Source organism: Phyllobacterium sp. 22552, assembly GCF_052044585.1.
Taxonomy (GTDB): Bacteria; Pseudomonadota; Alphaproteobacteria; order Rhizobiales; family Rhizobiaceae; genus Phyllobacterium; species Phyllobacterium ifriqiyense.
The window spans coordinates 55,022-106,708 of sequence record NZ_JBQENG010000010.1 but is presented as its reverse complement, the minus strand read 5'-3'; the positions used below and the strand labels follow the sequence as shown (position 1 = coordinate 106,708).

Below are 51,687 nucleotides of genomic sequence, written 5' to 3'. Positions count from 1 at the left end.
CTGCACCAAAGGACTGAAACCAGAATGGGTGAGAAAGCCGACGTAAAAGTTCATCCCGGCCGTAATGGTGAATGATCGCTTCGCACATGAGTGCTCCGAGCTTAGTCATCCGATCGCCCAGCCAGCGGGGAACCCGTCCTCCGTGCAGCGGTAAATCCGCACTGCCAGCTCGTCTTGCCATCGGTTGTTTTTACCCTTCGTTCAAATGTTCGGCCTACTAAATATTCCAAGACGGAATGTGGTGACACTGGTCCCAAAACACAACTGCGTAGCGGTTGCCTGGATATGAAGCGCCAAAGTCAGCTTGGATTAGTGCCGAAGGCTGGCTGATGGGTTCTGTCCGGGAGGGACATCTTGTCACTCGGCGGATGGTGCCTGCACCCAACTGACAACGTGACCTGACGAAAGAAGGAGTAAACTTATGATCCACAAGCTTAGTAGTTCGCTATAGCATTAATCGAGCTAATGCCTCTCCAAGGAGATTGATCTGTCAGTCCTTACTGCATCGAATATTCCGCTAGGGCGTTACCCTATAGAGGCTAGGCAATTGTGCCAAGGTTTCTAGTTTGCCCTCTTCCAAATTAACGGGGCATAACGTGGAGAATTAAAGCATGCAGATTCCAAAAGGGGCAACTGTTGCAGTTGCGGATGGCGAAAAATTCAACCTTTTTCAGAACATAAGTGATAACACCGAACCGACTCTGAAAGCACTTCCTGACACCGATGTTGATACCGAGAGCAACAACGCAAGCGGAGGACGCAAAAGCAGTTCGGCGAATCCTGACCAAGGTCAGGCTGACGAGGATAATTTCGTGGGAGGAATTGCCGACGTCTTAAACCGACGGGTGCTCAACGGTAAGATTACCGGCTTGGTGGTGATCGCGGCTCCCAAGGCGCTGGGAGAGTTGCGAAAGCACTATCATAAGGAATTGGAAGCAATCTTAGTTGGCGAGATTGCAAAAGATCTGACCGGACATTCGATCCAAGATATCGAGAAATCTATCGCGGCAGCTTAACCGATTTCTGAAACCACTGGAGCTCCTGCTCCAGTGGTTTCGTCCAATATTGAGAGCAGCGCCGGCTTTCGCTAAACCGAGGGATTAATGATGCGAATTATCGTCTTTGGACTGGGAGCAATCGGTGGAGTTGTGGCCGCAAAGCTTGGCCTGGCTGGACATTCGGTTGTTGCAATCGCCAGAGGGACACAACTTCAAGCTGTAAGACGATCCGGCCTTACACTGCTGTCACCGCAGGGGACCGAAACAACGACCTTCCCCGTCTATGCAGATCCAAAGGAAATTATATTTAATAATGACGACATGATATTGCTGGCAATGAAAGGACAGGATACCGCACAAGCGCTGTTTCAGCTCAAGGCTGCCGGTGTGGTCGAGCAGCCGATATTCTGTTTTCAGAACGGCGTAGCCAATGAACGAACTGCGTTGCGGTTTTTCAGGAATGTCTATGGCGTTACTGTCATGCTTCCGGCTGATTTCGAGAGGCCAGGTGAAGTAGCAGCCTATTGCATTCCCAAAATCGGAATCTTCGATATCGGCCGCTACCCGGCGGGCGTCGATGCAGCAGTAGAGCATTTATGTGAGGTTCTGAATTCATGCGGGTTCGTGGCAAATGCAAGAAGTGATGTGATGAACAGCAAGTATCGCAAACTGCTCGCCAACCTGGAAAATATCATCGAAACTGCTTTCAGCGATAAACAGCAACAAGCCGACTTGTATCGAAAAGTCCGCGCCGAAGCAGAAGGCGTTCTGACTGCCGCGGGTATTGACTGGGACAAGTCGGAAGCGGAGGCTCGCAACCAAATGATCATGACGGCCATTCCGGGAAGAGATCGGATAGGGTCGTCCACCCTGCAAAGTGTAGTAAGAGGTACGGGTTCTCTGGAAACAAGCTATCTCAACGGCGAAATCGTACTTCTCGGGCGTCTTCATAACATAGAAACTCCATATAACTCTGCTCTCTGCCACCTCTCTGAAAAGCTTGCTGATGGTCGACTAGCGCCAAAATCGTCAGAAATTACAAGTCTGCTCCAAAATCGTACAGCTAGGCAAGGCTGATGCTCATCGAGCCAAAACGTGTTTTTTGTTCCGCTAAGATCTGACACGAGGCTTGGCATCAGATCTGTGCTGCGGGTCGCCCCTCGCCGTAGTTGCGGTCAGAATGGAAGATTGATGGCACAAGGCCATAGTGATCAGGACGTCGGATGAACGACGCTACCAAAGCGCCGTCCTGGAAGATCTCCACAATCTCACAGGGAAAGCCACTTCAGCCTCCCCGTTGATGTCTGGTCGTGCGTGCAGCGCGTTAATAGTTTAGTTGCCCGATGAGCGGCGTCAAACCCGTGCGATGCCAGTGCCATAGCCATGCCTGTCTGCATTGTCGAAAAGACTGTCCATGAAGGCTCTGAAGGATGGTGCCAGCCAGCCGCAGAACCACCGCTTAATGGAGGAATGGGACACCAACGATCGGGCGACCTATATGGTTGCGAATTTAATGAAGAGAAGTTTTTTATACCCTCCAACGAGGCCGATGCCCGATTGGAAATCGTTGCAGCCAAACCTCAACATGAAAGACCGCTTGTTATCAAGGGGACCTCCGTTAAACGCCGCCTGCCGCCCCCTGTAGCAAAGTCATGATTTCCATCACACTGCTCCAATGACCGCTTGCGATGGAATGACTCCTTCGGAGAGAGTGATCGAATGTCGAACATCAGCGGCCTACGAAATAGTAGCCACCGGCTCCCGCTGGTCGAAACGGATAACATCCCTGGCGCTGAGGCGGAACGGATAATCGGAATGCTCCGACTGGCGTCCAGCCACTAGCTAGCGTCCCAAGTCGAGAAATCCTCCATGCAAATCCGCGCGGCAATACGCTGGACAAGTTCTCACCGATTTGCTGTCAGTAGATTGTTCCGAGAGCATTTAAGGCGCAATTGTTGTGCCACGAGCAGCGTTGCACTCCATGCCTGGACGTTTCAGTGTCTATTCTAGTCAATTGGATGGCAAATATGCCTTGCACCGTGACAGAGATAGACGCGATGCTGTAGTGTCCGGGTGAAACTAACACGCACCGTGCGGGAGCGGCAATGAAGCGCCGTCTTGCAGCCATATTAATCGCAGACGTCGTTGGCTACAGCCGGTTGAGCCAGATTGACGAAGAAGGCACGCGCGCACGTTTCCAACTCGACATGACAGATATATTCGATCCATCCATCGCTCACCATCGGGGCAGATTGGTGAAGACCTTAGGTGACGGCCTCTTGATTGAGTTTCAAAGCGTGGTTGATGCTTTGCGTTGCGCAGTGGATATCCAGAAGAAGAAGGCCGAACGCAACTCCGGTGCGTTGCCGGAGCAACAGTTGGTGTTCCGCATTGGCATCAATCTTGGGGACATCATTGTTGAAGGCGAGGATATACAGGGCGATGGTGTAAACCTTGCGGACAGGATTCAGGGTTTGGCAGAGCCCGGCGGCATTGCGATCTCCGGTTCTGCTTATGACCAGGTGAAATCAAAACTCGCATTGGGTTACATTTCCTTAGGCGAGCGGATGGTGAAGAACATCGCCGATCCCATTCGAGTCTATCGTGTTGTCGCCGATCCGGCAGCCAGAATCAATGCCAAACCAGTTCCGCCACCGCGCCGTTGGCCGCCCCGCAAAGCCCTTGGCTTGATCGTGTTCGTTTTATTAGCCGCTGCAGGAGTTTGGTGGCAGATAGGCGCAACTTTCCTGCCGGCATCGCCTGGGCGCTTTGCCTATCCTCTGCCAGAAAAGCCGTCGGTAGCAGTGCTACCCTTTATTAATGTGAGTGGTGCGACGGAACATGACCATCTTGCAGCCGGTCTAACCGATGATCTCATTACCGAACTTTCCAAAGTATCCGGCCTTTTTGTAATTGCCCGCCATTCCGTTTTTGCAGTACGAAACAAGGATTCATCGATTCAGGACGTTGCAGCAGAACTGGGCGTGCATTTTGTGCTCGAAGGAACGTTGCAACGAGCCGATACGCGCCTGCGGATCAACGTGAAATTGATAGACGCGCTAACGGGATTATCCCTCTGGGCGGAGCGGTATGACCGGCAATATATGGATTTGTTTGCGGTCCAAGATGACGTAATTGGCAAGATTATCTCAGCGCTTGAGGTCAAGCTCAGCAAGAATGAACGCGAGCAGCTGGCACGTATCCCCACGGATAATCTGGAGGCTTATGATTATTTCTTGAGAGCTGAGCAGGAGGGTTTTTTCTACGGCGACGTTCAGTCCTTTCGTCGAACCTTGGCATACTACCAAAAGGCAATTGATCTTGATCCAGACTTCGCCAGTGCTCATGCGGGTATTGCCCGCGTCGCCGTTGATGTATGGCGTAACGACTATAATTACTTATGGTCAGGAGCTGTTGCGCGCAAAGTAGCCTATGACGCGGCAGGACAAGCCTTGAAGATTGATCCCAACAATGCGCGTGCTCAAACGGTCCTCGCCCTGCTGCAACTGGTAGACGGCCGCGCCGTGGAAGCGAAGGATTCCGCTTACAGAGCAGTCGCGGCCCAACCGAACGACGCGGAGATCGTTGCAAATCTTGCTTTGATCCTGGCGTACTTTGGCGATTCAAAGCAGGCGATCATTGAGATGGACAAGGCATTGCGGCTAGATCCAACACCGCCACCAAACTTGCAGCTGCTGGCTGGCATAGTCTTCTACACCACACGGGAAAATGCACGCGCGATACCACTGATAGAAGCAGCACGATCCGCCCTTCCAAAGGTCGAGCCCGCTCGGGAATATCTGGCAGCGGCCTTTGCCTATGCAAACGAAAAACAGCAAGCTGAGCAAGAAGCAAAGCAATTGCTGGCAATCTTTCCCGATAGCAATTTGACCTACTACACCTATCTATATGATTATTGGCGTGACAGCGATCTACGCTACCACCTGTCAGGCCTCAGAGCAGCTGGCATTCCGCAATGGCCTTTCGATTTTCAAGGGAATCCTGCCGATCAAATCCGTGGAGCAGAACTACGCGAGCTGACGAACAACAAAACCTGGACCGGAAAGCACAGGAACGGGACTGAATTTATCCAATATTTTGACAAGAGTGGAGGCACTGCCTATCGCAGCGCCAATACGAGCATTACGGGCACCGTGGAAATCCGGGATGATCGCCTCTGCGAACAATTTACGGGCTATTTTCTAGATCGCATGGTTTGCGGCTATGTCTACCGCAACACCTCAAAAGAGTGGGAACAAGACAAGCCATTTATTCATGTCACCCCGCGAGCGGTAATGTCGTTCTCGGTTACACCCTGACTGACGGGCGGTCGGTCGTGATTAGTTTGGCGGTGTCTCACGCCAGTTCTTCCCGGTTTTTTCCGAAGCCAGCATGTGTTCAACCTCGGACCAGTGCTTTTTCGAGTCAGCAAGTTTGGCTGGTATTTTTTCAAACCCGTCAGCCGCTCCCGGATCGTAACTGAGATAAAGTTTGCCTTCGATGATGCGCCAAGCTTTGGGGTCAATGTTTGTGGTAACGGTTCCAAATGAGACACCATCAGCGCAATACCCCCCATATTGAGGGGCATATTTGGTTGGCTCGGCGATAAAAAGATCGCGATTTTCCGCACTGGTGAATTGCCAGTTGGCTCCAAGCCATCGATAGGAATATTCCGGCGTTCCCTGCATTGCCTTGTTTTGAGTGAAGTATGCGACGGGATCGTATCCCTTGATCGCCACATCTCCGAAATAGCCAGTATTGATAGGCTCATCTGCGTCAACCGCCGAGGACAATGAAACCAGTGCGCACGCCGCTCCTAGGATCACCGCGGCCCAGACGCCACCTTTGTGTTTGTTACCAATCATAATGAATCCTCCTTTACCGGGCGGCACCTGTCGTGAAAGATCATTTTCGCTTCAGGCACTCGTTATAAAGCGGTTCTCCGACGATGTCGGCCGCCTGGCATACCGCTCCAGCTTTAAGCAGCAAGTCTGCCGCTTCCCAATGCGACCGCCAACCGGCTTGGGTAACCGGCGTATAGCCGTTGCGTTCCTTCGCCTCGATATCGGCCTTGTTGGCCAGCAGGAACGCTACAACCTCCGCGTGTCCTTCTTCAGCCGCGGCGTGCAATGGTGACATATGGTAGAAATTCTTATCGTCATTCACCGGAGCTTTTTTCGACACAAGCAATTTTACGACGTCAAGGTTTCCTGCATATGCCGCAGCATGCAATGCCGTCAGCCCTCCCTTGTTGCGACTTTCAACACTGACACCCTTATCAAGAAGAAACGCAACAATATCTGCGTGTCCTGCGAGCGATGCGATCAGCAGCGCCGGTTCACCCGAGCTATCAAAATCGGTTGGGTTCGTTCCTTGCTCCAGAAGCTGCCTTGCAAGCTTCAAATCCCCGTTCTTGGCCGCGTCGTGCAATGGGCCAGCGACGGTGGACGAAGTACCCATGAGAACCAGCATTATGGGCAAGAAAACATTCACCGCACAATCTCACTTTCGCTGCGGTTCTTCGTTCAAGAGCAAAATACATTATCACAGCGGCATTTCCCCCACAATCAGAGCAATCTAAGATATCTGATTAATGATCCAACTACTTTTGTTTACCTGGACACCATGCCCATCGCCGCCCCCCCGAAACAGAGGTGGTCGCTGTCGCCGGTCGAACCCGTAGGCGGCGGGTCCGACCGGCAAAGACGTGGCTCACATGGGAGGAAGCACGCCATTTTTGCCGACGACCACCTGATGGGCGACCGGGCCGGTCGCAGCCATTTCGGCCGCAATGAAGACGACGGCACCGGGAACAAGATCGTCTTGGTTGCCTCAGCAATGGTCACGGCAGCCGTCCGGAATGGCGATCTTCTTTTCCTGGCCATGATAGGTCACGGTAACGGTCCGACCATCGACGCCTTTGACGGGGAAATTGCTAACAATGTACTCGGCGCGGAACTCTTCCTTTGCCCCGGCGATTGGCACCTGTTCGCTGACAATGCGCTCGCGGGCTATGAGGGCGAGGCAGCGGCGCTGTCCGGCGCTCGCTTTCTCGAATTCCTGGGTCGCGTCTGAACATGACGATATCATCGGCATTCGGACGGTGCCCTAAGCCTGTTTTGCTCTACTTCAGGTCGCTCCAGAGCCGAGGCTTGTCGAAGCATGAAGACACCCGCCCATCGATCTCTTGAAAGCGGCCTCGAGCTCTCTTTACCGAAAGCCGATCGATCGTCCCGCGCAGCGATCTGCAAGGCTTCGTCCACAGTATGTGCTTGGTCGCGATATGGTCGAATCCTTTCGGCGATCTCCTCGAAATTTTTCCTATCCTGAGACTGCCTGGCAGGGCGCTCATACCAGCGCGCGATAATCTCATCAAATTCGTCAAACGACAATTCGCGGCGCCGTTTCTTGATGGCGTACGGCGACTTCGTAGCTCCCGACCATCCCCCTGCTTGCGTCCAGGTCAGGGCGAGGACACGGAATAGTCATTGATGGAATTCTGATAAAATCAGTCAACATATGGAAAAGATTGATGAATTTTGATCCAACAATATATTAGAATTCTTCTAATATATTGTTATTGCTTCGTTTTTCGCGGCGGTCTATGACTCCGACGGCTTTGCTTGTCATCTGGATGAGACAGGCATGAGGCGCTGAGGTTATTTAATGCTCGTTCCATTTCTGATAATGCTACGCGAAGGTATCGAGGCGGCTTTGATCGTCGGGATTGTTGCAAGTTATCTAAAACAGACCGGACGTGGCGCCTGGATGCCTGCGGTATGGGTTGGTATATTTCTCGCGGTTGCACTCTCGCTTTTTGTCGGCGCGGGTCTTCAGCTGGTAAGCGCCGAGTTCCCCCAAAAGGCACAAGAGTTCTTTGAGGCGATTGTCGGCGTTATTGCAGCTGTCGTATTGCTGTCCATGGTATTTTGGATGCGCAAGGCCGCGCGGTCGATCAAGTCCGAGCTTCACGCGTCCATCGACAATGCGCTCGCGCATTCATCAGGCCAGACCACCGCCTTGATTGCCATGGTATTCTTTGCTGTGGCCCGTGAAGGCCTGGAATCGGTATTTTTCCTGCTCGCAATATTCCAGCAGAGCACAAGTAATGATGCTTCGCTTGGCGCATTGTTAGGCATTCTCGTCTCGATTGTCATCGGTTACGGAATATATGCTGGCGGTATCCGCCTCAATCTTCGCCGGTTCTTCTACTGGACCGGAATTTTCATCATTATCGTCGCTGCGGGCATCCTATCAGGGTCACTGCGTCATTTCCATGAGGCCGGGGTCTGGAACAGTTTTCAGACGGTTCTTTTCGATTTCAGCGGTGTTTTGCCGGTTGCCAGTCCGCTTGGCACTTTGCTGTCAGGCATATTCGGTTATCAGGATGCTCCGACATTTGGCGAAGCGATTGTCTATATAGGTTTTCTGTTAATCAGCCTTTTCTTCTTCCTGCGCCCTGCAAGTGCTCCCGCGCCTTCAGCATCGCCAAAATTTTCCCGTTGATTGAAAGAACCAGCGAATGACGCGCAATACCGGCCCTTCCGCTCCCTCCTCGAAACTGATGAAACTGGCCGTTGCCGGTGCTGCAATTCTGGCGGTCGCGGGAGCTGGCGCTTTCTATTTTGCGTCAAAGAACATGAAGTCAGGGGCGTCTGACAATGCAGTCGTCGTCACGATTAAAGATGGTGCTTGTGACCCTAACGCCATCACCGTTCCTGCTGGCCGTTCCACGTTCAAGATAATCAATAATTCCGACCGTGCGCTTGAGTGGGAGATCCTTGATGGCGTTATGGTTCTGGAAGAGCGCGAGAATATCCTTCCAGGCTTTACGCAAACGATGCAGGCAAAGCTGAAGGCCGGGGATTATGAAATCACCTGCGGGCTTCTCAGCAGTCCGCGCGGGACATTGCACGTCACGCCATCAGCAGAATCCGAGGCAGAAGCAGCGCGCCCTCCCCTCGTCTCTTTTGTTGGTGCACTTGCCGAGTTTCAGGTGTTTTTGATGTCCCAGACAAACAATCTGGTAAAGGCGACAACCGCATTGGACGCTGCAATTCAATCGGGTGATCTCGATCAGGCGCGCGTGCTTTATCAAAAAGCGCGGATTCCTTACAAGCAGATAGAGCCCATGGCCGATCTGTTTGCCGATTTGCATAACGCCATTGACCCCATTGCCGATTATCTGGAAAAGCGCGAAAAGGATCCGGCATTTACCGGCTTTCACCGGATCGAATATGCTCTTTACGCTTCCAATAGCCTTGATGGGCTGGCACCGGTTTCAGCCAAATTACTGGCTGATGTCACGGCGCTAAAAGACCGGGTGCGTGGTTTGCGCATTCCACCGGAGCAAATAGCCAAGGGTGCCGCCCGTCTTATGGGCTCAATCGCCGATACGAAAATAGCCAATGGCGAGGACCATTACTCCCAAACCGATCTGGTCGATTTTGAAGGCAATCTGGCGGGAACTTCGCGCATGATGGCGCTTTTGAAGCCGGTTGCAATTCAGGCAGCGCCGGCAGTCGTGACTGATATTGAAACCCGGCTCGCCGAGGCCAACACGACATTGGCCGCCTTGCGCGGCGCTGATGGCTACCCGTCCTATGACAAAGTTACAAAAGAAAGTCGGGACTTGCTGGCGCAGAAGATCAGGGCTCTGGCCGATGCTATCGGCAAACTGAATATTGCAGTTGGTTTGGAGTAATTTGAGATGGGCAAGGATATTGATAAATTTACGACAACGCGCCGCAGCGTGCTATTTGGCGCGGGTACCGCCGTGGTTGCAGGATTAACAGCTGCCAGCGCCGCACAAAAGCAGGGTGAACAGGTTACCGACGCTCCTGTCAGCGACAAGACGCAGGAACGTCAATCGTTTTACGGCGTCCATCAAGCCGGTATTGTCACCCCGCGGCCCGCAGCAGGAATGATTGCATCTTTTCACGTTCTCGCCAAAACGCCTGAAGAACTTGAACGGCTGTTCAGAACACTATCACAGCGCATCGACTTTCTGATGAAAGGCGGCAGGCCGCCAGAGTTTGACGACAAACTGCCGCCGTCGGATTCAGGTATTCTGGGCCCGGTTATCCCGCCGGATAATTTGACGATCACCGTGTCCTTGGGCTCTTCGTTCTTTGATCAGCGTGATTGGCTCATAAACCATAAGCCAAAGCAGCTCTCGCGCATGAAAGCGTCGCGCAACGATGCTCTCGACGCTGATTTATGTCACGGCGATCTGAGCTTGCAGATATGCGCAAATACACCGGACACAAACATTCACGCCCTGCGGGATATTTTGAAGAATTTGCCGGATCTGATGGTCCTGCGGTGGAAGCAGGAGGGCTCGGTTCCGGTTCTTCCGCCAAAAGCCGATGGCACTCACGAAACGGCGCGAAATTTTCTGGGATTCCGCGATGGAACCGCAAATCCCGATGGCAATGATGCTGCGCTCATGGACCAACTCGTATGGGTGCGCCAAAGCGACGAGCCTTCATGGGCCCAGGCGGGTACTTATCAGGTGGTGCGGATCATACGCAATTTCGTTGAGCGCTGGGACAGGACGCCGCTGGCCGAGCAGGAAGCAATTATCGGACGAAAAAAAGCCAGTGGAGCGCCCTTCGGTGGCATCGCGGAATTTGACTTTCCGGACTACTCAAATGATCCGGAAGGCAAAGTCACCGCGCTGGATGCCCATATCAGATTGGCCAATAAACGCACAAAAACATCTGACGAGAATCGCATTTTGCGCCGCCCGTTCAACTATTCAAACGGCGTGAGCAAATCAGGCCAGCTTGAACAGGGCCTGCTTTTCATCTGCTACCAGGCCGACCTTGAGAAGGGCTTCATCACCGTTCAGCGACAGCTCGATGGTGAGCCACTCGAAGAATATATCAAACCGATTGGTGGCGGTTTCTTTTTTACACTGCCCGGCCCAGCGAACGAGGACGACTTCGTAGGCCGGACACTTCTTGAAGCATCGGGCCATCAGATGACCCGCATCAAATCCTAAGGAACTCACGATGAAGTTGAAGATAACTCTCTCTGCAAGCCTCTTTGCGATCACAGCTGCATTCCTGCCGCGCGTAGCGTCAGCCGAAGTTGCTCCACTCGATCTGGTTGGCCCAATTGCCGACTACAAGATCTATGTATCAGAAAATTTGGAAAAGCTGGTCGCGGATACCAAGGCATTTACCGATGCGGTAAAGGCTGGAGATGTTGACAAGGCCAAGTCGCTCTTTGCTCCGACGCGTATGAGCTATGAAGCAATCGAACCGATCGCAGAACTTTTCAGCGATCTTGACGGATCAATCGATTCTCGCGCAGACGACCATGAGAAAGCGGAAAAGGATCCCGAATTCACGGGCTTCCACCGTATCGAATACGGTCTGTTTTCCGAAAACACCACAAAGGATCTGGCTCCTTTTGCCGAGAAGCTGATGGCAGATGTGACAGAGCTCAACAAGCGCATTACTGAGCTGACGCTGCCACCCGAAAAGGTCGTGGGCGGCGCTGCAGCCCTTATGGAAGAAGTTGCAGCCACCAAGATTTCCGGCGAAGAAGATCGTTACAGCCACACTGACCTTTGGGATTTCAAGGCGAATTTCGATGGTTCGCGCAAGATCTTCGATCTCGTGCGGCCTTTGATCGAGAAAAGCGATGGTGAGTTCATCACCAAGGTTTCAGGCAATTTCGACAAGGTTGATGTCACGCTTGCAAAGTACAAAAAAGGTGATGGTTATGAGCTTTATGACAAGCTGACTGACGATGACCGTGCCGTGCTGGCAGCGGCAGTTAACACGCTTGCAGAAGACCTTTCCACATTGCGTGGCAAGCTTGGTCTAAACTAAGTCATCACATCGTCAATTTGAAGCCCGGCCAGATCAAGTGATCTGGCCGGGCTTTTTTTGTTTTAACGGGTAGAGGAGCACAATCGTCGCACCTTGACGAGTGGCGTTGAAGAAGGAGTTTTCATGTAGTATCGTTATTTCAGTAATTACTGAAATAACTGATGAGACGAAAACATGATGAACCTGCCGCCCCTTGTCCAATCTTTTGTGCTTCATTTTGGGGAAATGGGCAGTCGGTGGGGTATCAACCGGACCGTGGGTCAAATCTACGCCCTGCTTTACGTCTCGCCCGAGCCGCTGAATGCCGAGCAAATCGTTGAATCCCTTGGTATTTCCCGCTCCAATGTTTCTATGAGCCTGCGTGAACTGCAAGCCTGGAATTTGGTGTTGCTCAAGCATCTTCCAGATGACAGGCGCGATTTTTTCACGACGCCCGATGATGTCTGGCAGATTTTGAGGACGCTTGCCGAAGAGCGAAAGAAGCGTGAAGTTGACCCGACCTTGTCGGTTTTGCGTGAAATCCTCATGCAGAAACCCGCAAGCGATGCTGAGCGCCACGCACAAGTGCGCATGGGAGAAATGCATAGCCTGATCGAGCAGCTGACAACCTGGTATGAAGACGTCAAGCAACTTGAAACGGATCGTCTCGCAACACTGCTGACGCTTGGCGCAAAGGTCACAAAGCTTCTGGAAGCCAAGGACAAGATCGTTTCTCTTGGCCGGTCAAAACGTACCAACGACAAGGGCTGAGAGTATGAGCTCTTTGCACCCATCCACCATAGCGCTTACCAGAGAAGGGTTGGCAGACACCGATGCGTCAGTGCGCCCCAACCCCGTTGATGGCGAGGCTCGGATCTGTGTAAAGAAGAATTCTCAGAATGAACGCGGTGCTGCCATTATGCAGGTACTGGCATCGCTGCTTTGGCTACCGCAGGCCGCCCTGCTGGCTAAAGGTGCAACGATCATCATCGCCGGCAGCATGGCGGAAATTCACTGGATCGTCACAGCTATAATCATTGTAGGCGTATTACGAGCACTGCTGGATGCTTTCGGCGCAAGAGTGACCTTCCGCAAGGCACGGGAAACATTGTCGGAAAAAAGAAGGCAAGCAATCCTGGCATTGTCCCAGCGCTCTCCCCTCGACATCGAGAAGCCAGCATCTGGCCTCGCAGCCAGCGTCATCGCCGAACAGGCGGACGCCATTTTGCCCTATCTTGCCCGTTTCCGCCCTGCAAGGATGAAGGCCACAATCATGCCCTTGGTTATCCTGATCTGCATCTTTCCACTGTCCTGGGTTGCAGGGCTGGTTTTGTTGATGGCGGCGCCATTGATCCCGATTTTCATGGCTCTGATCGGATGGCGTGCAAAGGCGGCAAGCGAGCGGCATCTGGCCGAAATGGGCGATCTTAACGCATTCCTGTTAGACCGATTGCGTGGTCTTGCGACGATACGCTCGCTCGGTGCAGTTGATTTCACAGCTCAAAGACTGCGTGCCAATGCGGATGAGCTTAGAACGCGAACGATGGCAGTTCTGCGCATCGCATTCCTGTCCTCGGCCGTTCTTGAGCTTTTTGCGGCATTGGGTGTTGCCATGGTCGCCGTCTATGTTGGTTTTCATTTTCTTGGACAGCTTGAATTCGGCGCCTGGGGCCACCGCCTTGGTCTTGGCGAAGGCCTTTTTATACTCTTGCTGGCACCAGCCTTTTTCGAACCGCTGCGTGAGTTGTCAGCAGTCTGGCACGACCGAGCCGCTGGAGAGGCCGCAATCGATGCACTGGACAGCCTCTCAGTGACGGGTTTGCCCATTACGGATAATTCTACGCAGTTGCAGGCGGTGAGATGGTCGGGAGCGCCTGTGGCGCTAACGGTAGAAAACCTGTCATTTAGCCATGCAGGATCACATTCTCCGCTATTTGATGGCCTCAATCTTGAAGTGCACCCTGGCGAGCATATCGCACTACTGGGTCCAAGTGGCGCGGGCAAATCTACCCTGCTGGCATTGATTGCAGGATTAGCACCTGTCACGGCAGGAACAATCAGGATCGGTGATACGGTGCTTGATGCAAACACCAGCGGGATCTTGCGCGCGCGCATAGGCTGGATGGGGCAAACGCCGCATATTTTCGCAAGTACAATCTCCGACAATCTATGCTTGCACCGCCGCGGCTTGACCAAAGATGATATTGACGATGCATTGCATGTCTCTTCCTTGCACAAAGTCGCCAATGCGCAACGCCACAATTATCTTGGCGAGGGTGGCTCAGGCTTGTCCGGGGGCGAGATCCGGCGGCTTGCTCTGGCCCGCATGGCCATTGACCGCGACGCTGGCCTAATCCTTGCGGATGAGCCGACTGCACATCTCGACAAAGCAACAGCAGATGAAATCGCAAATGGTTTACTAGCGGCAGCTGCCGGAAAAACCTTGATCGTCGCGACACATGACCCGGTGCTGGCCGCGCGCATGGGCAGGACAATCATCATTGGAAATAAGACCTGCCGGGAGGAACATCCATGACCCTCTGGCGTGTGTTTAAACCTGTTATCGGTCTCTTTTTTGCCGAACGACGCGTAATGCTCCTGGCTGGCGCTCTGCTTGCGGCGGGTACTGTCTTTGCAGGCATTGCTTTGCTGGGCGTGTCTGGCTGGTTCATTACAGCGACGGCAATTGCCGGTACCTCGGTAGCAACGGCCCTCGTTTTTGACGTGTTCGCTCCTGCGGCGGCCATAAGGTTTCTGTCGCTTGCCAGAACTGCTGCCCGCTACGGCGAGCGGTTAACAACGCACGAGGCAACGTTGGGTGTGCTTGCAGCGTTGCGTGAACGGCTCTTCAGGAACACCGCCCAACCTGGCGCAGCAAACAGATTGGCACTTCAACCTTCCCGACTATTGTTTCGGCTGACAGCCGATATTGATGCGCTGGATTCCCTGTATCTGCGGATATTGGTTCCAATGGCAGTAGCGCTCTGCACGGCTTTGGCCGTTGCCATCGTATTTGGCGGGATGCATCCATTGCTGGGTCCCGCGGTGGCGGCTTGGCTCCTTGCAACAGGATTGGGAATTCCTGTTCTTGCAGCGCGCGGGAGTATCGTGCCAGCGCGTCGCCGCGCTTACAGGCTTGAAGCGCTTCGTTCGCGCACGATTGATGTGGTGGCGGGCCAAACCGAACTGGTTATGGCAGGGCAATTATCAGCTTTTAAAAACTCGGCTCTTACTGCAGACACGCAGCTAGCTCTGTCTGATGGCACTCTGAACCTTATCGAAACCAAGGTAGCCGCAGGTTTCGGCATTGCCTCAGCCGTTTTGCTCGGCGCTGTCCTGTACGGCGTTGCTTATCTGGCGAGCCTGGGAACTATCAGTGGCCCTGTGGCGGTGATGGGGATTCTGGTTGCTCTTGCAGCGCTGGAGCCCTTTGCCGCTTTAAGACGTGGCGCTATCGAGCTCGGCAGAACGGTCCTTGCCGCACGAAGACTTGGACCGGACCTGGTTGCTCCAGCTACCCCTCTCCCCTTGCAGGTTCCTGCGGAAAATTTGGCGGTCGAACTGCGTGAGGCCTGTGTAACCTACCCCGGGTCTGCCCTGCCCTCTTTGCAGAATGTGTCACTGACACTTGAGCGCGGTGACCGTGTGGCCATCATTGGTGCAAGCGGTTCGGGTAAAACGACATTGCTCGCATTGCTGGCGGGCGAAATCGAAGCTGCGACCGGTATTGCAAGGGGCATTGCCTCAGCATCGCTCATCCAAAGGACGGAGCTTTTTCAAGATAGCCTGCGCGATAATCTGCTTTTGGCGGCTCCCGGCGCAACCGACCAGCATCTGCTGGACGTTTTATCGGTTGCCGGATTAGCCGAGTTGATTGCAAAGCTGCCCGAGGGACTGGACACGAAGCTCGGCGAAGGCGGAATTGGCCTTTCTGGAGGACAAGGCCGACGCTTTGCATTGGCCCGGCTTTTGTTAAGCAACGCACCTGTCTGGCTGCTGGACGAGCCTTCGGAAGGGATCGACGGCGAAACTGCCCGCGATGTTCTGCAACGCCTGGCCGGTCAAATAAAGAAAAAGACAGTTGTCATCGCAACACATATCAGGCGGGAGGCCATGCTGGCCGATCAACTGCTGGTTCTTGAACATGGGCGCGTTAAAGCGGCGTGTCGCAAGGGCGAACCCGAATACCAGTCAATCCTCAACGGTTTGAGGCCTGACTAGACGCTTATTTCTATTGGCTCGTATGAGGCGAGCCAATCAACAGGGGGTCGGATAACCCGACGCAAAGCAATGGAACTCGACATAGTAGCGCTCTCGCGCCTGCAATTCGCGATCACGGCTCTTTATCACTTTCTGTTCGTACCGCTAACGCTGGGGCTTTCTGTGCTGCTGGCAATCATGGAGACGGTTTATGTGATGACCGGCCGTGTGATTTGGCGACAGATGACCAAATTCTGGGGGACCTTGTTTGGAATTAACTTCGCTATCGGCGTGGCGACGGGCATCGTTATGGAATTCCAGTTCGGCATGAATTGGAGCTACTACAGCCATTATGTAGGCGATATTTTTGGTGCACCACTGGCAATAGAAGGCCTGATGGCGTTCTTTCTGGAAGCGACCTTCGTTGGTCTTTTCTTCTTCGGTTGGGACAAGCTGTCCAAGGTGGGCCATCTGGCCGCCACCTGGGCCGTTGCCGCGGGATCCAACTTCTCCGCACTGTGGATATTGATCGCCAATGGCTGGATGCAAAATCCTGTAGGCTCGGCATTCAACCCGCAGACAATGCGCATGGAAGTCACTGATTTCTTTGAAGTCTTGTTCAACCCCGTTGCTCAGGCCAAGTTTGTGCATACGGTTTCCGCAGGCTACGTCACAGCCTCAATCTTCGTGCTGGGCGTATCCGCGTGGTATATCCTGAAGGGGCGGCATGTCGAGCTTGCCAAGCGCTCAATGACAATCGCCGCGTCATTTGGATTGGCCTCTGCTCTTTCGGTTGTCGTTCTCGGGGACGAAAGCGGATATCTTTCAACAGAGCACCAAAAAATGAAGCTGGCTTCAATCGAGGCCATGTGGAAAACAGAACCCGCCCCGGCCGCCTTTACGGCATTCGGTTTTCCGGACCAGGAAGCGCGTGAGACACATTATGCAGTCCACATTCCATGGGTAATGGGTCTGATTGGTACGCGATCGCTGACGACGGTCATTCCCGGCATAGAAGAGCTTGTGCAACACGCGGACGTCAGAATCCGGAAAGGCATGATCGCCTATGATGCACTTCAGAAGATTCGTGAGGTAGGCAGCACCACGATAGTTGGCGCGGATGTCCGCGAGGCTTTCGAAACAAACGGCGCCGATCTTGGTTATGCGCTGCTGCTAAAGCGTTATGTCGACGATCCGAGGGAGGCTTCTGAGGAGCAGATCGCGAAAGCCGCCTGGGATACTGTTCCACATGTACCCACGCTGTTCTGGTCATTCCGTATAATGGTCGGGCTTGGCATGTTCTTCATTCTGCTGACTTTCACCTTTTTCATACTTTCTGTTCGCAGAAAGATTGATGCCTATCCTTTCCTTTTGCGTATTGCGGTCTTTTCGATTCCGCTGCCCTGGGTCGCAGCGGAGCTTGGATGGATCGTTGCAGAGTTTGGACGGCAGCCATGGATTATCGAGGGTGTATTGCCCACCGCTGCTGCGGTTTCCAACCTCGGCGCCAAGTCTTTGCTTATCACGATTGCAGGCTTTGTCGTCATCTACACGGCGCTTTTCATCATCGAGATGGGTTTGATGTTGAAAGCTATCAAGGGTGGTCCTGATCCGGATCATGAGCCGGAAGCTGCCCTCATTTCCACACATATTGTTCCAGCGGAGTAGACGATCATGATCCTGCATCAACTTCTTGACTATGAAACGCTGCGTCTCATCTGGTGGGTACTGCTCGGAACTCTTCTCATCGGGTTTGCCGTCACTGATGGTTTCGACCTGGGGATTGGAACGCTCCTCCCCTTCATTGCGAAAAACGATATGGAGCGGCGGGTTGTGATCAATACGATTGGCCCTATCTGGGAAGGCAATCAGGTATGGCTGATCGTGGGCGGCGGCGTCATATTCGCTGCATGGCCTCCGCTCTACGCCGTCTCTTTTTCCGGCTTTTATCTCGCCATGTTCGTTATACTTGCAGCACTCATCATAAGGCCGGTGGCGTTCAAATATCGCTCCAAGAGGGAGAGCCCGCTCTGGCGCTCCGCATGGGACTGGGCTCTTTTCGTGGGTGGTTTTGTGCCGGCGCTGATCTTTGGCGTTGCGGTAGGAAACGTCATTCAGGGCGTCCCTTTCCGGTTCAACAGTGAATTGCGGATATTCTATGAGGGATCATTCTTCGGCCTGCTCAACCCCTTTGCACTTTTATGCGGTATCCTTTCCGTAGCGATGCTCGTCATGCATGGCAGTGCGTGGCTGATGATCAAAACATCCGGACCTGTCGCAGACAGGGCGCGGCGCGTCGGAATGGTCGCGGCACCCTTGACGGTGGCAATTTTTGCTCTTGCAGGATTATTTCTCTGGTTGGGCATTGACGGGTACAGGATAACAAGCCTTCTCGACAAGGCTGCTCCTTCCAACCCCCTGATGAAGACGGTCGTGATCGAGCAAGGCGCATGGTTCGCCAATTACGGAGCCCAGCCATTGCTTTTGGCGGTCCCTGTTCTGGCGGCTTTCGGCGCAATGGCGGCATTTCTTGGCCTGAGGGCGAGGCGTGAAGGCACCACGATACTGTTGAGCGGCCTGTCTGTGGCATCGATCATAGCAACGGTCGGCGTTTCAATGTTTCCGATCATCCTGCCATCATCACTCGATCCGGTATCGAGCCTCACCGTCTGGGATGCTTCATCAAGCCACCTGACACTGTTTATTATGCTGGTCGTGTCGGCAATCTTCATTCCTTTGATTGTTGCCTATACGAGCTGGGTCTACAAGGTTCTTTGGGGCAAGGTGGATGAAGCAACTATTGGCGACAAAAGCGGACATGCTTATTAATCAGGAGAACTGTTATGTGGTATTTTGCCTGGCTTTTGGGATTGCCATTTGCGGCAGCTTTCGCCGTATTGAATGCAATGTGGTACGAGCTCGTCGACGACGACAAATCCCGCATTAACATTGAGAATCCAGACGCAAAGTGATCTGGTTTGTGAGTGAAAGACCGATATTTACTGTAGTAAATTGTCGGCCTTTTTGTTGCCGGCGGCGTCTGTTCGCCGTTGGCGACGCAAAAGAATGCCTATGCCATCAGACTAATCATCTTGCTGTCATGTGCGAATCGGAGCCTAATGGCGGTTAGCGAGGCAATTGTTCTCAAAAAGCGCTATTAGAGGTTTCGGTTTCGATGAATGTCGCAGTGCCTCTGCCGAAGTTCGAGTTCGATGAAAAGATACTTGACCAGGGTGCAGAGATCTCACGCCGGTTGAACCAGCTTCGGATGGAAAAATTTCCACCGGATGCCAGAAGGACTTTGCGCCAATTTTCCATGGCGGAAGTAGCGCATTATCTGGGCGTGACACAGAACAATCTCAAGCGCCTTCATCTTGAGGGCAAAGGCCCTGTGCCTGCTCAGCTATCGTCCGGGCGTCGTTTCTACACCGCCGATCAAATGCTCGACTTACGCCATTATCTTGACCGCAATGGACGGACCGGGTTTAAAAAATACGTTCCGCATCGCAGAGCCGGTGACAAGCTGCAGGTCATCGCCGTCGTCAACTTCAAGGGTGGATCGGGCAAGACAACGACAGCTGCCCATCTGTCCCAGTATCTGGCGTTGACCGGACATCGCGTGCTTGCAATAGATCTCGATCCTCAGGCTTCTCTTTCTGCCCTGCACGGCTTCCAGCCGGAGCTGGATCGCAACTTGTCGCTCTATGAGGCTATTCGTTACGACGAAGAGCGCAAACCCCTATCCCACATTATCCTGCCCACCAATTTCCCTGGACTCGATATCATTCCGGCAAATCTCGAATTGCAGGAATATGAGTATGATACGCCGCTGGCCATGCAGGACAGGTCCTCGCGTGAAGGACGCCAGTTTTTTACCCGCATTGCTGTGGCCCTGGAGGAGGTTGACGCCCGCTATGATGTGGTCATCATCGATTGCCCGCCGCAGCTTGGCTATCTGACGCTGACTGCTATGTCTGCTGCAACGTCCGTTTTGATAACGGTTCATCCTCAAATGTTGGACCTCATGTCAATGTCGCAGTTTCTCCTGATGCTTGGCGGCATTTTGAAGACCGTCAAGCAGGCCGGCGCAAAGGTCGAACTGGACTGGTTCCGTTATCTGATTACCCGTTATGAGCCGTCAGATATACCCCAGGCACAAATGGTCGGCTTCATGCAGTCTATGCTTGCGGAAGAAATCCTTGCCAGTCCCATGTTGAAATCGACAGCGGTTTCAGATGCAGGTCTGACGAAGCAGACCCTGTACGAAGTCGAGAAAACCAGTTTCACCCGGTCAACCTATGAGCGGGCAATTGAATCGCTGGACGCAGTCAATTCCGAAATTGCCGCCTTGGTCCATCGTGCGTGGGGGCGTAGATAATGCAGAAATTTACTGCGGTAAAAACCGACGTTTTAGGTACAGATGGACAGCTGATTGCGAGGCAGGCAGATGGCTCGTAAAGACATTTTCCGTAGCGTCATGAACGTCACGCCAGCCAGCGACGATCGCAATGATGCGGTCTCCTATGCCGCCAGCGGCGCATCGCGCTCTATAAAAAGCTCTTTCGAAGAACTGGCAAAAGGCAGTGTGGTCGATCTTGATCCTGATGTTATCGATGGATCATTCGTAACTGACCGGATCAATGACGATGACGACGCGCTTCAGGATCTTGTGGCAGCGATAAGAGAAAGAGGGCAAGACACGCCAATTCTGGTGCGTCCGCATCCAACGGTTTCCGGACGTTATCAAATTGTCTTTGGCCATCGCCGGACCAAAGCTGCACGTGTGCTTGGACGGCCTGTTCGTGCCATCGTCAAGCCGCTTGCAGATCAAGACCATGTCATCGCCCAGGGACAGGAAAACGCTGCGCGTTCAAATCTGTCCTTTATTGAACGCACATTGTTTGCCAAGCGGCTGGCCGATCTGGGCTACGACCAGACAGTTGTGAAATCAGCACTTGCGCTCGATGCAACGACTTTCTCCAAAATGCTGACCGTATCAGGCTCGGTTCCAGAAAATATGATCCTGGCCATCGGTGCAGCCAAGGCAACGGGCAGGGACCGCTGGTGGCAACTCTCCAAGTTTTTGCAAATTCCAGGAAGCATTGAGAAAGCTTACACGGTTCTTTCCGGTGCCGAAGCAAAGTCCGCCGATGGCGATACGCGCTTCAACATGGTTTTCCATGCACTCAGCAAAGCCACGGGGCCTGTGAAGAAAAAAACATCGACTGCGCAAACCTGGCAATCGACTGACAAATCCATCAAGGTTGATATGACGAACAGCGGGCGAGCATTCACCCTGGCACTAAAAGCCAAGAATGCCTCACGCTTCGGTGCATATCTTGCCGATAACCTCGAAGAGCTCTACCGGGCCTTCAAGGAATCGGAAACTGTAGCAAAAACAGGAGATTAACCCGCAAAAGAAAAAAGCTCCCGAACGTTGCCGTCGCGGAAGCCCTTCTCATGTCTAGCAACTAGAGAATCGCATTTCCTCGAATCACTGTCAAGACTTTTTGGCGCCGTTTAAGCGAGTGGATTTCTTTTGCCTTGAAGAAGGTAAAAGACAATGCAGACCGGACATGCAGTAACGACGCCTTTCGGGCGGCGATCGCTGTCGCTTGGCATGTTGGCCACGCAAGCCCTGGCTCAGGACGTTGGTTGCGAAGCATCAATCGATAAATGGAAGCTGTTTCGCAACCTGTGTGAAGCGCGGCAAAGCCTTGGCCTATCAGATCGGGCGCTGGTTGTGCTCAACGCCTTGCTGACATTCTATCCGCAAACCGAATTGAAAGAAGAACGCGGCTTGGTGGTTTTCCCGTCAAATGCGCAGCTCTCACTTCGCGCCCATGGGATGGCACCCGCAACACTGCGCCGGCACCTGAGCGCTCTGGTAGAGGCCGGGCTTATATTCCGCAAAGACAGCCCAAATGGCAAACGCTACCTGCGTAAAACCCGGGCTGGCGAGAACGGAGAGGCATTTGGCTTCTCATTGGCACCATTGTTGGTGCGTTCAACCGAGCTGGAAGCACTTGCCAACCAGGCAAAGACGGAGAGATTGCAGTTAAAGCTTTTGAAAGAACGTATAACCTTATTACGCCGCAACATCGCCAAGCTCGTAGAACTCGGCATGGAAGAACTGCCGCAGCTTGACTGGAACAGCCATTATGGACGGTTCAGGATGGTTATAGAAGGCATTTCCAGGCGGTCGACTGCACCGGATCTAGAGCCGGCGATTGACGGACTGGAATGCATTGAAGCCGAAATACTCAGCCTGTTGGAAAACAAGGTAAATTCCCAAAAAACAAGCGCCAATGAATCTCATTTTGAGCGTCACAAACATAATTCAAATACACAACATCAACTTGAATCTGAACCTGGCTCAGAAAATAAACCAGAGGAGAAATCCGAACCAGATTGGAGGAGCGCCGAGATTAGCGCAGGGGTGAATCTGCGAGCAATATCTGGTGTACCGGAACGCGTGAACACGCAAATTGGTCAGGACATGAAGCCGGTCCCGCTCGGCCTGGTTCGGCAAGCCTGCCCGGAGATTGAAGCCTACGCCACAAATGGAATTACAACATGGTCCGATTTAATGGGGGCTGCTGTCGTGGTACGGTCGATGTTGGGCGTCAGTCCGTCGGCCTATGAAGAAGCTTGCGATATTTTGGGTCAGGAAAATGCAGCGGTTGTCGTGGCTTGTATTTTGGAGCGCGCAGCACAAATCACTTCGGCCGGAGGATATCTGAGATCTCTTACGGACAGAGCTTTCAAAGGAGAATTCTCGGTTTGGCCGATGCTGTTGGCTCAATTAAGAGCTCAGGGCACGCACTTGAATTTGGCGGCGAATCTATAGCTGAGAAACCCGTGTGCATATGTGTCGAGTGACACGATATTTGGCCTCGCATAGTATAACCCGTTGAGAATCATGGGGTCAAATTTTGCCAGTTCCAGTTAAATTGCCTTTTTTGCCACGATATTTTACCCGTCATACTCTTAAGTGTCGCAAGTCTTGGGATTTTTGCGACAGACGATCGCGTATGAGGCTCAATGAAGTATCAGAAGTTTTTCATACCATCCGGCGAGGCTGGGGTCGGCTTAGAAGTCGTTGCAGCCAAGCCTCAACATGACGGTCCATATCCGTCGATCATTTTCAACCATGGCTCTACCGGGCGAGGGAAATCGGGTGGAATCTACGGAGAAGGGCTTGCTCTCGATGGCTCCGGCTATTCCTGCAATGCTGAGGTTGCGATTGCTGGCTTCGAGCGGGCGATAGAGGATGTGGATGCAGTCGTGCGGCATCTGCGCGAGCGGCCTGACGTGGATCAGGATCAACTTGCTATCGGGGGTGCTTCTCGCGGCGGCATCTTGGCGATAGCACATGCGGGGATGCGGCCGAATACATTTCGAGGTGCGGACAATTTCAACGGCGGCTGGCTTGGCAGAGGTTGCTCCAGCCATGAAACCGTCAATCCGCTAATCTTCGAACGTGGTGCACCTAGCGGAATTTCGACGCTTTGGCTGCACGGTAGTTATGACCAGTACTACCGGATCGGGGCACTGTAGAGGGAATTTCGAAAGGTTTCTGTCAACCGGAGGTCAAGGGAGGTTTTTTGCTGCCCCCATGGGCCATGCTCTGATGTTCAAACCTGCGCTACGGAAAGATCACCTCGATCAATACATCGCCGACATTACTATGTCGCGAAAAGCCTGAAACTTGCACCACGTCCGCAGCGGCCCGGCATCCTGGCCGCGCCGTGTCGCAAAAGTCAGTCGCGCAAGTCTGACTTTCGCACGCGACTTTTGCGACAGATATTTCCCTGAAAAATCAGCACCGGCGATTTTGTCGCAAAACTTAGGAGTTGTGCGACGCGTCAAGGTCAAGCTTGCACATTCTTAGTCGTCACTCGTTTGAAGCTGCAAAGTGGCGGCACCTTCAATGAGTTTTGCGACAATTTCTCTTCGCTCCATGTCCGTCATCGGTAGCGCAATCGGTATCTGCGGGCCGTAAATTGGCGAGTGGATGGTGGGCGATCCCACCAACTTCTCACCAACAAGGATATCTATCTTCTTGCCGACATGTCGCTCGGTGAAGTCGGCGAGATCGCGGCTGCTTTTTTCTGTAATGTAAAGGACAAGCTGTCCCGTCTGCCGGTCCGTAACACCGGTAATCGCGCCGCTTTCAACTTTTAGGTTGAGCGTTTCGGCCAATGCCGGCGACACCAGTATATTCGCCACGTAGATCACCAAGGCACGTTTCTTTAGCACCATCTCAAACACCTTGCCTCACTTAAGCAGATCGATCCTTGTCGCGAAAGTCCCGCCAGCTGCGACAAACATATGTGACGTAACACGTCTCAGGAATTGCGCGGCGGGTTTCAAATCTGGATATTAAGCGTGCGTTTCAAACTCTCTCGGCGTGGCGTATGCCAATAGTTATGGCCATTTTGCTCATCGTCGTCGAAAAGCGCAGCAACGAACGCACCGAAGGACGATGCCTGAGGGCATAGATAGTTGTTTTCGGCGCTTCCCCAGCTCGCCCAATTTCGCACCCAGCTATAGACCGCCCCAAAATCTTCGGGACGTAATGAAAGAACGATTTCGAGCAAGCCGGGATCAGCTCCGATTGAAAGACACCCATCGGGCAATCGGTTTTCTAGTTCATGGCTCGACTCCACAGTCCGGCCCCATGAATAGAGAGGGTCCACAAAATGCTCGGTCGGATTCGGGCTCCCTTCCTCGGGGATGAGTGAGGTATGTCTGAACATATTGGGATAAGGGCGGCCGCCATTGAAGTTGACCAAGAAGGCGCGATAGTCGGACGGCAACGCGTAACCCGCCGATTGTTCCCAACTAGAGATCGCCGACGCAATGGGTTCTCCCGCCTCCCAACCCTCGCCGACAGGGCTGATAAATCTGTTCACGGCATCACGCCTTTCGCAAAAATCCCGCAGACCACCTCAAAACTCCATCAGAGATTCCGAACGTTGTACTAGCATGGTAGACTTTGCCATGGCGCGTCTTTCAGGAACAGACCGTTCGCAATATGATTATGTGTAGCTGCTTGTCCTCGAAATTTGGCATGCGCGCAATGATGACGGAAAGGATTGACCTAAATGTTTAATTTTAGAAATGATGTGTTTCAATTAAACGTTGTCCTTTCTGCCATTCTACTAGTCTCTTCCTCCAACGGTCATGCCGATAACGCACATCTGATGAAATCAGACGTCACCATTTATCTCGACGGGTTGCTACTTAATCGCGGCGGAACTGTTTTCGTGGTGCCAAGAGAAATTCCGGTCGATGAGTGGGAACCACAGCCTGACCAGCCCAACCCATCTCGATCCGATTCGCGATTGGATGTTCGAAAGCCGATATCGGAACGTGACAGGCGACTTTCCGTTTTGGCATTCGGGCAAGTCAGTATTGTGCGCTTCGATTATCCAGCTGGAGGAAGCTACGATTTTCGTTTCCTTCCATCCCTCGAGAGTGGGATACCCCCTGAAAAACAGGGATCGGCACTTGTCGAAGCTGGAAATACTTATGACTACCATCCGAAAACGCGCGAAGAAATGTTTGTACCGGTTGTCCAGGTGTTCAGCATCCTTGGGCCCGACGCCGATGAGTCGGAGTCCCGCTCGCTGGGATCTGAAGTAAAACTGGGTTATCTGGAAGAGCGTTACAACTGCAAAGAATTTGAGGGCTCTCTTTCTTGCGTTGTGCGGGAGCGTAAGTAATGAGCAGGCTTGCCTTGTCGCGCAGTTCCTAAAATTTCGGGATTTTGCGACGAAGGCAGGCAGATCCAACGAGCGGATAACGATGAGCCATAAATTCGATCCCAGACGGACGTCGCCGCCAGCCGATTCCTTGATCGTGGTCAGTTGTGAGGTTTCTCGCTCATCTGCGAAGGCGAGGCCATTTATCAGCTAGACTGGAGCGGTGTGTGCCAGATTGCTGCCTATACGCGCTTAGCGATCTGAAGCCTGAGCTTTGTCTGGCATTTGCGTTCTTGCACCGTCAAAAGGATCAAGTCGTTGTTAAGGCTTCCTGTGGGCTGCCATGGGGATTGCTGGCGGAACTGGCGCACTTCTCGCAGGACACCTGCGAACGACCGATCGAGAGCGTCACATTATGGCTATCGGAATGGTAATTACGGCCTTGGCGGCATGGCCCGTGGCAGCTGAGTTTGGGTTTGGCGGGCTGGCGATTGGCCTTATGCTTGCCGGCGTCATGTCCGGCCCGATCGATGTTGCTCTTCTGACGCTTCGGCAGCATCGAACCGATCCGCAACAGCTCGGCCGCGTCATGTCGATTTCGATGAGCCTGAATCTGGCCGGTTTCTCTCTTGGTTCCGCCTTGGCCGGCATGGTGATCACGTCATCGCTGTCCACGACATTCATTCTGGCGGGCATCGCCTCTGTCGTTGCGGCCGTCGCGACGATATCGATCCCCTCCGACACCAAGGCGGTTGCCTGATCAAGCGTTGTTCAGCGGGAAGCCAACGCGATGCCCTCACAATGTCGTTCCATAACGCCCGCTCCCCAATCCATGATAGCGGGCAAACTCCTGCAGCCTGCAGCGCGCAGAGCCTCAATATCAAAGGCGCTGGGAAGCGGTGAGGTTACTATTCTTCTGTCTACTGCGGTGCCGGTCTGACTACAGCGCGCTCTTGTTCAACGATGCGGATCGGCACGCCCAAGGCATCCGAAAGGGCGACTTCGCTACCAGGGACAATCTCACTTCCAATGTCCACCGTCAAAACAAGATTGCCGGTGCGCTCATCGACGTACCCGCCGTAGCCGGCGGGGAGAAAGCGCGAGATCGTCTCGCGCTTATCAAAGGCGGCCCGCAATTGATCAACGGTATGTGTCGCGCCCGCCTGGACTTCGACGCGCACCCGGTCCTCTCCCAACTGGTATTGAAGCGTGCCGGCGTCCCGGTCGCCGGTCAGTCTCACGACGACATGGAAATCGGGCTCGCGCTCGATGTAGATTCCGGCGATGCGGTCAATAAACCGTTCCTTGGGTAGCGATCGCGCCGCCTTCTCGGCAAAGGCTGGAACGGAAAGACCCACAATCAACAAGCTGGTGGTGACAATCTTCAAAGCTACTTCCTCGTGGTGCGACGGAATGTATGTTGTTCGCCCAAGAGTCATGCGACAGCCTCAACCAGCATTATAAGAGGCGATAGTTGATACGAAGGCTGCCATTTCGCTCTAAAATATTACCGAAAATCGCCCCTGAAGACATGTGCAGTGCGGCTGAAACCATTGAGAAACGTCAGCAATCCTGACCCAAGGGCAACATAGTGGCCAAAAAGGCCAAATATCGTGTCATTTTACAATATGCCAGCAAGGGCCGATAGCGAAATGAAATGTTCATGAGCGTCAAAAATGGCAAGACCTTCGCAGCTTGCGCCCGATTTTATCGCGTCCTGCAAACTTTCAACGAAGGCAAAATGCAGTGTTTTGCGTGACAAATTCAAACAGGCATGACGCAGGGCAGCGCTCAGCTTGACCTGCTCTTGCGTGGCCTAAAGCCTGTTCTCAGCTGAGAACGAATTACCAGCTGAGAACGACTTTGCCGGAGCTGCCCGAGCGCATGGCATCAAATCCGGTTTGAAAATCATCAATCGGGAGCCGGTGTGTGATGATCGGAGTAAGATCCAGTCCACCCTGTACAAAAGCAATCATCTTATACCAGGTTTCGAACATCTCACGTCCATAGATGCCTTTAAGATTGAGCATCTTGAAAATCACTTTGTTCCAGTCGATCTCAAATCCGGTGGGAGCAATGCCAAGAATGGCGATCTTCCCGCCATTGTTCATCTTGTCAATCATGTCCCGGAATGCCACCGCTGCACCAGACATTTCAAGGCCAACATCAAAGCCTTCAGTCATTCCGATTTCTTGCATCACATCGGCGAGATTTTGTGTGGAAGCATCGACAACATAGTCAATTCCCAACTTGGTGGCGAGCGCCAGCCGCGAAGGATTGATATCTGTAATGACGACTTTGCGAGCGCCAGACCGTTTTGCGACGAGCGCTCCCATTATGCCGATGGGGCCAGCGCCGGTGACAAGCACGTCTTCGCCAACAAGGTCGAAACTCAAAGCAGTGTGAACCGCATTGCCGAAAGGATCAAAAATGGCAGCGATTTCGTCAGGCACGTCGTCAGGTATTGGAACAACATTGTACTCGGGAATACAGACATATTCACCAAATGAGCCGGGGCGATGAACACCGACGCCTAGCGTATTGCGACACAGGTGACCACGACCGGCACGGCAGTTGCGGCAGACACCACAGACGATGTGGCCTTCTCCTGATACCCGTTGTCCGACTTTATATTTGGTTACGGCAGAACCGACATCAGCGATTTCGCCGCAAAACTCGTGACCGACAACCATAGGTACGGGAATTGTCGCTTGCGCCCATTGATCCCAATTATAAATGTGAACGTCTGTGCCGCAAATGGCGGATTTCTTGACTTTGATAAGAACGTCATTCGGTCCCGGTTCAGGTACCGGCACACGCTCCATCCAAATCCCCGGCTCTGCCTTGGCCTTCACCAGTGCTTTCATCATGTTTGACATGTTCATTTTGCTCCAATGACGCCGAGCTCGCGCCCAACTTCTGCAAAGACTTCGATAACACGCGCTACATCCTCACTCGTATGTGCCGCAGACATCTGGGTACGGATACGCGCCTGGCCTTTTGGCACAACAGGAAATGCAAAGCCGACGACATATACGCCCTTCTCCAGCATCCGTGCTGCCATTTCTTGTGCCAGTGTCGCTTCACCCAGCATGACCGGTATGATGGCGTGGTCCGCGCCTGCGAGCGTAAAGCCAAGCTTGGTCATGTCGCGACGGAAATGTGCGGCATTCTCAGTGAGCCGGTTACGGAGTTCAGAGCCCTGTTCGATAAGATCGAATACCTTGAGCGATGCAGCGGCGATAACCGGCGCAAGCGTATTGGAAAAAAGATAGGGGCGCGAGCGCTGGCGTAACCAGTCTATTACTTCGGCTTTGCCGGATGTGTAACCGCCCGAAGCGCCGCCAAGAGCCTTGCCGAGCGTGCCGGTGATAATATCGATCCGGCCCTCGACACCACAATATTCTGCAGCGCCACGGCCATTCTTGCCAACAAAACCGACCGCATGGCTGTCGTCGACCATAACCATTGCACCATACTTTTCGGCAAGATCGCAAACGCCTTGCAGATTGGCAATGATCCCGTCCATGGAGAACACGCCATCGGTCGCAATCATCTTGAAGCGGCTTCCCTCAGCCTTTTTCAGTTCTTCTTCCAGCGCGACCATATCATTATTGGCATAACGGAAGCGCTTGGCCTTTGACAAACGCACCCCGTCAATAATCGAGGCATGGTTCAGCGCATCGGAAATAATTGCATCTTCTTCACCAAGCAGGGTTTCAAACAGGCCACCATTTGCGTCGAAACAGCTGGAATAAAGAATGGTGTCCTCAAGACCAAGAAATCTTGAGATGCGGGCCTCAAGCTGTTTGTGTTCTTCTTGCGTGCCGCAGATAAACCTGACCGAAGCCATGCCGTAACCGTAGCGATCAAGAGCGGCTTTGCCCGCTTCGGCAAGCTCGTCATTATCGGCAAGACCGAGGTAATTATTCGCGCAGAAATTGAGAACCTTGGCGCCGGACGCGATCTCTATCTGCCCTGCTTGTTTGGAGGTGATGACGCGCTCGGATTTGTAGAGCCCTGACGTCTTCAGTCCCTCGATTTCGTTGATAAGGTGATCGATAAATGGATTGGTCATGACGGATCCTGCTCTGGGCTGGTGTTGTCAGTTCATCTCACGATCAGACAAATGTCTCAAGCCCTCGCATGAAACCTGCGGAAAACCGCACGATAAGGAACGGTTACTCGGTCTTTCTGGCAATATTTCTTATGAAACGCTCTCGGCGCCGGCAATTTGCTGAATTGTTCTAGGCAACTTGAACAATGTGCCCGGTGGAAACTTCCTTATATTGTCTCACCGGCGTGACGAAATCGGGTGTGCGTACAGGGCTTCTAATTTCGTCATTGGAAACCGGCCGCTTTATACCGCGCCGGGAAGGATCTGGCACGGGTACAGCCGATATCAGCTTCTTCGTGTAGGGGTGCTGGGGATTTTCGAAGATCGCCGAACGTGATCCGATTTCAACGATCTCCCCAAGGTACATAACAGCAATGCGATGGCTGACGCGCTCGACGACAGCTATATCGTGTGAGATGAAAAGATAGGCAAGATTGAGACTGGATTGCAGGTCGAGCAAGAGATTAATCACCTGCGCTTTGATGGAAACATCCAGTGCAGAAACGGATTCATCTGCCACAATAATCCGGGGATCGAGGGCCAGGGCGCGCGCAATGCACACGCGCTGGCGCTGACCGCCGGAGAATTCATGCGGGTAGCGTGCCGCCATATCGGCATTCAGGCCAACCCGCTCCAAAAGATCCGCAACCCTGTCGCGGGCCTGTGCGCGCGTTCCAAGTTTATGCTCGAGATAGGGTTCAGCGATCGCTGCGCCGACAGTCATACGCGGATTGAGACTTGCGAACGGGTCCTGAAAGATCATCTGCATGGTGCGTCGCATATCGCGAAGCTGTTTTGGTTCCATCATCAAGACGTCTTTGCCGTTAAGAAGGACCTCGCCCGATTGCGGCTGCACGAGCCGCATGATGGAACGACCGGTTGTCGACTTGCCACAGCCAGATTCGCCGACCAAGGACAGTGTCTCGCCAGGTTGCAGGCTGAAGGACAGGTTTTCCACTGCATGAACCCTGCCCTCCAATTGGCCGAACATGCCGGAATGAATGTTGAAGCGCGTCGTGAGATTGCGGACTTCAAGTAATGGCGGCTTTTCGGTCTGGACCGTGTCCGCGGCCTCGATAGGCGTATCTGATGTGCCGGTATTTCGGTCTACAACTGGAAACCGCAGCGGGCGCTCGCGGCCCTGCATAGAGCCAAGGATAGGCACCGCCGACAGCAATGAGCGGGTATAGGGGTGCCGGGGCCGGGCAAAAATGTCTTCAGTGGGACCCGTTTCAACCGCTTCGCCATTGTACATAACCACCGTGCGGTCCGCAATTTCGGCAACAACACCCATATCATGGGTGATGAAGAGGACCGAAGCGCCCTCCTCATCCTGCAGAAGCTTTATCAGGTCCAGAATCTGGCCTTGAATCGTAACGTCGAGCGCCGTGGTCGGTTCGTCGGCAATGAGCAGTTTTGGTTTGCTGGCAAGCGCCATGGCGATCATCACGCGTTGACGCATGCCACCGGAAAAACGATGCGGATACTCGTTGAACCGCGATTTTGCTGCCGGGATACGGACTTTTTCCAACAATCGGATCGTCTCGGCCCGTGCATCGGCCCGAGACATATCGTGATGGCAAAGCAGGGCCTCGCTGATCTGCTGGCCGATAGTGAACAGCGGGTTGAGACTGGTCATCGGCTCCTGGAAGATCATTGCGACATCGTTGCCCCGGACCGAGCGCATCTGGCTTTCAGGCAAGCTAAGTATGTCCTTACCATCAAGCAATATCCTGCCTTCGATGCGACTTTTGTCTTTCTGCAGAAGCCGCATAATCGACAAGGAGGTTACGCTTTTACCGGAACCGGATTCACCAACAATGGCAACTGTTTCGCCGGGGGCGACATCGAATGAAACATTGCGCACCACGGGCCGCCATTTGCCGTCAGCCAGAAATGACGTTGTCAGGTTCGAAACTGACAAGACAGGGGAAACGGATTTATCCATGGATTGGTCCTTTCAGATGTGCGATCAATCGGGCCAGCGCATCAAGGCATTAATGCGCGCCTGATATCGCTCCTCATAAGGCGAGGAGATAATCTGGTTGGAAGCGCGGGCCTTGGCCAACTCCTCCTCAAGACGGCTTGCGACGATTGTCTCTTCACCAGGATGCAGATTGCATGGGTCCAGATAAAAATAGCCATGTTCCGCCTCATGATCACGCACGATGACCGGGCGTGATCCTGCTGCCAGTGCATCGGCAAAATCCCAGGCAGTTATATGGGCTTCGTGTGGATTGATGGTTACTCGGAGCCGATCAAGGGGGTTGTGCGTCGGATCCGCTTCGATCTCGGCAGTGACACCCGGTTTGCCGGTCAGTGTCTGCTTCCATAGGTGGAGATAGCCCGTTTCCCGCTCACGAGTACCGATATGGTCACGCTTTTCCCATGCTTCCAGTGCCGCAATCGTACCAAGAATACTCTCCTTGCCGATCTTCATGCCGCGTCCAATGCCGCGATTTTGCAGGAAGGCATCGCGTACAAGCTGCTTCTTTCCGGCAACAATACCGCCTGTTGGACCGCCAAGGAACTTGTGCGACGAATAGAGTGCGATGTCTGCGCCCTGTTCAAGGAATATCTTGAAATCATATTCCGAGGCCGCATCAACAATAACTGGAACACCGCGAGCATGGCAAACTTCGGCAAATTGCTTCAGGGCAATCAGACCATACTGGACTGTATGGTGGGACACGACAAAAACGGCAGCAGCGGTGCGCTCGTTGATCGCGCCATCCAGGTGATAAGGGTAGCACGAGGTTGCCTGACCAATCAGGACCGCCTTGGCACCAGCTAAACGAATGCCCTGATCGACGGGCGCACCATAGCTGACAACGTGACCGGTTTGAATAATCACTTCGTCCTTGAGGCCAGTGGCATCCGGCAACCGTTCAATGGCGGCCAGATCATTGCCCGTCATGGCTGCCGCTACCGCAAGCGTAATTCCTGCAGAGCATGAGGCCGTTACAAAGCCCGCTTCTCCGCCGGTCAGACGGGCAATAACGGGGCTGGCAAGCTTGTGCAGATCGTTGATTTCCACAAACTGTGGAAGTATGGCGGTCATTGCTGCGACCGCTTCAGGCACAACAATCGATGCGCCCAATGCCGTCATTGTTCCCGAAACATTGATTACCGGTCGCAACCCTCGCGATGCGCGAATGTCAGTCATAGTATTCTCCTTGCATTCCATTTTCTTGGCATATATGCCGCTATAATGTAATAAGAGTGGTGTAACTCAAACCAACCAGCAGGAGCTGCGAACGTGACCGCCAAAATATCAGACATGGACACATCCGGCGGTTACGAGAAGGCAGAGTCGACCGGAAAACGCTCGCGCGTCAGCGGTATCGACCGCGCGTTGCAGGTGCTTGACTATCTTTACGAGACGGGCTCTCCAGCAGGCATTTATGCTATCGCCAAAGCTATCGGCGCTCCGCTTTCGACCGTCTATGTGATAATCGACGATTTGGTTGAAAAGAATATGCTTTCGCGCAACAGCGATAGCACTGTCTGGCTGGGGGCTCGCCTTTATCATTATGGCCTTGCCTATGCGCGGTCGTTGGATTTCCTGAATGTGGCAAATCATGAAATGCACAATCTGAGCCGCATATCCGGCGAGACTGTTCAGGTATGCGGACGCGATGGCGACCATATGATGGTGCTTGCCATGGCAGATGGTCCTGGTCATTTCCAGGTGACATCCCGCGTCGGCACGCGTGTTCCGCTGAATTGGACCGCTTCGGGGCGTCTGCTTGTCGGGCACCTTCCGGAAAAAGAACGGCTGGATCTTTTCGAGCACTGTGCAAAATCTTCTCCCACCGGACGTGCAGTCATTGATCCCTCGGCCCTGTCGGCGGCGGCCGGAGAAGCTTTGAAGGCTCGCATTTCCATTCAGGCGGGTGAATCCGACTATGCAGTGGCCTGTGTTGCTTCGCCGATCTGCGATGATAAAGGTGTATGCATCGCGACTATTTCCATAGTCCTTGCAGAACAGAAAATTGCGGACAACCCGGACCGCTACGCCAGTGAGGTCAAAGCCTCTGCGGACCGTATCGAAACCATTATGGGTTGGCGTAGTCATTCCTGATTCCTAATCCTTCAAGGCGATGATCGCCTCGATCTCGACTGTGATATTGCCTGGAAGTGACCCGAAGCCGACCGCAGAGCGGGCGTGATTGCCTGCTTCGCCAAAAACACTGATCAGCAAGTCCGAGCAGCCATTGATAACAAGGGGATGGTCGGCAAAGTCCGAAACGGCATTGACCATTCCAAGCAGTTTCACGACGCGCTTGACCCTGTTCAGATCCCCGAGTGCTGATTGCATGACGGCCAGGAGATTGATGGCCGTCAGTCGTGCATGTTGGTATGCATCTTCAACGCCGACATCGCCGCCGACTTTTCCCGTATGCTTGAAACCGTCGGCCTCACGCGGTCCTTGCCCTGACAGATAGAGCAGATTGCCTTCCTGAATGTGGGTGACAAAATTTGCTATCGGGTTTGGCGCCGGGGGCAACGTAATTCCAAGCGCCCTTAACCGCTCATAGGGCAAGGTTTCGCTCTGTAGTGCTGTAGGGATACTGTGACTCAAGACGAAATCCTAACGGTACGAATAGGGCGCAATGGCGCCGGAGGTCTCCGGCACGACTGGCTGATAACGGCTGGCCGCAATCGTCTCGGTGCCCAGAACAACCATACGTGGTTCGAATAATTTGCTGAGGTTGGCCTCATAGCCCATGGAGTCGATGACCTTGAGGTCTGAATCGGCAAGATCAAAGATCGTAAAATCTGCGCGTTTGCCAACAGACAAGAGATTGTCCGTCGGCAGACCTATGGCAGAGGCCGGCGAGAGCGTGACCGCCTCGACCACCTTATCAAAAGGCATGCCCACACTCAGCAATTTGGACATGGTTGTGCCAAGGTCCCATACCGAAAAGTTCAGGCTGCGCAAGTGAATGTCGGTTGATATGGAAAAAGGCAAAAGTCCGCGCTGAATGGCAACTTCCGCGACGCGGAACGAGAATGAGGCACCGCCATGGCCGATATCGAGACGAATGCCCTCGCCTGCGCAACGTTCAGCCAACTCAAACAAATCATCGTCTTCAATAATGCTGCTGCCAACCTTGCCGTTGAAGCAATGGGTGATGATATCGCCTGGCCCCAAGATCTCTAGAACCTCCTCATATAGAGCTGGAGGCTCGCCGACATGAACCATCATGGGAATTTTAAGGATCTTGGCGATTTTCTTGCCAAGTTTTACCGGAGTAACGCCCCATGACCCGGTGATGACATGGCTTGCGCGCACTTTCAGACCCACGATGTGATCGCGGTTTTCATTGACGCATGCAACGGTCCGGTCAATATCAATGGAGCGAATATCGCTCAGCTCGCTGACGCGGTTACAGGCTACGAGGCCAATTGAGCCCAGATTGAGAAATGCCTTGATCCGTTCCTTTGCCGGATCGATGATATATTCGCGGAAGCCATGAAAGTTGGCTTCGCCTGCTGAGCCTGCATCCACAATCGTCGTAACGCCACGTTCAACGCCGCATACTTGCGGCCGAACGGAGATATCGGTGCCGCCATGCCAAATATGGGCATGCAGATCGACCCAGCCTGGAGAAATCCACGATCCTTTGGCGTCGACCCGTTGCACGTCGCCGGTAACGTTCAGCGAAGAACCAAACTGCGCAATATTTCCATCAGCGTCGATCAAGATATCGATTTTCGTTGCGGGGGTATTCGGGCCGAATGCTACCGGGTTCACGTTGGTCAGAAGCAAGCGCCCTTCCCTTTGAGATGAAGCAGCGGTTGCAAAAGTGGCAGGCATGATCACAAATCCTTTCTGAGACGGGGGTCTAACAGGTCGCGAAAGCCATCGCCGACCATTTGCAGGGAGAGAACGGCAAGCACGATCGCAATGCCGGGAAACAAAGTCATCCAGTCTGCGGTGCCGATATATTGGCGTCCTGACGCGATCATTGTTCCCCAAGTGGGTACTTCGGGGCTGACGCCAAGACCGAGGAATGACAAGCCGGCTTCTGCCAGCATCGCATTGGCAAAGAGGAAGGTTCCCTGAACAAGGATTGGAGACAGAAGATTTCGCAATATATGCCGCGTCATGATGTGCCATTTGGAGATACCGAGCGATGTTGCAGCTTCCACATAGGGCAATTCACGGATGACAAGTGTCGACGCCCGGACAACACGTGCCAATCGTGGTGCATAAACAATACTCAGCGCCACAATCACGGTTGTTAGTGATGGCCCGAGCGCGGCAACAAGCGCAATGGCGAGCAGAATATCGGGAAACGCCATCATGGCGTCGATAAGCCGGGTGATCGGCGCGTCGAGCTTTTGGAAGAAGCCAGCCAGAATACCCAATGTCACGCCTATCACTGAGGCAAGGACAACTACTGCGAAGCCGACGAGCAGTGATAGCCGTGCGGAAAAAATTGTGCGGGAGAAGACATCACGCCCAAACTCGTCGGTGCCAAAGAACCATCTGGCGTCGGGTGGTTTTAGCCGGTTAACGATTGAGAGCTTGTTAGGCGCATAGGGCGTTATCAAAGGCGCAAAGATCGCCAGCGTTACGAAAACTGCAAGGACAATCAGGCCAAAAAGTACGGTCTTTCGCTTGATCAGCACATGGAAGAATTTGGAGCGCTCGCTTTGCTGCGCTGTTGAGACGATATCGGTCATCAGTAACGCACCCTTGGATCAACGACGAGGTAGAGCATGTCGATTGCGAAATTAATGAGCACGTAGAGTGCCGCGATAATAAGCAACGCACCCTGGATGACGGGATAGTCGCGGCGCAAAACCGCCGATACAACCAGACTGCCGACGCCGGGAAGACCAAAAACCGTCTCTGTAACAACCGCGCCGGAAATCAGCACGGCAGCGGTCAGGCCAATGACAGTGAGGATGGGGATCAATGCATTTTTGAAGGCATGCTTTAGCACCACCCGGCGCTCATCGACGCCCTTGGCGCGCGCTGTGCGGATATAATCATCGCCAAGTACATCGAGCATGGAGGCTCGTGTAAAACGCATGATCAATGCGGACGAGACGATGCCCAATGCAAAGGCCGGCAGCACCAGATATTCAAGCCGCTCGAGCAGCGATGTGCCAGGCCCCCCATAGCCGGAAACAGGAAACAGCCCGAAGCGCACAGCAAAAATCTGCATTAATATGAGGCCAAGCCAAAAGCTTGGGATGCTTGCCGCAAGCATGGCAAGGGCTGTTGCAGCCTGATCAAACACCGAGCCACGGCGATAGGCAGCGTAAATTCCAATCGGTATTGCAATGATACTTGCGATCAGTAGCGAGAATATGGTCAGGAAGAAGGTGGGTTCTGCACGTTGTACAAGCGCTTCAAGTACTGGCTGATTAAGGAAAATCGACTGACCGAGATCTCCCTTCAGCAAATTGCCGATGAAGTAGAAGTACTGCAACAAGATCGATTGATCGAGCCCAAGCTGTTGCCGCAAGGCAGCGATATCAGCGGCCGTGGCCTCCGGCCCGAGCATGACAGCCGCCGGATCGCCGGGTGTAACACGCACGATGACAAATACAATCGTCACCACCAGAAACATGACGATGATCATACCGATAAAGCGTTGGATAATATAGCGAAGCATCAGGCGTCCTGTCAGAAGGAACAAATCCGGTTTGGCAGCGGAAGGACGTTCGTTCCGCTGCCATTGAAGTCTTACAGGTCCTACTGCTTGAGCGAGACGTTCCAGAAATAGGGCCACGGCGCTGGTGTAAAGCCTTCCAGCTTCGGTGATTTTGCTGAGAGCGCGTTGAAATCACCGATCTTGATGATCGGTACTTCGGCGTAGATCACCTTCTGCACCTCTGCCCAAAGAGCCACACGTTTTGCCGGGTCCACTTCGGAATTGAATGCATCCACTGCGACTTTACGCGCAGGCGTATCCCAATTGCCTGGTGCGCTTGTTGACATAGCACCAATGAGCGCAGGTTCTGGCAAGAACGGACTATGGCTGATGTAAATATCCCAGAGCTTCGGGTCAGCTCGCCGCTGTGTCAGTGTCGCCCAATCGACAACCTGCATATCCACTGTAAAGCCCGCAGCTTTCAGATATTCGGCGGCAACTTGCGCCATTTTATAATGGAACTCATACTGACGACTGGTAAGAATGCGGATCGGTTCACCGTTATATCCGGCCTTTTTCATCAGTTCTGCAGCTTTTTCCGGATCAGCAACATTATAGGCGCCTTCCGTTCCTGCATCTGTTTTCCAGCTGTAGCCATCAGGGTAAAGTGAAGCATCCAGAGAATAGAAATCGGTACTTCCAAAGGCCGCGGCCAACATGTCTTCCATGCTCAGTGAGTCACGGATAGCCAGGCGGATATCCTGATTTTTGGTGATGCCTGCGCTTGTATTCATGACAAAAACTGGCCAGCCAAAAGGTTTCAGCAGCACGGCTTCAGTCGTTTTTTGATCTTTCAATCGGGCATAGGCTTCAACCGGCAGACTGTCGACATAGTCGAACTGGCCAGCCACGGCACCTTCAACCCGCGTATTGGCATCTGGAACGGGTACGAAACGAATTTCGTCGAGATATTGATGACGCGCGCCGCCATAGCCGGTTTCTTCGCCTTCAGGGGACTTGTAGTCATCAAAGCGTGAAAGTTGGATATATTGATCGGCCTTACGCTCTTTAAGCTTGTAAGGTCCGGTGCCAACAGGTTCGGTCATCGGGCTTTGCTGTTTTTCGCTCGGGAGGATGATCGCGGCTGCATTGTTGAATGCCAGCAGCGAGAGAAGCGGCGCATGAGGTGCATTAAGTGTTATCTTGATGGTGGCCGGATCAACAACGTCAATTGACGTGATCAAGGAGGCGACCTGTTTTCCGCGGGACGCGATTTGGGTCCACCGCTTTAAAGAGGCTACGACATCGGTGGCATCCATGTCTGTTCCGTCATGGAACTTAACTCCGGTGCGCAGCTTAATTGTGTAGACTTTGCCGTCTGGCGATACTTCGGGCAGGCTTGCCGCCAGCAATGGCGTGGCGTTCCAGTTTTTGTCAAACGTATAGAGCGTTTCGAAGATGTGCTGCGAAACAATGCCGACCAGATCGGCCGTTGATGCCATTGCATCCAGCGTTGGCGGTTCGCCGATCGTGGCGACGTTGATCACGCCGCCTTTTGTTTGGGCAAAAGCAGATGGGCTCAGTGCAATCAATGCGGAACCGAGAAGCAGTGCTAGCTTTAATGGTTTCATGGTCATTCCCCTATTATTCTATTATTATGGATTAGAATTCTTTATAATAGAATAAGAACAAATGTTGGGGATGCTGTCAATTCAAAAAATAAGGGCAGCGCTTGAAGGCGCTGCCCTTATTTTTTTCTAATAGATGATACGGATTAGATGATGCCGCCACCGCCTGCCAAGCTGGCAGGGCGTTCCTTGCCGATTTTCAGCCGGTACTGGCTTTTGCGATAGGTAGCGATAGGATCAATCGCACCACCCGCCCGCAGTCTTGCTTCAGCAAGAATGGGCTCAACGTCAGTCCGGTAAGCCCGCTTCAGCGAGTCCGAAGCCATCAGCGCGTCGTTATCGTCCTGGAAGGCGCCGAGCGCTTTGCGATCTACCAGCAAAGCCTGCGCATAAGCGCGGCGAATTTCATTGGCGCTTGAGATCAGGCTTTCGATAGGATCGGTGACATTGTGCGATTGGTCGATCATGTGCGCGGGGTGGAAATCTGGCACACCACGATCCTCGGCATCAACAAGTTCATTGAAGACAAGGAACAACCGGTAGGGATCGATTGATCCCGCATCAAGATCGTCATCCCCATATTTGGAATCGTTGAAATGGAAACCACCGAGCTTTTTGAATTGGATAAGCCGGGAAACTATCATCTCAATATTGGTGTTGGCGGCATGGTGACCGAGATCGACGAGACAGAATGCTTTCGGCCCCAAAGTTTGCGCAATGAGGTAATTTGTACCCCAATCCTGCACGACCGTTGAATAGAAGGCAGGCTCATACATTTTGTGTTCGGAGAAGATGCGCCAGTCATCGGGCAGAGCTTTGTATATCTCCGCCATTGATCCGAGATACCGCTCAAATGATTTGGCAAAATTGCTTTGACCTGGAAAATTGGAACCGTCGCCAACCCACACCGTAAGCGCTTTCGAGCCAATCGCAACGCCAATGTCGATACATTCGATATTGTGATCAATGGCTTGACTGCGCGTAGCCTGATCTACGTGGCTAAGTGAACCATACTTATAGGAATGCTTCTGATCGGCGGCATCCGAGAACGTGTTGGAGTTCATTGCGTCGAAACCCAGACCGAGCGCATCCGCGTGGGCTTTCAATTGCTTTGGATCGGCCTTGTCCCACGGGATATGCAGCGACACATTTGGCGTAGCCCGGGTCAACTGCTGTATCACCGCGCAATCATCAAGCTTATCGAAAATACCCCGTGGTTCGCCATGTCCTGGAAAGCGCGCAAAGCGCGTGCCGCCGGTGCCGACTCCCCAGGAGGGTACGGCAACGAAAAACGCCGCCACTTTGTTGGTAATCGTTTCGATGTCGACGCCGTGCCGGTCAAGACGTGCGCCCAGCGCATCATAGTCGCTCTTTTGGGCAGTTCGTACTTTGTCGTTTTCACTCGCGATCAGATCGCCTGAAATCTGCAGTTCAGCCATAATATCCTCCCCGGACAGCTAACGTGTAAAGCTTTGCGCATTACCCGCGTCGACATTGATGATGTTGCCTGTCGATTTGGCCGACGCGTCGGAAGCCAGGAAGTAGATAGCTTCCGCAATATCCTCCGGGAACACGTTCAGCTTCAACATTGAGCGTTTGCGATAATGCTCCTCCAGTTCATCAACCTGCAAATTCGACGAAGCTGCACGTTGCTCGCGCCATTCCCCGTTCCAGATTTTTGAACCTCGCAGAACTGCGTCAGGATTAACGGTATTGACACGAATTCCGGCATCCGCTCCCTCCAGCGCCAGGCAACGTGCAAGATGAATCTCGGCAGCTTTGGCTGCACAATAGGCGCTGGCATTCGGCGATGCGGCAAGACCATTCTTGGAAGCGACAAACACAACATTGCCGCCGATCTTCTGCCGGCGGAACAGACGGAAAGCTTCGCGTGACACGAGAAAATAGCCGGTTGCCAAAATGTCGATATTGCGGGTCCACATGGAGAGTTCAGTGGTTTCAATAGGCGCAGACGACGCGATGCCAGCATTGGAGACGAGAATGTCTATTCCGCCAAATTCAACTGACGCTTCGGCAAAACCGGCAATGACGCCAGCTTCATCGGTAACGTTCAGCTGCACACTGCGCACAGCATCAGCTGTGTAACGGTTGGCGAGGTCCTCACTGGTCGCTTTTAAGGCTTCAGCATCTATATCAGCCAGCACAACGCAAGCGCCCTCCCCGAGCAATCGCTCAGCGGTTGCTCGCCCGATGCCACCGGCCCCGCCGGTGACAAAAGCGACACGGCCAGCCAATGATTTCGGCTTCGGCATACGTTGAAGTTTGGCTTCCTCAAGCAGCCAATATTCAATGTCAAAGGCTTCCTGTTCAGGCAGCCCCTGATATTCCGACACAGATGATGCGCCGCGCATCACATTGATCGCGTTAACATAAAACTCTCCCGCGATACGCGCGGTGGCCTTGTCTTTGGCAAATGAAAGCATGCCAACACCGGGAATGAGGAAAATGACCGGATTTGGATCACGCATCGCAGGTGAGTTGCCATGCTTGCAGTCATTATAGTATCGGGCATAGTCGGCTCGATATGCTTCCAGCGCACTATCCAGGGTGGCGACTATGGCATCCGCATCGGGTTGTGCCGGGTCAAAATCGAGCACAAGCGGCCGGATCTTTGTGCGCAGGAAATGATCGGGGCAACTTGTGCCTAGCGCGGCCAGTGGTTGCAGATCGTGCGAATTGACAAATTCCAGCACGGCAGGCTGATCGTCAAAATGCCCAAGCTTGCGTTCGGCAATACCGATTTTCCCGCGAATTTCAGGCATCAGCTTTGCTGCGATGGCACGGCGTTCTGATGCGCTCAGGCTTTTCGTTGCCGCACCTCCGAAGACATCCTTGCCAGATGTCTGTTGGTCGAACCAACTGATTGCCTTGTTGATGATTTCCAGCGTCAATTCATAGCAATCCTTGGCATCATCTGCCCAGGTGAAAAGCCCGTGACTTTCCAGCACGACACCCTTGGAGTTTGGATGGGCTGCAACATAGGCACCAAGGTCAAGGCCAAGTTGAAACCCGGGGCGGCGCCAAGGCAACCAGCCGATATCGTCACCGAAAATTTGACTTGTCAGTTCACGGGAGTTTTTCGACGCAGCGATGGCGATAATTGCATCGGGGTGCATGTGATCGACGTGCCTGAAAGGCACAAAGCCATGGAGGGGGGTGTCGATCGAGGCGGCACGGCTGTTCAGATTGAAGGTGCAATGGGGCAGGAATCCCACCATGCGATCTTCATCCTCAATCCCTTTATATATCGACTTCAAGGAGTTGAGCTTTTCCATGTAAAGAGTGGCAAAGCCATCAAGCTTTATGGTTCCGACATCGCCACCGGAACCCTTGACCCACAATACTTCCACAGGCTGGCCGGTGAGCGGGTCCGTCTGCGTTACCTTTGCGGAAGTATTGCCGCCACCATAATTGGTTATGCGCTTATCGGCACCAAGCAGGTTGGAACGATAGAGCAACTTGCCCGGCTCATCGAGACCAGCTGCTTTTTGATCATCCCAACGATTATCCAGAAGTTGGATGCTGCCTGCCATGATTGCCTCCCAAAAGTTATGCGGGGCCTATAAAACCCCCTCAGAATTTCGATTAGCTATGCGGCAGACGGCACTTTGATGTCAATCACAAACCATCAATTTCAGTCATAAACTTACATTGTGCAGTGCAATATGAAACTATTTGATTGAAGTTGATTGACACTGAGATTGAATTTGCGCAATAGATTAAAGCAGGAGGAGCCATCCATATGCACGAGCGTGAGCGTCACCGCATCATTCTGAGCGCTGTTCAGGAAAAACCGGTCATCACCATTCAGGACATTGCTGAGCTGACGGAAGCGTCAGAGGCAACGATCCGTCGTGACATTGCCGCGCTGCATGTGCAAGGTAAGCTGCGCAGGGTCCGCGGTGGTGCTGAAGCCGTTCATCCGGCACAATTGGCCCCGCTTGCCGGGCGGCATTTTCACGTTTCTGAATCCGAAAATGCCGACAAAAAACGTGCCATTGCCCGTGAGGCTGTTGCCCTGTGCGAAGAGGGTGATGCCATCATTATAAATGGTGGCACCACGACATTTCAGATGGTGCATTTCCTTGCATCGCGCCGCTTGCAGGTGATGACCAATTCTTTTGCCATCGCCGAGCATCTTGTCAAGAATTCAAAGAGTTCGGTTACCGTTCCCGGCGGTGCGATTTATCGAGAGCAGAGCATTATTCTTTCGCCATTCGATAATGATGTGACCCGCAATTTTTACGGCAAGCGCATGTTCATGGGCTCCCAGGGTGTGGGGCCATTTGGCGTCATGGAATCCGACGCACTGATCATTCAAGGCGAACAGAAGCTCATCAATCAGGCCGACGAACTTGTTCTGCTGGTCGATTCGACAAAGTTTTCGCGCAGATCGAGCCTCATTCTGTGTCCGCTGGGTAGGGTAACGACGATTATCACTGATGACGGCATTTCCGATGCGGATCGGAGAATGGTTGAGGAGGCTGGCGTGCAGCTCATTGTTGCAAAGGTTCAGGACAAGCGACGGGATTCCGCTTCGGTCGCGTAAGCGCTGCAGCGGTCTTAAGGAATACTGTAATCAATCTCTGGGAGGACAGAAAATGAAATTACTAAAGAAAATCGCGTTGGGCTCGGCTCTGGCCGTTGCAATGTTCGCATCCCATGCTCAGGCGGCCGATACGATTAAGATCGGTCTTGTAGCGAAATCTCTCGGCAACGGCTTCTTTGAAGCTGCCAACAAGGGTGCGCAGGAAGCGGCCAAGGAACTGGGCGGTGTCGAAGTCATCTATACGGGGCCAACATCGACGACGGCGGAAGGGCAGATAGAGGTCATCAATTCGTTGATCGCCCAGAACGTCAACGCGATCGCCATCTCGGCCAATGATCCTGATGCGGTTGTTCCAGCCCTCAAAAAAGCAATGGCGCGTGGCATCAAGGTCATCTCGTGGGATTCGGCAGTGGGCAAGGATGGACGTATCGTTCACCTCAACCCATCGTCGAACGAGTTGATCGGCAAGATGTGCCTGCAGCTTGCTGCTGATCACCTCAAGGATGGCAAAGGCGATTTCGCAATTTTGTCCGCCACGACAACCTCGACCAATCAGAACACTTGGATTGAGGAAATGAAGAAGCAACTTCCGAATTTCCCGGGTCTCAATCTGGCAACAACGGTCTATGGTGATGATCTTGCCGACAAAAGCTACCGTGAAGCACAGGGCCTTTTGACCTCGCAGCCCAATGTAAAGGTTATCGTTGCGCCAACGACCGTCGGTGTTCTTGCGGCGTCTCAAGCCGTCGCAGATGCCAAGAAGATCGGTGAAGTCTATGTCACGGGCCTTGGTCTTCCGTCCGAAATGGCCGGCGCGATCAAGTCTGGCGCGACCAAGGAGTTTGCAATCTGGAACCCGATCGACCTTGGCTATTCCGCTACTCAAATCGCCTATCGCCTTGTGAAAGAGGAAACCGACGGTGCACCGGGCAGTGAAATCGAAGCTGGCCGCATGGGCAAGATCAAGATCGGTGACAATGGTGAAGCCGCCATGGCTGACCCGTTCGTCTATGACGCCAAGAATATAGACCAGTTTTCCAAAATATTCTGATCTCGATCAATATTCTCAAGCCCGGCAGGCAATCTGCCGGGCGTTCCTGTTCGGTAAAATCAATGAACCAGACTGCAGCGCTAATGCCAATTCCTGATATGCCGCTCCTGGAGATGCGCGGCATTTCCAAATCGTTTCCTGGCGTAAAGGCTTTGAACGACGTGAATATCGCCCTCTATGCCGGCAAGGTGACGGCATTGATTGGGGAAAATGGCGCCGGAAAGTCCACCCTCGTAAAAATCCTCACCGGTATCTATTCCTGCGACGAGGGAGAAATCCATGTCGACGGTGCGCCGGTCGCATTCGCCAATGCGCAAGATGCGATAGACGTCGGCGTAACAGCTATTCATCAAGAAACGGTCCTTTTCGATGAGCTGTCCGTTGCGGAGAATATCTTTATTGGCCATGCGCCGAAGTCCCGGCTCGGGCTGGTAAACTGGAAGGCTGTCAATGCGCGGGCGCTCGCCCTGCTGCATTCACTGGAAAGCAACATTGATCCGCGCATACGACTCAAGGATTTGTCCATTGCACAGCGTCATCTCGTTGCCATTGCCCGAGCCTTGTCGGTCGATGCGCGTATTGTCATCATGGATGAGCCCACAGCCGCATTGTCGCGCAAGGAGGTGGATGATCTTTTCCAGATTGTCAAAAGGCTGAAGGCGCAAGGCAAAGCCATTCTTTTCATCAGCCATAAATTTGATGAAGTGTATGAGATCGCTGATCACTATGCGGTGTTTCGTGATGGCAAGGCCGTGGGCAGCGGAGAGCTTGCCGGTGTCGAGCAAAATGAAATCGTAAAACTGATGGTGGGACGATCCGTCGAACATGCGTTTCCCAAGGTAGATATTGCCTTGGGAACAACCGTATTCGCCGTTGAGAACTATACGCATCCCACAGAATTTCGCGACATATCGTTCGAGCTGAGAAAAGGTGAGATATTTGGCATCTATGGTCTTGTCGGTGCAGGGCGTTCGGAAATCTGCCAGTCATTTTTCGGTATTACCCAGCCCTCCAGCGGCAAGCTGAAACTGGACGGGAAGGAAATTACCGTTCGTAGCCCCGGCGAAGCGATCAATGCCGGAATTGTATATGTCCCGGAAGAGCGGGGGCGGCATGGGGCGGTGCTGCAATTGCCAATCTATCAAAATGTCTCCCTCCCCTCGCTGGCACGCACATCGCGTTCCGGCTTCCTGAATGCGGCAGCAGAATTTGCTCTTGCGCGCAAATATGCAGAGCGTTTCGATCTGCGTGCTGCAGCGCTTTCCGTGCCGGTGGGAACATTGTCGGGCGGCAATCAGCAGAAGGTCGTCATTGGCAAATGGCTGGCAACGCAACCCAAAATCCTGATTCTTGATGAGCCGACGAAAGGCATTGATATCGGATCAAAAGCTGCAGTTCACGCCTTTATCAGTGAGCTTGCTGGCGAAGGCCTCAGCATCATCATGGTTTCCTCGGAACTGCCGGAAATAATGGGCATGTCAGACAGGGTGCTCGTTATGCGTGAAGGTCTTTCAGCAGGTATCTTTGAGCGTGACAGTTTGAGCCCCGAAACACTGGTTCGTGCGGCAACCGGCAATGCGAGTGTGTAATGATCAAACAAATCTTCAGATACCGCGAAATATTGCTGGTAATTATTATTGCCATTCTGCTTGCGGTCTTTTCAACGCGCGCGCCGGGTTTTGCCAGACCCGGTAACTTATCCAACATATTCAACGACACGTCGATCCTTATCATCCTGGCCTTGGGGCAGATGACAGTAATCCTTACCAAGTCGATTGACCTGTCCGTGGCCGCCAATGTTGCCTTTACCGGCATGGCTGTGGGCATGTTAAATGCATCCTATCCGGATCTGCCCCTGCCCCTGATTGTTCTTGTGGCACTCTCAATCGGCGCGATACTCGGTGCCCTCAACGGGCTTTTTGTGTGGAAGCTCAATATCCCTTCGATTGTTGTTACTCTCGGCACTTTGACCATCTATCGGGGGATGGCTTTTGTGCTTTCCGGCGGCGCGTGGGTTAACGCCCATCAGATGAGCGAACCATTCCTTCAGACGCCGCGCCAATTGTTTCTTGGCCTGCCGGTTCTTGGTTGGATAGCCATTATCATTGTGGCTGTAATGTATCTCGTCATGTCACGCACATTCCTTGGCCGCGCAATCTACGCGTCGGGCGGGAATCCGACTGCCGCAGTTTACGCAGGCATCGACGTTGGGCGCACCCGCTTCTTTGCTTTCGTAATTTCCGGCACGCTCGCGGGTCTATGCGGCTATCTTTGGGTTTCGCGCTACGCGGTCGCGTATGTCGACATCGCTGCAGGCTTCGAGCTCGACAGTGTTGCGGCCTGCGTCATTGGCGGAATTTCAACCCTCGGCGGCATAGGTTCCGTCGCAGGCGCTGTTCTTGGTGCGCTGTTTCTTGGTGTTATCAAGAATGCGCTGCCAGTCATCAACATTTCGCCTTTCTCGCAAATGGCAATTTCAGGCGGGGTAATCATTGCTGCAGTTATCTTCAATGCGCGACAAGAGCGTCGACGCGGGCGGATCATCCTCCGAGATCGCGGTGCATCGGAACAAATCGAGGTAGCAGCATGAGCGCAGTCACGGAAAAACGGCATATTCCTGATCGGTTGGGTACATCTGCCTCGCGTCTTTTTGCAAGCTGGGAAGCGCTGCTTTTATGTGTGGCAGTGCTGATCTTCATTGCCAATAGCCTTGCCTCACCTTACTTCCTCAATGCTTGGAACTTGTCGGACGCCACATTCAATTTCACTGAAAAGGCATTGATAGCCTTTGCTATGGCGCTTTTGATTATAGCCGGCGAAATAGACCTATCCGTGGCTGCGATTATTGCGCTTGCTTCAACTGCCATGGGAACAGCGGCTCAAATGGGGGTGGGTACACCGGGTATCGTTTTGATCGGCATTGGTGTTGGTCTCGGATGCGGCGTAATCAATGGCGTACTCGTTGCCGGTCTGCGCCTGCCTTCAATCGTCGTCACTATCGGCACCATGAGCCTGTTTCGAGGCATCGCCTATATTGTGCTGGGCGACAAGGCTTATGGCGGCTATCCCCCATCCTTTGCGTATTTCGGCCAGGGCTATGTCTTTTGGGTCGTCTCATTCGAATTCGTCTTGTTTGCAGTTTTTGCCTGCCTTTTCGCGATTTTGCTGCATGCCACAAATTTTGGCCGCCGCATCTATGCCATTGGGAACAATGAATTTGCCGCACGTTTTTCCGGCATTCGTGTCGAACGCGTCAAGTTTCTGTTGTTTCTGCTCACTGGCCTGATGTCCGGTATCGCAGCTGTCTGCCTGACGTCCCGCCTAGGTTCCACCCGTCCTTCGATTGCACAAGGGTGGGAACTGGAGGTCGTGACCATGGTTGTTCTTGGCGGAATTTCGATCCTCGGTGGTTCGGGCCGCATTGGCGGTGTCGTTATCGCTGCGTTTGTGATGGGATTGGTAACATTTGGTCTCGGTCTGCTGAATGTGCCGGGTATTGTTATGTCGATCTTCATCGGACTTTTGTTAATCGCAACAATCACGTTGCCGATCATCATCCGTCGATTGAGATATGGCAAAACAGCATGAATCTCACTGAGAAATATGCATTCACCATGACGCTGAATCCGGGCATGGAAGCAGAATATAAGCGCCGCCATACGGAAATATGGCCTGAACTGGTGGCTCTGTTGCACGATGCGGGTGTCAGGGATTATTCGATCCACCTTGATCCGGCTACCCATACGCTTTTTGGAGTTTTAACCCGGCCAGCAGATCATGGGATGCAAAAACTGGCAGAGCATCCCGTTATGAAAAAATGGTGGGCTTACATGGCTGACATCATGGCAACCAATGAGGATAATTCGCCTGTCCAAACTCCGCTCACGAACATGTTTCATCTCCCATGAGCGCAATTCGTCATATTGCAGTTCTGGATATCGGCAAGACGAATGCCAAGGTTGTCGTGGTTGACGCTGGTACCGGCTTGGAAATCGTCGCGAGAAGTACGCCCAATCGTGTTCTGAAGACCGGCCTGTACCCACACTATGATGTCGAGACTCTTTGGGAGTTTTGTCTCGGTGCGTTGTCGGAATTTTCTTCCGATCCCGGGTTTGACGCAATCTCCGTAACGGCGCATGGCGCAGCCGCCGTCTTGCTTGATGGGCAAGGTCTGGCCATGCCGGCTATTGATTATGAATATAGCTATCCCGATGAGGTCTGCGCAGCCTATGCGGCTTTGCGCCCGGATTTTTCAGAAACCGGTTCCCCCTTGCAATCTGGTGGCCTGAATGTTGGAGCGCAAATCCATTATCAGAAAACCCAATTTCCGGCCGAGTTTGCCACGGTCAGGACGATTGTCACCTACGCTCAGTACTGGGTGTGGCGTCTCACCGGAATTGCCAGAAACGAAGTGACATCTCTGGGCTGTCACACCGATTTATGGAATCCGCAAACATGCAGCTATTCCAGTCTTGTCGATAAGCTTGAGCTACGGCCGTTGCTTCCTCCTATAGCCTCGGCATTTGAGAGGATCGGCGGAATTCTGCCTGCAGTGGCTGCCGAAATCGGGAGCAAACAATCAATTCCGGTTTATTGCGGCATTCACGATTCCAACGCTTCATTGCTACCCCATCTGATGAGGCGCAAGTCTGGTTTTTCCGTCATTTCTACAGGTACCTGGGTGGTGTTGTTTGCGGTGGGAGGAACACTTGAACAACTTGACCCGGATCGTGACACGCTGGCCAATGTTGATGTTTACGGCAAAGCTGTACCTTCCGCCCGCTTTATGGGCGGAAGAGAATTCGATCAACTGACGCAAGGTCAAATCGCCGAACCTGACGCTGAAACGCTTGCCCGGATTATCGCCGACCGGACAATGATCCTTCCAAGTATTATACAAGGATCGGGACCCTTCCCCAATCATAAGGCTGTTTGGGTGAATGGTGAGCCGGACGGTGCCTCAGACAGAAATGCAGCAGCTTCTCTCTATGCAGCGCTGATGACGCAGACGAGCCTTCAATTGATCGGCGCGATAGGCCCGACAATTGTCGAGGGTCCATTCTCCCGCAACCAAATATACCTTTCCGCCTTGCGATCCCTCACATCCCGCGAAGTGATTGCCGCTCCGGGTTCAACGGGCACGAGTCTTGGTGCTGCGTTGCTGGCGGGTGCAAAGCTGCCCGTCGAATCTGTTGATGAAACAATCCTGTCGCTCGGTACTGATTTTGATTTCTACGCCAGACATTGGCGAGACAGTACCGTCGATGCCCGGCTCCTTTTGTAGGAATACCGGATAATCTGGACCGCTGACTGTTGAAAAACGGGCTCCGGCACTCCCATCAATTCGACTTCTTGCTATTTATATTACTATATTATAGTAACACATTGAGGTCTGGGAGGATCTTAACAGTTTGACCATTTAGGGAGGAGAAGTTATGGCTTTTACGAAGAGAATTCTGCTTGCCACTACGGTGGCGATTGCCTTTGCCGGGTATGCCAATGCGGCAGATTTGACAGTTGGCTTTTCGCAGATTGGCTCTGAATCCGGCTGGCGCGCCGCTGAAACGTCCGTATCTAAAATCGAGGCGGAAAAGCGCGGTATTAACCTGAAGATCGCCGACGCCCAGCAGAAGCAGGAAAATCAAATCAAGGCGATTCGTGGATTCGTCGCTCAAGGCGTCGATGCAATCTTCATTGCGCCGGTCGTTGCGACGGGCTGGGATACTGTTCTCACAGAAGCCAAGGAAGCCAAAATTCCGGTTATACTTTTGGACCGCACAATCGAAACAGCCAGTGATGATCTGTATTTGACAGCTGTGACGTCAGATACAGTGCACGAAGGCAAGGTTGCGGGCGAATGGCTGGTGAAAACAGTGGCTGGCAAGGATTGTAAAGTCGTCGAATTGCAGGGAACTGTGGGCTCGAGCCCGGCAATCAACCGCAAGAAGGGCTTTGAAGAAGGTATCGCATCTGCATCCAACATCAAGATTACCCGGAGCCAGACAGGCGACTTTACCCGGTCCAAGGGCAAGGAAGTCATGGAAGGCTTTCTGAAAGCCGAAAATGGCGGCAAAGACATTTGCGCACTGTACGCCCACAATGATGACATGGCTGTCGGTGCAATTCAGGCAATCAAAGAAGCAGGCTTGAAGCCAGGCAAGGATATTCTCGTCGTGTCGATTGACGCGGTTCCGGATATTTTCAAGGCCATGTCTGAGGGCGAAGCCAACGCAACGGTTGAACTGACCCCAAATATGGCCGGCCCGGCTTTTGATGCGCTCAAGGCGTTCAAGGATGACGGAAAGGCCCCGCCAAAGTGGATCCAGACGGAATCGAAGCTTTATACGCAGGCGGATGATCCAAAGAAGGTTTACGAGGAGAAAAAGGGTCTGGGATACTGATCAACCCGTCATTGCCAGCTGCCCTATCGGGCGGCTGGCTACTGATTGACAAATACGCTCGCGAGAGGCGCAATGACGGAACATCCCAGTCTTCTGGCCGTAGAAGGCATCTGCAAATCATTCATCGGATTTAAAGCTCTCGACAGCGTCGATTTTGCTGTTCGCCCCGGAGAAATCCATGCACTTCTCGGCGAGAATGGTGCAGGAAAGTCGACGCTTATCAAAGTACTGACAGGCGTGCATCAGCCCGATTCCGGCGTGATAAAGATAGACGGGCAGCCTGTGAGCGTGCGCGACACGCAGCATGCGCAAAATCTGGGCATCGGCACCGTCTATCAGGAAGTGAATCTGCTGCCGGATATGTCTGTAGCCGATAATCTTTTCATTGGTCGCCAGCCAATGCGTTTTGGCTTCGTTAACCGCAAGCTGATGGAAAAAAGTGCCAGGGAGCTGCTGACCCAGTACGATCTCCATCTGGACGTCTCATCGGATTTGTCCCGCTATTCCGTCGCTGTCCAGCAGCTTGTGGCAATTGCCCGCGCTGTCGATATGTCAGGACGGGTTCTCATTCTT

At 53.1% G+C, this 51,687-nt stretch carries 46 protein-coding genes and 1 pseudogene (1 of these 47 running past the window's edge); 29 read left to right on the top strand and 18 right to left on the bottom strand.

The window, feature by feature from the left end; genetic code table 11:
• Positions 1-181: DUF763 domain-containing protein (locus tag ACTJI9_RS21000; RefSeq protein WP_440810691.1), on the bottom strand; the 181-nt coding region annotated here is incomplete at its 3' end.
• A 430-nt stretch (positions 182-611) separates the two neighbouring features.
• Here ACTJI9_RS21000 and ACTJI9_RS20995 point away from each other — a divergent pair.
• From ACTJI9_RS20995 to ACTJI9_RS20985, 3 genes are all read left to right on the top strand, one after another.
• Complete coding sequence (locus tag ACTJI9_RS20995; protein ID WP_307277748.1) at positions 612-1,016, top strand: host attachment family protein; 405 nt, start codon at positions 612-614, stop codon at positions 1,014-1,016.
• An 87-nt stretch (positions 1,017-1,103) separates the two neighbouring features.
• Positions 1,104-2,075 (top strand): ketopantoate reductase family protein, encoded by a 972-nt coding sequence (locus tag ACTJI9_RS20990; RefSeq protein ID WP_336442251.1) that lies wholly within the window; start codon positions 1,104-1,106, stop codon positions 2,073-2,075.
• 1,028 nt (positions 2,076-3,103) lie between these two features.
• Entirely contained in the window at positions 3,104-5,317 is a 2,214-nt protein-coding gene (locus ACTJI9_RS20985) for an adenylate/guanylate cyclase domain-containing protein (protein WP_440810688.1), read from the top strand.
• A gap of 21 nt (positions 5,318-5,338) precedes the next feature.
• On the opposite strand, the gene ACTJI9_RS20980 is transcribed toward ACTJI9_RS20985, so the two are convergent.
• The 3 genes and pseudogenes from ACTJI9_RS20980 to ACTJI9_RS20970 all read right to left on the bottom strand — a co-directional run.
• Positions 5,339-5,863, bottom strand: coding sequence for a YHS domain-containing (seleno)protein (locus tag ACTJI9_RS20980; protein ID WP_307277754.1), 525 nt, complete (start codon positions 5,861-5,863; stop codon positions 5,339-5,341).
• Between the two features lie 40 nt (positions 5,864-5,903).
• Positions 5,904-6,470, bottom strand: a complete 567-nt coding sequence (locus ACTJI9_RS20975; RefSeq protein WP_440810702.1) for an ankyrin repeat domain-containing protein — start codon at positions 6,468-6,470, stop codon at positions 5,904-5,906.
• Between the two features lie 240 nt (positions 6,471-6,710).
• A pseudogene (locus tag ACTJI9_RS20970) lies at positions 6,711-6,923 on the bottom strand (hypothetical protein); the annotation flags it as partial.
• Between the two features lie 741 nt (positions 6,924-7,664).
• Here ACTJI9_RS20970 and efeU point away from each other — a divergent pair.
• From efeU to ACTJI9_RS20900, 14 genes are all read left to right on the top strand, one after another.
• On the top strand, positions 7,665-8,504 hold the full coding sequence (efeU, locus tag ACTJI9_RS20965; protein WP_440810685.1) for an iron uptake transporter permease EfeU: 840 nt from the start codon (positions 7,665-7,667) through the stop codon (positions 8,502-8,504).
• 16 nt (positions 8,505-8,520) lie between these two features.
• A complete protein-coding gene (efeO, locus tag ACTJI9_RS20960) occupies positions 8,521-9,702 on the top strand; it encodes an iron uptake system protein EfeO (RefSeq protein WP_307277759.1) in 1,182 nt (393 codons plus the stop codon).
• Positions 9,703-9,708: 6 nt separating this feature from the next.
• Positions 9,709-11,004 carry an iron uptake transporter deferrochelatase/peroxidase subunit gene (gene efeB / locus ACTJI9_RS20955; protein WP_440810683.1) on the top strand — a complete coding sequence of 432 codons (1,296 nt, stop codon included), beginning with the start codon at positions 9,709-9,711 and terminating at the stop codon, positions 11,002-11,004.
• A 10-nt stretch (positions 11,005-11,014) separates the two neighbouring features.
• Positions 11,015-11,842: an iron uptake system protein EfeO gene (gene efeO, locus ACTJI9_RS20950; protein ID WP_440810681.1), complete on the top strand. Its 828-nt coding sequence runs from the start codon at positions 11,015-11,017 to the stop codon at positions 11,840-11,842.
• A gap of 177 nt (positions 11,843-12,019) precedes the next feature.
• Complete coding sequence (locus tag ACTJI9_RS20945) at positions 12,020-12,592, top strand: GbsR/MarR family transcriptional regulator (protein WP_115054105.1); 573 nt, start codon at positions 12,020-12,022, stop codon at positions 12,590-12,592.
• A gap of 4 nt (positions 12,593-12,596) precedes the next feature.
• A complete protein-coding gene (gene cydD / locus ACTJI9_RS20940; RefSeq protein WP_440810679.1) occupies positions 12,597-14,357 on the top strand; it encodes a thiol reductant ABC exporter subunit CydD in 1,761 nt (586 codons plus the stop codon).
• Positions 14,354-16,042 (top strand): amino acid ABC transporter ATP-binding/permease protein, encoded by a 1,689-nt coding sequence (locus ACTJI9_RS20935; RefSeq protein WP_440810677.1) that lies wholly within the window; start codon positions 14,354-14,356, stop codon positions 16,040-16,042. The genes cydD and ACTJI9_RS20935 overlap by 4 nt, the downstream gene beginning before the upstream one ends.
• Before the next feature lie 69 nt (positions 16,043-16,111).
• Positions 16,112-17,689, top strand: a complete 1,578-nt coding sequence (locus tag ACTJI9_RS20930) for a cytochrome ubiquinol oxidase subunit I (RefSeq protein ID WP_440810675.1) — start codon at positions 16,112-16,114, stop codon at positions 17,687-17,689.
• A gap of 6 nt (positions 17,690-17,695) precedes the next feature.
• Positions 17,696-18,850 carry a cytochrome d ubiquinol oxidase subunit II gene (cydB, locus tag ACTJI9_RS20925; RefSeq protein ID WP_440810673.1) on the top strand — a complete coding sequence of 385 codons (1,155 nt, stop codon included), beginning with the start codon at positions 17,696-17,698 and terminating at the stop codon, positions 18,848-18,850.
• 14 nt (positions 18,851-18,864) lie between these two features.
• Positions 18,865-18,993 (top strand): cytochrome bd-I oxidase subunit CydX, encoded by a 129-nt coding sequence (gene cydX, locus ACTJI9_RS20920; protein WP_440810672.1) that lies wholly within the window; start codon positions 18,865-18,867, stop codon positions 18,991-18,993.
• 203 nt (positions 18,994-19,196) lie between these two features.
• Positions 19,197-20,399, top strand: a complete 1,203-nt coding sequence (gene repA, locus ACTJI9_RS20915) for a plasmid partitioning protein RepA (RefSeq protein ID WP_440810670.1) — start codon at positions 19,197-19,199, stop codon at positions 20,397-20,399.
• Positions 20,400-20,468: 69 nt separating this feature from the next.
• A complete protein-coding gene (gene repB, locus ACTJI9_RS20910) occupies positions 20,469-21,431 on the top strand; it encodes a plasmid partitioning protein RepB (protein WP_440810668.1) in 963 nt (320 codons plus the stop codon).
• 153 nt (positions 21,432-21,584) lie between these two features.
• Positions 21,585-22,871 (top strand): plasmid replication protein RepC, encoded by a 1,287-nt coding sequence (repC, locus tag ACTJI9_RS20905; protein WP_440810666.1) that lies wholly within the window; start codon positions 21,585-21,587, stop codon positions 22,869-22,871.
• Between the two features lie 194 nt (positions 22,872-23,065).
• Positions 23,066-23,581, top strand: a complete 516-nt coding sequence (locus ACTJI9_RS20900) for an alpha/beta hydrolase family protein (RefSeq protein WP_440810664.1) — start codon at positions 23,066-23,068, stop codon at positions 23,579-23,581.
• 330 nt (positions 23,582-23,911) lie between these two features.
• On the opposite strand, the gene ACTJI9_RS20895 is transcribed toward ACTJI9_RS20900, so the two are convergent.
• The gene (locus ACTJI9_RS20895; protein ID WP_440810663.1) at positions 23,912-24,286 is read right to left on the bottom strand and encodes a hypothetical protein; all 375 of its coding nucleotides are present in this window, start codon (positions 24,284-24,286) and stop codon (positions 23,912-23,914) included.
• A gap of 107 nt (positions 24,287-24,393) precedes the next feature.
• The gene (locus ACTJI9_RS20890; protein ID WP_440810661.1) at positions 24,394-24,939 is read right to left on the bottom strand and encodes an SMI1/KNR4 family protein; all 546 of its coding nucleotides are present in this window, start codon (positions 24,937-24,939) and stop codon (positions 24,394-24,396) included.
• A 192-nt stretch (positions 24,940-25,131) separates the two neighbouring features.
• Here ACTJI9_RS20890 and ACTJI9_RS20885 point away from each other — a divergent pair, with 192 nt between their 5' ends.
• Both ACTJI9_RS20885 and ACTJI9_RS20880 read left to right on the top strand, forming a co-directional pair.
• Positions 25,132-25,752, top strand: a complete 621-nt coding sequence (locus ACTJI9_RS20885) for a hypothetical protein (protein WP_336441267.1) — start codon at positions 25,132-25,134, stop codon at positions 25,750-25,752.
• A gap of 310 nt (positions 25,753-26,062) precedes the next feature.
• Positions 26,063-26,491: an MFS transporter gene (locus ACTJI9_RS20880; RefSeq protein ID WP_440810700.1), complete on the top strand. Its 429-nt coding sequence runs from the start codon at positions 26,063-26,065 to the stop codon at positions 26,489-26,491.
• A gap of 160 nt (positions 26,492-26,651) precedes the next feature.
• Here ACTJI9_RS20880 and ACTJI9_RS20875 read toward each other — a convergent pair whose 3' ends face one another.
• The 5 genes from ACTJI9_RS20875 to ACTJI9_RS20855 all read right to left on the bottom strand — a co-directional run bounded on the left by ACTJI9_RS20875 (position 26,652) and on the right by ACTJI9_RS20855 (position 33,014).
• Positions 26,652-27,119: a hypothetical protein gene (locus ACTJI9_RS20875; RefSeq protein ID WP_440810659.1), complete on the bottom strand. Its 468-nt coding sequence runs from the start codon at positions 27,117-27,119 to the stop codon at positions 26,652-26,654.
• A gap of 456 nt (positions 27,120-27,575) precedes the next feature.
• Positions 27,576-28,610, bottom strand: coding sequence for an L-threonine 3-dehydrogenase (gene tdh / locus ACTJI9_RS20870; protein ID WP_115054023.1), 1,035 nt, complete (start codon positions 28,608-28,610; stop codon positions 27,576-27,578).
• 2 nt (positions 28,611-28,612) lie between these two features.
• Positions 28,613-29,809, bottom strand: coding sequence for a glycine C-acetyltransferase (locus tag ACTJI9_RS20865; RefSeq protein ID WP_440810657.1), 1,197 nt, complete (start codon positions 29,807-29,809; stop codon positions 28,613-28,615).
• A gap of 169 nt (positions 29,810-29,978) precedes the next feature.
• The gene (locus ACTJI9_RS20860) at positions 29,979-31,796 is read right to left on the bottom strand and encodes an ABC transporter ATP-binding protein (RefSeq protein ID WP_440810655.1); all 1,818 of its coding nucleotides are present in this window, start codon (positions 31,794-31,796) and stop codon (positions 29,979-29,981) included.
• 24 nt (positions 31,797-31,820) lie between these two features.
• Positions 31,821-33,014, bottom strand: a complete 1,194-nt coding sequence (locus ACTJI9_RS20855; protein ID WP_440810654.1) for an aminotransferase class V-fold PLP-dependent enzyme — start codon at positions 33,012-33,014, stop codon at positions 31,821-31,823.
• 114 nt (positions 33,015-33,128) lie between these two features.
• On the opposite strand from ACTJI9_RS20855, the gene ACTJI9_RS20850 reads away from it, so the two are divergent.
• Positions 33,129-33,932 carry an IclR family transcriptional regulator gene (locus tag ACTJI9_RS20850; RefSeq protein ID WP_337353474.1) on the top strand — a complete coding sequence of 268 codons (804 nt, stop codon included), beginning with the start codon at positions 33,129-33,131 and terminating at the stop codon, positions 33,930-33,932.
• A gap of 3 nt (positions 33,933-33,935) precedes the next feature.
• Here the strand turns inward: ACTJI9_RS20850 and ACTJI9_RS20845 are convergent, their stop codons facing one another.
• The 7 genes from ACTJI9_RS20845 to ACTJI9_RS20815 form a co-directional block, all read right to left on the bottom strand.
• Complete coding sequence (locus tag ACTJI9_RS20845; RefSeq protein WP_440810652.1) at positions 33,936-34,433, bottom strand: RidA family protein; 498 nt, start codon at positions 34,431-34,433, stop codon at positions 33,936-33,938.
• A 9-nt stretch (positions 34,434-34,442) separates the two neighbouring features.
• Positions 34,443-35,672 carry an amidohydrolase/deacetylase family metallohydrolase gene (locus ACTJI9_RS20840; protein WP_307277792.1) on the bottom strand — a complete coding sequence of 410 codons (1,230 nt, stop codon included), beginning with the start codon at positions 35,670-35,672 and terminating at the stop codon, positions 34,443-34,445.
• Between the two features lie 2 nt (positions 35,673-35,674).
• Entirely contained in the window at positions 35,675-36,544 is an 870-nt protein-coding gene (locus ACTJI9_RS20835; protein WP_440810650.1) for an ABC transporter permease, read from the bottom strand.
• Complete coding sequence (locus ACTJI9_RS20830) at positions 36,544-37,485, bottom strand: ABC transporter permease (protein WP_337352842.1); 942 nt, start codon at positions 37,483-37,485, stop codon at positions 36,544-36,546. Before ACTJI9_RS20830 ends, ACTJI9_RS20835 begins: the two co-directional genes overlap by 1 nt.
• A gap of 80 nt (positions 37,486-37,565) precedes the next feature.
• The gene (locus tag ACTJI9_RS20825; protein ID WP_440810648.1) at positions 37,566-39,095 is read right to left on the bottom strand and encodes an ABC transporter substrate-binding protein; all 1,530 of its coding nucleotides are present in this window, start codon (positions 39,093-39,095) and stop codon (positions 37,566-37,568) included.
• A 143-nt stretch (positions 39,096-39,238) separates the two neighbouring features.
• Positions 39,239-40,531, bottom strand: coding sequence for an L-rhamnose catabolism isomerase (gene rhaI / locus ACTJI9_RS20820; protein WP_337352844.1), 1,293 nt, complete (start codon positions 40,529-40,531; stop codon positions 39,239-39,241).
• An 18-nt stretch (positions 40,532-40,549) separates the two neighbouring features.
• Positions 40,550-42,646: a bifunctional rhamnulose-1-phosphate aldolase/short-chain dehydrogenase gene (locus ACTJI9_RS20815; RefSeq protein WP_307277805.1), complete on the bottom strand. Its 2,097-nt coding sequence runs from the start codon at positions 42,644-42,646 to the stop codon at positions 40,550-40,552.
• 209 nt (positions 42,647-42,855) lie between these two features.
• Here ACTJI9_RS20815 and ACTJI9_RS20810 point away from each other — a divergent pair, with 209 nt between their 5' ends.
• From ACTJI9_RS20810 to ACTJI9_RS20770, 9 genes are all read left to right on the top strand, one after another.
• Positions 42,856-43,662, top strand: a complete 807-nt coding sequence (locus tag ACTJI9_RS20810) for a DeoR/GlpR family DNA-binding transcription regulator (RefSeq protein ID WP_307277807.1) — start codon at positions 42,856-42,858, stop codon at positions 43,660-43,662.
• Positions 43,663-43,714: 52 nt separating this feature from the next.
• Positions 43,715-44,713 (top strand): rhamnose ABC transporter substrate-binding protein, encoded by a 999-nt coding sequence (gene rhaS, locus ACTJI9_RS20805; RefSeq protein WP_115054011.1) that lies wholly within the window; start codon positions 43,715-43,717, stop codon positions 44,711-44,713.
• A 62-nt stretch (positions 44,714-44,775) separates the two neighbouring features.
• Positions 44,776-46,302 (top strand): sugar ABC transporter ATP-binding protein, encoded by a 1,527-nt coding sequence (locus ACTJI9_RS20800; RefSeq protein WP_307277810.1) that lies wholly within the window; start codon positions 44,776-44,778, stop codon positions 46,300-46,302.
• Positions 46,302-47,303, top strand: a complete 1,002-nt coding sequence (locus ACTJI9_RS20795; RefSeq protein ID WP_440810645.1) for an ABC transporter permease — start codon at positions 46,302-46,304, stop codon at positions 47,301-47,303. The genes ACTJI9_RS20800 and ACTJI9_RS20795 overlap by 1 nt, the downstream gene beginning before the upstream one ends.
• Positions 47,300-48,301, top strand: coding sequence for an ABC transporter permease (locus tag ACTJI9_RS20790; RefSeq protein WP_307277813.1), 1,002 nt, complete (start codon positions 47,300-47,302; stop codon positions 48,299-48,301). The genes ACTJI9_RS20795 and ACTJI9_RS20790 overlap by 4 nt, the downstream gene beginning before the upstream one ends.
• Positions 48,298-48,621 carry an L-rhamnose mutarotase gene (rhaM, locus tag ACTJI9_RS20785; RefSeq protein ID WP_336441257.1) on the top strand — a complete coding sequence of 108 codons (324 nt, stop codon included), beginning with the start codon at positions 48,298-48,300 and terminating at the stop codon, positions 48,619-48,621. Before ACTJI9_RS20790 ends, rhaM begins: the two co-directional genes overlap by 4 nt.
• Positions 48,618-49,997, top strand: a complete 1,380-nt coding sequence (locus ACTJI9_RS20780; protein ID WP_337352849.1) for an FGGY-family carbohydrate kinase — start codon at positions 48,618-48,620, stop codon at positions 49,995-49,997. The genes rhaM and ACTJI9_RS20780 overlap by 4 nt, the downstream gene beginning before the upstream one ends.
• A 151-nt stretch (positions 49,998-50,148) precedes the next feature.
• Positions 50,149-51,114 (top strand): galactofuranose ABC transporter, galactofuranose-binding protein YtfQ, encoded by a 966-nt coding sequence (ytfQ, locus tag ACTJI9_RS20775; RefSeq protein ID WP_115054006.1) that lies wholly within the window; start codon positions 50,149-50,151, stop codon positions 51,112-51,114.
• Positions 51,115-51,186: 72 nt separating this feature from the next.
• A protein-coding gene (locus ACTJI9_RS20770) for a sugar ABC transporter ATP-binding protein (RefSeq protein WP_440810643.1) crosses the window boundary here: on the top strand, positions 51,187-51,687 show its 5' portion. It continues 1,017 nt past the right edge of the window; 501 of the gene's 1,518 nt are visible here — the first part of the coding sequence; the start codon lies at positions 51,187-51,189; the stop codon falls past the right edge of the window.

What these genes read in the sequence shown, in the direction of transcription:
- cydX (WP_440810672.1), top strand. Translation starts at nt 18,865, where the DNA reads ATGTGGTATTTTGCCTGGCTTTTGGGATTGCCATTTGCGGCAGCTTTC.
- efeO (WP_440810681.1), top strand. Translation starts at nt 11,015, where the DNA reads ATGAAGTTGAAGATAACTCTCTCTGCAAGCCTCTTTGCGATCACAGCT.
- ACTJI9_RS20975 (WP_440810702.1), bottom strand. Translation starts at nt 6,470, where the DNA reads ATGCTGGTTCTCATGGGTACTTCGTCCACCGTCGCTGGCCCATTGCAC.
- ACTJI9_RS20935 (WP_440810677.1), top strand. Translation starts at nt 14,354, where the DNA reads ATGACCCTCTGGCGTGTGTTTAAACCTGTTATCGGTCTCTTTTTTGCC.
- repB (WP_440810668.1), top strand. Translation starts at nt 20,469, where the DNA reads ATGGCTCGTAAAGACATTTTCCGTAGCGTCATGAACGTCACGCCAGCC.
- ACTJI9_RS20895 (WP_440810663.1), bottom strand. Translation starts at nt 24,286, where the DNA reads ATGGTGCTAAAGAAACGTGCCTTGGTGATCTACGTGGCGAATATACTG.
- cydB (WP_440810673.1), top strand. Translation starts at nt 17,696, where the DNA reads ATGATCCTGCATCAACTTCTTGACTATGAAACGCTGCGTCTCATCTGG.
- ACTJI9_RS20900 (WP_440810664.1), top strand. Translation starts at nt 23,066, where the DNA reads ATGAAGTATCAGAAGTTTTTCATACCATCCGGCGAGGCTGGGGTCGGC.
- efeU (WP_440810685.1), top strand. Translation starts at nt 7,665, where the DNA reads ATGCTCGTTCCATTTCTGATAATGCTACGCGAAGGTATCGAGGCGGCT.
- ytfQ (WP_115054006.1), top strand. Translation starts at nt 50,149, where the DNA reads ATGGCTTTTACGAAGAGAATTCTGCTTGCCACTACGGTGGCGATTGCC.
- ACTJI9_RS20830 (WP_337352842.1), bottom strand. Translation starts at nt 37,485, where the DNA reads ATGCTTCGCTATATTATCCAACGCTTTATCGGTATGATCATCGTCATG.
- ACTJI9_RS20990 (WP_336442251.1), top strand. Translation starts at nt 1,104, where the DNA reads ATGATGCGAATTATCGTCTTTGGACTGGGAGCAATCGGTGGAGTTGTG.
- ACTJI9_RS20825 (WP_440810648.1), bottom strand. Translation starts at nt 39,095, where the DNA reads ATGAAACCATTAAAGCTAGCACTGCTTCTCGGTTCCGCATTGATTGCA.
- efeB (WP_440810683.1), top strand. Translation starts at nt 9,709, where the DNA reads ATGGGCAAGGATATTGATAAATTTACGACAACGCGCCGCAGCGTGCTA.
- ACTJI9_RS20835 (WP_440810650.1), bottom strand. Translation starts at nt 36,544, where the DNA reads ATGACCGATATCGTCTCAACAGCGCAGCAAAGCGAGCGCTCCAAATTC.
- ACTJI9_RS20995 (WP_307277748.1), top strand. Translation starts at nt 612, where the DNA reads ATGCAGATTCCAAAAGGGGCAACTGTTGCAGTTGCGGATGGCGAAAAA.
- ACTJI9_RS20800 (WP_307277810.1), top strand. Translation starts at nt 44,776, where the DNA reads ATGAACCAGACTGCAGCGCTAATGCCAATTCCTGATATGCCGCTCCTG.
- ACTJI9_RS20980 (WP_307277754.1), bottom strand. Translation starts at nt 5,863, where the DNA reads ATGATTGGTAACAAACACAAAGGTGGCGTCTGGGCCGCGGTGATCCTA.
- cydD (WP_440810679.1), top strand. Translation starts at nt 12,597, where the DNA reads ATGAGCTCTTTGCACCCATCCACCATAGCGCTTACCAGAGAAGGGTTG.
- ACTJI9_RS20865 (WP_440810657.1), bottom strand. Translation starts at nt 29,809, where the DNA reads ATGACCAATCCATTTATCGATCACCTTATCAACGAAATCGAGGGACTG.
- ACTJI9_RS20780 (WP_337352849.1), top strand. Translation starts at nt 48,618, where the DNA reads ATGAGCGCAATTCGTCATATTGCAGTTCTGGATATCGGCAAGACGAAT.
- ACTJI9_RS20945 (WP_115054105.1), top strand. Translation starts at nt 12,020, where the DNA reads ATGAACCTGCCGCCCCTTGTCCAATCTTTTGTGCTTCATTTTGGGGAA.
- efeO (WP_307277759.1), top strand. Translation starts at nt 8,521, where the DNA reads ATGACGCGCAATACCGGCCCTTCCGCTCCCTCCTCGAAACTGATGAAA.
- repC (WP_440810666.1), top strand. Translation starts at nt 21,585, where the DNA reads ATGCAGACCGGACATGCAGTAACGACGCCTTTCGGGCGGCGATCGCTG.
- ACTJI9_RS20815 (WP_307277805.1), bottom strand. Translation starts at nt 42,646, where the DNA reads ATGGCAGGCAGCATCCAACTTCTGGATAATCGTTGGGATGATCAAAAA.
- ACTJI9_RS20795 (WP_440810645.1), top strand. Translation starts at nt 46,302, where the DNA reads ATGATCAAACAAATCTTCAGATACCGCGAAATATTGCTGGTAATTATT.
- ACTJI9_RS20850 (WP_337353474.1), top strand. Translation starts at nt 33,129, where the DNA reads ATGGACACATCCGGCGGTTACGAGAAGGCAGAGTCGACCGGAAAACGC.
- ACTJI9_RS20985 (WP_440810688.1), top strand. Translation starts at nt 3,104, where the DNA reads ATGAAGCGCCGTCTTGCAGCCATATTAATCGCAGACGTCGTTGGCTAC.
- ACTJI9_RS20810 (WP_307277807.1), top strand. Translation starts at nt 42,856, where the DNA reads ATGCACGAGCGTGAGCGTCACCGCATCATTCTGAGCGCTGTTCAGGAA.
- ACTJI9_RS20790 (WP_307277813.1), top strand. Translation starts at nt 47,300, where the DNA reads ATGAGCGCAGTCACGGAAAAACGGCATATTCCTGATCGGTTGGGTACA.
- repA (WP_440810670.1), top strand. Translation starts at nt 19,197, where the DNA reads ATGAATGTCGCAGTGCCTCTGCCGAAGTTCGAGTTCGATGAAAAGATA.
- ACTJI9_RS20930 (WP_440810675.1), top strand. Translation starts at nt 16,112, where the DNA reads ATGGAACTCGACATAGTAGCGCTCTCGCGCCTGCAATTCGCGATCACG.
- ACTJI9_RS20860 (WP_440810655.1), bottom strand. Translation starts at nt 31,796, where the DNA reads ATGGATAAATCCGTTTCCCCTGTCTTGTCAGTTTCGAACCTGACAACG.
- ACTJI9_RS20855 (WP_440810654.1), bottom strand. Translation starts at nt 33,014, where the DNA reads ATGACTGACATTCGCGCATCGCGAGGGTTGCGACCGGTAATCAATGTT.
- tdh (WP_115054023.1), bottom strand. Translation starts at nt 28,610, where the DNA reads ATGTCAAACATGATGAAAGCACTGGTGAAGGCCAAGGCAGAGCCGGGG.
- rhaI (WP_337352844.1), bottom strand. Translation starts at nt 40,531, where the DNA reads ATGGCTGAACTGCAGATTTCAGGCGATCTGATCGCGAGTGAAAACGAC.
- ACTJI9_RS20885 (WP_336441267.1), top strand. Translation starts at nt 25,132, where the DNA reads ATGTTTAATTTTAGAAATGATGTGTTTCAATTAAACGTTGTCCTTTCT.
- rhaM (WP_336441257.1), top strand. Translation starts at nt 48,298, where the DNA reads ATGAATCTCACTGAGAAATATGCATTCACCATGACGCTGAATCCGGGC.
- ACTJI9_RS20840 (WP_307277792.1), bottom strand. Translation starts at nt 35,672, where the DNA reads ATGCCTGCCACTTTTGCAACCGCTGCTTCATCTCAAAGGGAAGGGCGC.
- rhaS (WP_115054011.1), top strand. Translation starts at nt 43,715, where the DNA reads ATGAAATTACTAAAGAAAATCGCGTTGGGCTCGGCTCTGGCCGTTGCA.